Raw genomic sequence first — 57,671 nt, forward strand, 5'->3', positions numbered from 1 at the left:
CTCTGCCGGAGTGCTAATGGTTTGCAACAGCCTGTTTTGAAGGAGTACGAATTCATCTTCAACCATCACCCGAAAAATCCGATTGAATTTCAGGCTTTTTTCGTAAAATTGAATCAGGTCCGGCTTGGCAATCTGCAAAACCACCGATGGTTCAATGGCCTCGATATAGAGCTGACTGGGGCTCCCGGCATGAAAGCTCCCGATATCGGTGATCCACTGGTTTTCGACGGCAAAGTGAAGGTTGTGTTCTCTGGCGGCCTCGTCCACCTTGTACATTTTGAAACAGCCTTCCACAATGAAATGGTAATGCTTACACACATCTCCCGGGGAAAGGATGAATTGACGCCGCTTAATCGTCCTCCGATTGACCACCTGCCCTAACTCAGCCACCTCTTCTTCTGTGAGAGGGAGAAAGGAATTGAAGTAAGCGATCAGCGAAGCGATTTGCATGAGGTAATGTGAGGTCCGTGGGGTGGGCATGGACCGATCATAGGCTCATCTATTTCAATTTTGACCGAATATATTGAATTAATTTGAATCCACCCATGGCCTTCGTTTGCAGCGGATGCAGTTATCCGGGAAATTCCCACGCCGCTAGCTTTCGCTTCCCTATAGCACACTCAGAAAAAAACTTCCCTCCCACTTGTCCCCTTTCCCAAACCCGGCCTCGTCATAGGGCAAATCATGTTTCACCAAAACAACTAACAAGATGAAAAATGCAATCAACTGGTTTGAAGTGCCAGCCAAAGACTTCGACAGGGCCAAGTCGTTCTACGAAAAAGTGCTGGATGCGAAAATGGAAACCATGTCGATGGAAGCCATGGGCATGACCATGGCGTTCTTCCCTGCCGACTGGGAAAACGGCGTTGGTGGTGGCATTGCCTTCGGTCCGGGCTGCGAACCTTCCGACAAAGGAGCCCTGGTGTACCTCAACGGTGGCGACGACCTGACAACCCCGCTCTCAAGGGTGGAAAAAGCCGGCGGCAAAATCATCGTCCCCAAGACCTCCCTGGGCCCCAACGGGTTTATGGCGCAGTTCATCGACACGGAAGGAAACAGGGTGGCCTTTCATTCGAGGAACTGATTGAACAGGCCAGCCGTCCGGGATGTGAGGATTTAAAGACCTGATGATTTCAGGTTGAAGAAAAATGCATAAGTTTATTAACCATAATAAGAGTAAACAATGAAAGAATTCATGATGATATTTATAGGGGCCAGCTACGACGAGTTGGGCCTTTCACCAGAGGAAATACAAACCCAAATGGGCAGGTGGTTTGCCTGGGGCGATAAAATGAAGGAGCAGGGCATTCTGAGAGGTGGTGCAGCACTTTATGCTAAGGGAAAACGCATATCCGGGCCTGACAGGATAGAGTCCGACGGGCCATTCGTAGAAAGCAAAGAGCTCATAGGCGGCTACTATACCGCTGCTGCCGACAGTTTTGAAGAGGCTGCCAAAATAGCCCAGGATTATCCTGACTATCACCTTGGCGGAACAGTAGAAATTCGTGAGGTGGTGAAGTTTGACAGGTAAGCAGCCCCATAGCATGGTCGACCATCTTTTCCGGCATCAGTACGGAAAGCTGGTCGCCATTTTGTCAAAAATCTTCGGCCTTGCTCACCTGGAGTTGATTGAAGACGCCATTCAGGATACCTTTTTGCAAGCCTCGCTCAAGTGGCGGCAGGCTCAGCCCGACAACCCCCAAGCCTGGCTTACTCAGGCGGCGAAGAACAGGGCCATTGACCTGATGCGGCAAATCAATGCCCAAAAACAGCGACACGAGAAAACTGTGCATGGTGCGGCCACCCTCGAAATCAACGAATACTTTCTCGACCACGAAGTGCAGGACAGTCAGCTGAGGATGCTCTTTGTGGCTTGCCACCCCGCCTTCTCCAGAGAAGAGCAAATCGCCTTTGCCCTCAAAGCCATTTCAGGGTTTTCTATGAAGGAAATAGCCGTGGCGCTACTGCAGAAAGAAGAGACCATCAAGAAAAGGCTCGTCCGGGCCCGAAAGAAGATCCAGGAGCTAGCCATTACCCTCGACTACCCCGCAGCCAACGAGATTAACGACCGGCTATCGGCGGTACAGCAGATCATCTACCTCATTTTCAACGAAGGCTTCCATTCCACCAAGCTCAACCAGCTCATCGACAAAGACCTTTGCGGCGAGGCCCTGCGCCTGTGCCAACTGCTCCTCGTGAAGGAGCAATTCCGTTCAGGCCATCTGTATGCCCTCTTTGGGCTGCTGTGCTTTCACGCTTCCCGGCTCGACTCCAAGATTGTTGATGGTAAAATCGTAGACCTCAAACACCAGGATCGTTCAACCTGGCATTTCCCCCTCATTGTGTTGGGGAATGATGCTCTCAACAAAGCCATGCGATACCCGGACCAGTCCATTTATCACCTGGAAGCGGGCATTGCCGCCGAACATATCCGGGCCATCAAGTTTGAGAACACCAACTGGCAGCAGATCATCGACTACTACAACGAGATGTTTGAGTTGATGCCTTCCGACAGCATCCGGCTTTCCCGGGCCATTAGTTACCTCCAAATGGAGCGGTTGGCCGACGCCAAAAAGGAACTGGACACCATTGATGCTGCTGCCATGAGCCAGCGCACCTACCTCCTTCATGGCACCTACGCCGAGTACTACGCCAAAAACGGCGAACCCACCCAGGCCCTCGCCGCCATCGACAAGGCCATTAGCACTTGCACCAATAGCTTAGAGAGGGAGTATTTGGAGGAGAAGAAGGCGGGGATGACATCTCCTGACTATAGTTGTAAGTCTTTTGAATCCAGTGCCAGGTCTGTGGATTTCTCTACGCCGGTTGGCGGATCGAAGTGACGTAGTTGAGGGTGCTTTTGTTATACAACATCCACATCCGCCGTTTCCATAGCAACGTCATGTCTATAGCGAGGAACGAGGGAGCCGACGTGGAACGGTATCCCCATGATAATGGCACTGAGTTGGATAAAAACACCGCTAGGTCACGGGATTTCGTTCCTGAGTCGGCTCCGCTTCACTGCGAGTGACAAGCGCTGTTGTACCTTCGTCACCCATCCGCTTTCCTAAACACCCCAATTGGCCCGGTTTTAGTGGTAATGACGAGTAAAGAGGGCTAGATTTCCTTTCCGGCATCTGACGGCTCCTCCCCAGTAGGCTAAGCTCGCCGTACCGACACCTGCCCACCATCCACTACCTTTGCTGCGCACCACTCACCACCTATGCTGCCTACCACTGACCATCTATGGTGCGCACCGCAGCCTCCTGTTAAGCCCTTTACTCACCTCCGATAAGGCGTTATCTCACCTCTTTTAACGCCTTTACTATACCCCTCATAAGCCCTTTACAGGTAGGGAGACATGCGCTTAACCACTACCGGCACAAAGGCTTGTGTGCCTTTAAGAATTACCAGTATCGGTTGTCCTGGCTGCTCCCGTTGCAAGTTTTTCTGACACGCTCGCATACAAATCATCGGGGTTATATGGTTTTGACACCATACCATCCAGTCCTAAAACTTTCAGTTTCGTTGCATCGTGTTCCATTGGAGACGCTGTCAGCGCTATGATAGGCCTGGTAAACCCTTTCTTTCTTAAAAGTTTGGTGGCCTCATAGCCGTCCATCTCCGGCATTTGCAGATCCATAAGAATGAGATCGAAGTTTTCCTCCTTTTCTTTCTCCAACGCCTCTTTCCCGTTGATAGCCACCACCACTTTCAGCTTCCATTTCTTCAGCAGCCGCTCAGCAATCATGATGTTCATTGGGTTATCTTCTACCAAAAGCACCTTGTATCCTTCCAGGTCAAACGACTGCAGCGACTTCCTCTCCAGATTATTCAGCTCTCCTTCTTCCAATTGCAGGGTAAAAGAAAAGGTGGAACCAACGCATGGCTTGCTCTCCAGAATAATCTCTGATCCCATCATCTCCACGAGGCCTTTGGTAATTGTCAGCCCCAATCCGGTTCCTCCATACCTTCTGGAAATAGAATTATTAGCCTGCTGAAAAGACTGGAAGATGAACGACTTCGTGTTCTCGTCTATCCCTATGCCGGTGTCTTCTACCTGAAATCTGACAGCTACTGATTTACCCTTTTGATACTCCCGGGCGACTTTGAGTTTTACATAGCCAGTGTCGGTAAACTTGATAGCATTGCCCAGCAGATTGGTCAGGATCTGGTTCACTCTGGTCTTGTCCAGCTTAAGTACTTCGGGCAGGTTGTCGTCGTAGTCCAAATGGAGACCTATTCCTTTCTGGTCGGAAATAGGTTTCAGCATGGCCACTGCCCCACTGCAAAACGGTTTAAACAACGTGTCTACTTCTTCAAATTTTATCTTCCCTGCGTCTATTTTGCTGAAATCAAGAATATTATTGATGAGCGTAAGCAGGTTTTCCGAAGAGTTCTTCAGGTTGCTCAGGTCTTTCAATTGATCTTCCCTCGGATTCTCACTGATCATATGATAAGTTGAACCAATCACGGCATTGAGCGGGGTCCTGATTTCATGACTCATCACCGACAGGAAGTCTGATTTAGCCTGTGCAGCTCTTTCAGCGGCAGCATTGGCTTGTCTCCATGAGTCAGAAAAATGACTGGACAAAATAAGTGACTGTAACAGAAAAAAGAGAAGCTGCCCCAGCATCGTCAGGATGACAATTTCTTCCACCACCTGGAAGTAGCTAAGTGTTTTTATCGTATAAACGAGCATTACACCTATGGTACTAAAAATAGAGTAATGAGCGCCCAGCCTGCCATTGACCAGCGCTTTCACAAAAACAAAGCAGGTGACTCCTATCAAAAACAACATGGCGAAAAGGTAGGCCACGTTGATGCTGCTCAGGATGGAAACCGGTAAAAAAGCCAGAGCTACCCAGCCCAGAGAAAAGTAGGAGAAATAACGGAGGAATACTTCCGGAGAATCGTCAGGAAATAGGTTCTTGACGTATAAAGCAAAGACATAGCCGCAAATATACAGCGAAGAAAACTCGAGTATAATGCCCAGGCGGTAGGGCATATCGATCAGGTCGTGCAGCAAATAATTATCGGTGCCAATAACCCTGTAGGAGTATGCCAAACAGAAAATAGCAAAGTAGAGCGCCACCTTTTCCTGCCTGCCGAAGAAGAACAAACCGAGAAAAAAGAAGCAGCCCATCACCAAACAACCGGTAAGGAAAATATCGTAGGCTCCAAGCAGAAACTTTTCCTGAGCAAGCACATCGTAGGAACCAATAATCAGCGGCTTTCCGATACCACCTTTCGTATGTGTGAAGTTGGAAATGTGGATAATCAGCCTCAGCGTGTCCACTTTAATCTCACCCAGAGGCACCAATTTCACTTGCCTGCCCGGCTGGGATGAAGCTGCATCTTTCCCCGGCGTCCCCACTTTGGCCAGCAGTTCACCATTTACATAAAGGTGGTAGGCGCTAAAAACATCCGGTATTCTGATGGCAAGAGGTACGTCCGTTTTTTTGATAATGGTTAGCTCATACGACCCAAATCCCTGTGCAGGGTACTGATCACTTTGGTCCCACCTAACAGGAACTTCAATAATACCCGGGGACGGCTTTTGCTGGCCTGAGCTGGTGGGAATAAGCTGAGAAGGATAGAAATGCCACGTTCCGTTTAATGCTTTGGTGGGTTCATTTTCCAAATCCCAGTTAGTCAGGTTGGCCACTCCGTCGTGCGCAACCTGCCCCGGCAATGGTGTGGAAATGGCAAAAAGCAGAAACCAGATAAAAATCCGCAACATATATGATACTAAAGTGGCACTTCAAGTTATGAAATTGTATGAACAACATGTTTCGCTTCCGACGAATGTCTGCGTTTTAGATGTTGAAAAGGTCAGGAGGTGGGACAACCACGGTAGCCGGAGTCAGAATGCGGGAATTGTCTGGCGAGCACCGTTACTATTTCAAACGCTCCGGGTCTGGGAATCTCCGAAACAAGAATTAATTTTATCAAATGACTACCATTAACGTTTCACAGGTGCAAATACCCGGGCTGGGAAGCCTATCGGAAGAGGAAAGCAGGGCCATTGAACAGGCATTTCCTGTAAAAACGTTTAACAAAGGTACTCACCTGTTGAAGGCAGGGCAAGTAGCCAGGGAGGGTTATTCTGTTCGTCAGGGATGCATCAGAAGGTATGCTATTGTTGATGGTGAAGAAATTACAACCGATTTTTATACCGAAGGGCATACAGCGGCAGACTTCAACAGTATTGCGAATCAAGCCCCTTCCAGGCATTTCTTCGTTTGCGTGGAAAAGACTACCGTAACAGTGAACAACGCAGAAAAAGAGGCTGCTTTCTACAAAAAATTTCCTCGTTTTGAAACTATGTGCCGTATGGAGTTTGAAAGGATGATGGGCGAAAAAGCCGACAAGGTAGAAGCCTTCGCCCAAAAAAGTCCTGAGGAGAGATACATGTATTTGTTAGAAGAGAGACCCGACTTGTTGAGCCGGGTTCCCCAGTATCAAATAGCCAGCTACCTTGGCGTCAAACCTGAAACACTTTCAAGAATCAGAAAACGTATCACGATTAAATAGCGTCCGTCAGCTAGAAGTTGATGCCAAAGTGCATTCCCGGTTCAAAAAGGAAGAAGTTGCGCCACTTGTCTTCTTGAACCTGAAAGGAGGCAGGTAAATTAGTATTCACAGGCCACCACGTAGCCGCTACGGACGGCTCAATAAACACCCGGTTCTTAAACAACCTTAGCTGATAGCCAAACCTTAACGTGTTGAAAAGCTGAAACCCGCTTTGGATTTTCTCATCGTTTTCATCCAAATAGTTTTGACGGAATGCAGTGGAATGCACCTGCCCGTACAGGCGTTTCCAAAGAAACCGCTTGTACGCCAACCCAACACCAAAAGCCCTTACGCTTCCAGGAAAACCGGACGCCTCTTTTTCGTAGTCGGGGCCATAGGGCCTGCCAAGAGGGCCACCGTACAACCAGGTAATAGCCTCCACCGACAGCACGTCTTTTCGAGTGATCCGGTAGCCATAGTTCAACTGAAAGTATTCCGGCGATGGAGTTAAAATAGGGGTGGCTAGTACGAAAAGTGTACTTCCAATAAAGTGTCGCCGGTAAGTGCTGTCTTTGTCTCCCGACTGAGCATCAGCATTGACCGAGAAAGTAGCCCACAATAGCACTGAAAAAATAATTCTGTTCTTCATAGTTCCTTTTTTTGATTCAAAGGTCTGGCAACGGCAGGTGCGGTTCATTGACTTGAGTCAAGAAAGGAGGAGGGTGGTGAGAAAAGTCTTAGTCAAAAAAGTCTGGCAGGTCTGATTCTCACCTGCTACTGATTATTGGCGTTTTTCCGTCACAGAAATTTTGGTAGATTGGTACAGTTATGATCAGAAAGTGAGTCAGTCCATGTACAAATACCAATTCATATTTGAGTTACTAACATGGGGCTATTGATAATGAAACGATTATCATACTATATATTTTTCACGTTTATCATAACGGCTACCTGTTGTCGGGTGAATGATGGCGATATACTTCAAAATACAATTTCGAAGCTCAATTCCTTAGAGACCATCGAATACGAATATGTCTTTGAAAGGGTCGACCATGATAGAGGAATTGATGATAGAGAAACCGCAACCTCCTTTTATGATTTTTCGAGTCAGGATACGCTCATAGCAGCAAAATATCTTTTCCAATCAAAATATGGGAAGGAAGTTTTTGACGGGAAAACGGCGTTCATGTGCAGCACAGAAGATAAACGAATTTTGTACATGAACAACCCAACCAGGAACCATGTGGGTGGTTCCTTTTGGATGCAAAATTCACTACTTACGTTACGGACATTGTTGCCGAAAATGCTGGAAGACTCTTCCGTTACCATTGTTCAGCAGAAGGATGAGATCATTGATAATCAGTCGTATTACAAATTCAACATCCAGTTAAAAAACAGAAATATTGTGGCTGGAGTGGACATCATAAACCAAGAAGGGACGGTGTTTGAGCAAGAATTACTCATCAACAAAGACACCTATTTGCCATTTAGCTACAGAACGATTTCCCCTGATAATAAAGGCTTTAAACTAGTCACTTTCAAGAACATTAGTACAAAAGCCACCAGACCAGACAGTGTTTGGAATTATGAGCGATATCCACAGGAATTTGTCAGACAAACTTATGACGAATTTTATGCCAGCGAGGCGGCTGAAATGTCTGGAAAAATTGGCGTTGAAGCGCCTGACTGGAAGCTGCCTATGGTTGACGGCGATTCGGTTAGCCTGGCAAGTCAAATCGGACACCTCGTGCTTCTTGAGTTTTGGTTCCCCTATTGCAAAGGGTGTGTAGAATCGGTGCCCGATATAAATGATATTCAGGAAAAGTATCGGAGTAAAGGCTTGAGGGTATACGGAGTAGAGACGCTGGACTCAGATCTGGATAAATTATCCAGCTATATCAAAAAATACAGCATTAAGTACCCAACCTTGTACAACGGCAAATTAGTTGCCAAAGCATATGAAACACTTGGGGCACCAACATTCATATTGCTGGACAAAGCTGGAAGATTCATTTATATGCGAGAGGGCTTTAACAAGGAGGAGTTGATAGCGTCTATTGAAGAGAATTTATGAAAACGCCATTCTGGAGGTGATAGTTGCCCTCATAATTTATCAGATTTTTTTAATAACGTAGTGCAGCCGATGGCTTCTGTAGAAACATAAATCCCCGAAGAAATGAAAAACTTTAAGCTCTTTCAACTCTGGTTTCTCATCCCGGGAGTGGCTTTGGTAGCAACCAGCGTTCTTGTTCCTTTGAACTACCTCTATGCACAACTTTACTGGACGCCCACCGAGGCCATCATTACGGGGACGGTGCTAAATACCGACGGGCCGGAGGCGGAACTATTAACGCTGATGGACTTTACCGACGGTGAAGGTGTGGTCCATCACATCAGCGAAGACGAGGAAAGAGAAACACTCACCAGGGGCACCGACGACCAGCATGTGCGTATCTACTACGACCCCCTGGATTCCGGCAATTACGTGCTGGCTAACTATGGAAGGTACTTGATCGTACTTTTCCTTCCCCTGGGCTTATTGGCCTGCTACCTGGGATGGCCTCGTGAAGATGCTTAATGGTAGTTTTGGCGTTTGTCTCACACGCAAGCAACTTCATCCATTGCTGCCATAAGGTTTGCTGCGAGCGTCGAAATTGCCCCAGCTCGAAAGACTAAAACGCTACCGGGGTGCCCTTATTGGACTGCACCGCCCTTTTATACATGGCCTGCGCTACGAACAAATCGTAAACCGCCATGCCAGCCGATTTGTAAGCAGTCGTCTGCTGAACATCAACGCTTGCTTCTTTGGTAATTAATTTTCCAAGCGTAAGCAGATCAGTTTCCTTTAGAATTCCCTTCTTGACCGGGTTAATACAATCCCCCGGTTCCACCCGGGCATCTTCAGAATCCATAAACAACCTGCCAGCGAGTTTAAACACTTCATCGGGCAACTCCTGCATGGAGGGTTTAAAAGAGCCTATGCTGATAAAACACTTTCCTTTCAAGAGACGGCTGTCGTCAGGCAATACTGGTACCGGGGAGGGCGTTGCCGCAATCACGGCATTTGTTTTACCAAGTAACTCTTCTGCGGAATAACTCGCCTCTATTGCCACTTCGGGAAAATAGGATTGCATAAAGGCGGTCAAACGGTCGGCACCACTCTTCGACCGATGCAGGTAATGGACGGTTGATATCTTCCGAACCGTGCAAGTCATCGCTGCCAGATGAAGGCCCATCACGCCGCATCCTATCAATCCAAAACTTGAGGTGTCTGAAGGCGTTAGGTACTTGATGCCAATGGCACCCAGGGCCCCTGTACGGAGAGCGGTTATCTTCGAGGCATTCATCAGCGCCAGCGCCTCCCCGGTTTCAGCATTGTTCAACACAAGTGCACCGATATTGACGGGCAGGTTTTTATCCCGATTCGCCGGGAATACGTTCACCAGCTTGTTGGCAAAATAATGATCGCCCCAGGCCGGCATGCAAATCATTGTATTCTTCCCTTTTTCGATATGCATGCGCAAAGGAACAATCACCTCCTGCTTTTCATAGGCGATCATGGCGTTCTCAACTTCCTCTATTACTTCCGAGAAGGAAAGTAAATCGCCCATTAACTCATTTTGCAATACAAGCATGCGACAACTGTTTAGTTTTCCTGGTTTCGAAGGCCTGCCCGAAGCATGACCGCAGCAGTATAAAGAATCACGCCGAGCACCACCCAGCGCAGGGTATCCAACTCCAATGATTTCACTACAAATGCTGCTATGAATACCCCTATAAGGCCTGCCATGGCAATCGCAAAGGCAGCTTTTCTGTTATAGGCCCCTTCTTTAATAAAACGATATGAGGCCATGGGCATCAGGAAGGCGCAAGAGCCCATCATGATGGGAAATGCCACGGCGGGAGACATGCCTAACGCAAATACCAGGGCCATGCACGGCGCATACAGTCCGATACCCGCTGTCATAATCGCCCCCAGCACAAAATTGGCAGCCACCGCCAACATTAGCTTGCCCCCGGCAAGACCAATCGCCTCTCCTCCTCCTTCTATCCAGTTCATTTTAGTAGCCACCATAAAACACGCTGTGATGAGAAGGGCGATACCCATGGTGAGCCTGATGACATTCTCAGGTAACTTCGCCACTATTCCAGCCTCCAGCAAGGCACCTGCACCCGAAGCCACCACCATCAGTACCAGCGTCCATGGTTCCACCTCCACAATTCGTATGAAGATAATTGCCTGCGCCATGGTCGGAATGGCGTTTCCCACATTAAGGGTTCCAGGCAACAATCGATCCTCTGTTTGCTTCGTGAATTTCAGCAGTGCAGTTTCAATGGCAAAGGAGCCGATGCCCAGCGTGTCAAAGAAATTACCAACCAACCCTATCAATCCTGTTTTTGTCCAACTGTTACCCTCCAGTTGTGTGCGGTGTTTTAGATAGTCGAGAAAGAGAACAACTGCGATCCAAATAGCCAGCAGCACTAAAACAGTCCAGATAATTGTAATCATAGATAACCTGTTGATGGGAGCTGCAAATAATGAAACAAATTTCTTAAATTGATGAGCCATCTCTTAAAATTTACAGTCCATGGAAAGTTATCCCAGCATATTCAATGATGTAATCGGCCCGGTCATGCGGGGCCCTTCCAGCTCTCACTGCGCTGCATCACTTCGCATCGGCAGGTTGTGCAGAGATTTGATGGATGAAAACATCACGGAGGTAAATATTGAGTTTGACCCGAACGGTTCGCTGGCCACCACCCACAAGGGACAAGGCTCTGACATGGGTTTGTTTGGTGGTTTCCTGGGATGGGAAGCCTACGACGAACGACTGCCCAACTACTTGCGGGCGATAGATGAAGCAGGTATTAAAATCACTATCGACATTCACCCAATTGGCGCCACCCACCCCAACACCTATAAGCTCACCTTAAAAAATCCGAAAGAAACACATACACTCACCGCACTATCAACTGGCGGGGGAATGATTCAGGTAATTGAAGTTGATGGTGCACCGGTGTTAATGGCTGGTGATTTCTTTGAAACCCTGATCTATACAAAGTCGCCTGATAAGGTGGCTGATTTCCTGAAGGGTTCAATCGACTGTGATGAGATCAATATTCACCGTGGTGACCAGCCTTTTGTAGAGGTGAAGTCAAATAAGTTCATTTCATCGGACATCATCGGCGAAATGCATCAACTTGAAAGCACGCTCGTTATAAAACAGCTGTCGCCGGTACTGCCAGTGTTGGCCAGAAAGAACCTACAGGTTCCCTTTATCACAGCTGAAGCAATGCTGGAGTACAACAAAGACAAAAACCTATCGCTCTGGGAGCTGGCAGTTCACTACGAAAGCGCCAGAGGGGCTATTTCGCATGACGAAGTGTTTGAAAAAATGCGGGCCATTGTTGCCATCATGCAAAATGCCATTGAAATCGGCGTAAAGGGCACCTCTTATGAAGACCGAATCCTGGGACCGCAGTCGGTCAACTTCAAAAAGCAGATGGAAAAGAAGACTTTGGTAGAAGGCGATGTGCTCAATACCGTTACGCTTTACACGTCTGCGATGATGGAAGTAAAAAGCTCAATGGGTGTCATCGTAGCAGCGCCCACTGCCGGTTCGTGCGGTGCGCTGCCTGGCGCCATTATCGGTACTGCCACCGTTTTGGAATTACCTCAGGATGAAATGGTGAAAGCGATGCTGGCCGCCGGCATCATTGGTGTGTTCATCTCGGCTCATGCTACGTTTGCCGCCGAGGTAGGTGGTTGTATGGCGGAATGCGGCTCTGGTTCCGGCATGGCTGCCGCAGGACTGGTGGTGTTGAAAAACGGCACCCTTGCTCAATCGCTTACGGCTGCCTCCATCACGTTGCAGTCGTCGCTGGGAATGATTTGCGATATGGTGGCCGACCGGGTGGAGGCTCCCTGCCTGAACCGAAACGTGATGGCTGCCTCTACCGCTATCTCCTGTGCCAACATGGCGCTGGCCGATTATGATCAGGTCATTCCATTGGATGAAGTGATTGAGACCATGAAGAAAGTGGGCGATGTCATTCCCAACACCCTGCGATGCACCGGCCTCGGCGGATTGGCCATTACCAAAACGGCCAAGAAGATTGAAGCGATGCTGGCGGAAAAAGAAGAGGCTCAAAGCAAAACCTTCTTTAAGGTTTGTTGATTTGCACGTCATGGTCTTCTATCGACTATTCATGAGCCGATTGGATTTAAAAATTTCGAACACCTATGATAGGGTTTGTAATCTGTAATCATTCGGATAGCCAAAATCACTTCATTCAAAAAAAGTAAGCTCAAACGATAAAACACACCTTCCCAAGCCGGTAGCTATGAACTTATGGAAAAAGAGCTAAGGACAGATGAGTTTAAAAATGGAAACGAAGAGTTTAGAGAAAAATGGTATTTTCATATCGTGAAATACATAACATTTTCTTTGATAGTATTTGGCTACATTTTATCATTTGCGATGTTCCTATGTCCTTTTATTGGTTGGTATCTTGAAAACATTCGTTTCATACTCGCCGGTGTGTTTATTTTACTTTTTTCACCCCACACCTTCAAGTATACTCGTGAAATGCATCAAAATTCTGTCAAGTATTTTAGAAATTGAATCTGATGCACTGGCCTGTGTCTCACTCGCCAGCTCACCTCACCACCTTTGCCGGATCCACCACCAGGTACTTGATCGATTTCTCCGTTTCGCTGGTGCGGGACGAATAGGTGATGTGCAACAGTCCTTTGTCGTCTTGCAGCAGGCAGGGATAAGAATAGCTGCTACCGTCGCCCTTATCGTGGTCTTCGAGGCGTACTTTCCACTTCCAGCTCTCCCCTTCATCGTCCGAAAAGTAGAGGCTCACCCGGTAGCGGCCATCGTCAATATCATTGCCCAAAAAGGCCCATTTGCCATCCTTCAGCTTCAGCAGCTCAACGCTGGCGGTGTTCGGAATGTCGGTCTTCACCGTCGCACTCCACGACTCCCCGCCATCGGTCGACACGCTCTTGTGCACCCTTGGAGGTGAATCGCCGCTGTCCCTCATCAGGGCAACGATGTCGCCGTTTTCTTTCTGCGCCAGGGCAGGCTGTATCGGCCCACGACCAACAATCGGCAGGCTGGCCCGCCAGGTAGTGCCGTCATCGTCCGAAATAGCCACCAGCGACATGTTGAATCCGTCGGAGTAGAGCGGCAGCAGGATGCGGCCATTGGGCAATACCAGGGGCTTGATGCGGGTCATCCAACCCATGCTGGTTTTGCCGGCATCTTTGCTGGCCTCCATGATCATTTTGTCGTACGACGGTGCATACTCCGCCCAGCCAGCCGGGTTGCCCGGCAAGTCTTTGAACTTAGCGGCCACCTCAGTAGCAAAGGCTTCTCCCGGAGCGAGCAGGATATTGTCCTGCCAGTCCCAATCCGGGGCGCCATCGGTATTGTAGTGGGTAGAGGTACGCATCCGCAAAATGGAGTTCTCCCAGCGATGGGCCTGCACGGCTATCCATACGAGAAAAAGCTTACCGCTTCCGTTCACGAACAGTACGGGGTTGCAATCGGGCAAGCCGGGGGTGTCAGCCATAAGGAAGGGCGTCGTCCAGGTTTTTGCGCCCTTTTTCAGCCGGGCTCCCATCAGCCGCACATCGTCGGCTGTACGTTCTCCACTCCCCTGAAACCACACGGCCAGTTTGTCGCCATTAGGCAAAATAACCAGGCTGCTGGCGTGGGTGTGCTCGGGCTGAGGGGGGAAGATGAGTTGCTGGCTGATGATGAAGTCGGAGGGCTTTTGGGCTGGAGACAGGTGAGCCCATAAAAAGCAGGCCAGGAGGTATAGGGTCTTGTGTTTCATGATTTAGGGTGATTGGTGGAGGTAAGATAAAAAATGTTTACAAAGGGAGCGTAAATCGTTTTTGACTTAATGTTGCCCGAAAGAGAATCTGACTAAGAACAGAGTACCGTCTTGTCGTCGGGATGCTCTTAAAGAGCATCGGAGAGCCGCTCCCCAACTATTTACCCTAATGTAGCGTCTGAATTAACAATGAAATCACATATTCTCCCCCTCCTGCTTATTATTGCTTTAACCTTTTCGTGTAAGGATGATATTCCCTGCGACGATTTGGCCTGGTTAGATGCAGAAATAGAAACTATAAAGGAATACGGGCTTGTTCAGTTTTTTTACGTGTATCAGGCTGAATACAAGGGAATGACGGTTTTTTATGTTGACAACTGCTGTCCCAATTGCTCCACTGTCGCACCCGAAGTCCGCAACTGTTTAGGCAAGGCAATTGGAACCCTTGGGGATGATATTGAGCCTGATAAACTCAAAAATGGCAAAGTCTACTGGCAACCAGATGATTTTGCCTGCACGATAAAGTAATGCATTTACCGGGGGCAGTATTATCTGTGCACAAGTAGACGGCCACCTGTCGCTCCGTAGCTGCACCAGGCACATCATTTACTTAACATGCGTTTTTTTCAGTACCTTCATCTTATGAAAAATCCTGCCGTTAATTCCCTGACACTCTTACTTTTCGTCATTGCTTCAGCATCCTGCACGCAAAAGACGACCACAGGTGAAGACACTCATCTGGGCAATCTGCAACACAGCTTCTCTATCTCAGAGCAAGCGACAGAGCACTTTGACCAGGGACTTTTGCTTCTGCATAGCTTCGAATATGACGATGCGAACGAGGCCTTCCAGAAAGCCATTGAGGCCGATCCTGACGAGCTCATGGCTCACTGGGGCCTGGCCATGACTCACTACCGAGCACTGTGGGGGCTGCAAGATGTCGAGGCAGGGCGCAAAGTCATTCAGGCTGTTGGCGAAACCAGGGAAGCCAGGATGAGCAAAGCTGAGAATCAGCTGGAGGCAGCCTTCTGGGAAGGTGTAGAAATCCTTTACGGAGAGGGCGAGCTCGACGAACGCAATCAGCGCTATGCCGATCACATGGCTGAGGTGTATGCTGCCAATCCTGACAACCAGGAAGTAGCTGCTTTCTACGCCCTGGGCCTGATGTGGGCCGGCTACACCAATCAGGACAATCTCAACAAGTCCGCCGAGGTGGCCGCAGGAATTATCGCAGAAAATCCCACCCACCCGGGTGCTTTGCACTACATGATTCACGCCAACGACGATCCTGAATACGCACAGATTGCCCTCACAGCAGCCGACAAATATGCAACCGTGGCACCGGACGCCTCCCACGCTTTGCACATGCCATCGCATATCTACGTGGCCCTTGGCATGTGGGACAAGGTAGTGAGCTCCAACATTGCTTCCTACCAGGCGAGCTTACACCGGATGGAAGCAAAAGGACTTGGCGGTAAGGAAAGAGGCTATCATGCCATGGCCTGGCTGCACTATGGCTACCTGCAGACTGGCGAGTATCAAAAAGCTGCCGATCTATTGGCTGAGATCATTGCTTACCATCAAGATTCCACTGCCTCGAAGAGCTATTTGATTACCATGCAAAACGAACAACGCATTGAGGCCGGATACTGGCCGGAGGAGCTAACACCCCAGCAGGTAGACTACTCACAGCTTGGGCTTCCCGAGAAATCGGCGATGCATTTCTTTAATGGCATGCTGGCCTTCGACGAAAAAGACGCCACAGGCTTGCAACTGGAAATTGACGGACTTAACCGCCAGCTCGGCAAAGCCAGCCTGTTGGTAAATGACGAGGGCATAGCCATGTGCAGTGCCGGGCCCACCAGGTATGCACCTACCAAAGAAGGGCTGAAAAAAACACAGGTAGTGATTCACCAAATGGAAGCGCTGCTGGCACAGCTAAAAGGTGACAATGTATTAACAGAAGACCACCTCACCCAAGCAACCCAGCTGGAAAGCGAGTGCTCCTACGATTCGGGGCCTCCCTTCATCGCCTACCCGTCTTTTGAACAATACGGCGATTGGCTGCTGGCCCAAAACAGACCTGAAGAGGCATTGACGCAGTTCAACCAGTCGTTGAGCAACCGGAAAAATCGTAACAAAGCCCTGCGTGGGAAGGTAGCTGCCCTGGAGGCATTAGGCAGAACAGAGGAAGCCAAAGAGGTGAAAGCTATTATTTCCCAGTTTGCTCCGGCTCAAAAGGTGGCAGTTAGATAATTCGTATCGGCAGGAAGAAAAGATTACAAAAGTTTCACCGGATCGCCGGGATCCAGCCGTTCCCCGCATTTCAGTTCGCTAGCCAGCGGAAGCTGTTTGACCAAACTTTTGTAGTCTGAGAGCTGACAACATGTCTTCACCCGCTTTGCGAAACATAGACAAACCTTGCTCAGAGTCCTCTACGAGAAACTCTGGGGGAATAAATCCCGGCGTGTGAAGACACCCGCCGGAACAAAAATCAGTCTTAGCTATTCCCGACCATCTTATTAAATATCTGCAACTGCTCCTTCATGGCAGCTACCCTGTCGGCAGGTTCTGTGCGGGCTTCAAGCAGCAGCCAGCCATCGTACTTTATGGCATTGAACATAGTCATGAGCTGCTGATAGGGGTATTCACCCACATTCAGCTCTCTGATGTGCACGGTATCGCCAAACCACTTCTTCACAGAATTGAAGTTGGCTTCCAACCCTGGTTCCCACAGATCCTGGTCGTTGCAGTTCCAGCACATCTTCACGCTTTTTTCGGTTACCTGCTCAAAGATGGCTTTCATGTTGGGCAACTCCTGGGTTCCCTCGCCGTGAACTTCCACCCGCACCACCAGCCCGAGGTCGGAAGCGTATTTGCCACACTCATTAAACGAAGCCGCTATCTGGGCAATGGTCTTTTCTTTAGACACACTGTTAGGGAAACCATTGGGCTTCACCTTGATGCCAGTGGATCCGATGTCCTTGCATAGCTGAAGGTATTGCTTGGTGCCTTCAATGTTCTTGCGAACTCTTGCCTGATCGGCATGGTGATAGTCGAAATTAGAACCATAACCGAGGCACTCCACCGGACTGTCGGCAAAGCGTTTTTTCACCTCTGCCCTCTGACTGGCAGAAAGGCTGGTTTCTACTCCATGAGCATGTTCGGTGCGCAACTCTACCCCCAATAGGCCAGTCTTCTCGCAGTTGGCAATGAGAGTGGGCAAATCCCAGTCTTTCCCCCATTGGTAGGTCACCAGACCAAGCTTCATTTTCGACTTTTTGGCGAACGCACTTACCATAAGTGGGTCTATCAACGACAGACCCACCCCGGCAATAACACTTTTTTGAATAAAATCACGACGTGACTTATTCATGTTGTTACGATGTTCCATTTGTACTCTTCAGTTACACGATCTCAGGAACTTCAAATCCCTTTCTGTAATTGCGCTTAAGCATTTTATCAGCTTCAGGGTCGTTAACGAAAGTTTCAGAGCTTGGATTGAACGTTAGCACACGGTCCAGCCTGTAGGCAATATTACCAAGGTGCGCCAGTCCTGAAGCAAGGTGGGCTGTTTCTACAGGACCGTTTTGCACAGACCTGTCACGCTTGCGTACCGCCTCAATGAAGTTCTTGAAGTGTCCGTCGGTGCCGCCGTCGCCACGATCCATGCCAGTGCCTGATGCCATGCCATCATCGCCTGACTCGCCCAGTGTTCTGTCCTGGCCCATGTAGGTCTTGAACTTATCATAGCCATCCACCACAAGGATGCCCTTTTCACCGTAGAAGATGTTGCCCACTGTAGCACCATCTTCAGTATTGGTACACCATGGGCGCACTTCAAACTGGATGATCTTTCCTTCTTCAGGGTAATTATAGATCGATGTAAGTACTTCAGGCACCTCTTTGGCATCATCCCAAAGGAATTTGCCGCCCATAGAGGTGATTTTGGTGGGTAGTCCCACGTCCAGTCCCCACATGCAAAGGTCGGTTTCGTGAATACCCTGGTTGCCAACGTCTCCATTGCCGTAGTCCCATGCCCAGTGCCAGTTGTAGTGTACAAGATTTTTGGTGAAGGCACGCTTGCCCGCCGGGCCAGTCCACAGGTCGTAGTCAAGGCCTTCGGGTACCGGAGAGAATCCCTGATCGCCGATGCTTGGCCTCCAGCGGAAAACAAGCCCACGTGACATATATACCTTGCCGAGATAGCCGTTGCGCATCAGATCAATGGCTTTGTTGATGGCTGGTGAGCTTCTCAGCTGCACACCATGCTGCACAATTCTGTCGTACTTATGTGCTGCTTCTACCATTTTGCGACCTTCCCAAATATTGTGAGAACCTGGCTTCTCCACATACACATCCTTGCCAGCCTGGCATGCCCAGATTGTGGCCAGCGCATGCCAGTGGTTGGGCATGGCGATACTGATCACATCAATGTCCTTGTTGTCGATGATCTTGCGAACGTCCTGCTCAAGGAGTACGTCTTTCTTATAAGTTTCTTTGAACTCAGCCTGGCGCTTTTTCAGAAGAGGCATGTCAGGATCGCACAGATGGGTAATCTGCACATTGTCCTGCACCATAAAGCTTTTGATATGGCTCTTGCCTCGGCCATTTACACCTAAAACAGCGGCGTTGATACGGTCGTTAGCACCAAAAACACTTGATGGCATGATAGTGGGCAGCGCAAAGGCCACCGACCCGGCCACGGCGGTTTTCTTTATAAACTCTCTTCTTGTCGGTTCTTTTTCCATTGATTTATTATTTAAGTAGGACTATTAGTTTTCATTGTTTCAACCAGGCTTGCAACCTGCATTGAGCATGCGGTTCGCCTGCTACAGTAAGACGACGTAACCATAGTAATCACTTACATAAGGTACGAAAAAAGCGGATTAAATTGACGAGCGGTCGGGTTGGGAATTCAGAGGAGCGATTGGTGGGGAGTTTAAGCGATTGTTATGAGGCTTGGGTGGTACGTCAACTGTCGTTCTGGTGGGCGTCTTCACACACCAGCGCCAAAAGTCTCGTATTTGTGAAAGTACATTCGGGAATTACCATGGTACTAAAGCCGAGATGGAGAACCCTTGTACTCTTGCCTCTAGCAAACTATTCTCCTTCTTTCGAAACTCTGTATCCCTCTGGAAATAGACGTGTTATTTATTAGATTATTTTAGGTATTTTTCGAACGAAAACAAGGCAGGAAGCTAAAAATGAGCAAGGGTTCCCGTTCAAACAAACTAAAAGATGCAAGAGCCAGAGAAAAAAAAGAAAAACATTCCAGCGTTAATTGGAATTGTGGCAGGTGGACTAACGATGATTTTAGTGCAGCAATTTTTCTTTAAAGCACCTTCCTACGATCAACAAATGATGTCTGCAGCAAGCGAGATAAATAAATCGTGCCCAATGATGGTCGACCAGGAAACCAGATTGGACAATGCCGTCGCTTTGCCTGAAAATGTTTTCCAGTACAATTACACCCTGGTGAATATGGAGAAAGCCTCAACGGACGCCAGTCAGCTGGAAAACTACTTGAAGCCAATATTGATTAACAATGTCAAATCAAACCCTGATATGAAAATTAACAGGGACAACAAGACGACAATGGGGTACTACTACAAGGACAAAAACGGAGAATTTCTATTTAAGGTTCTTGTGACTCCCGACCTCTACGATAACTAGGGCTGGAACTATTCATGAAACCATACTTCTGAATGCTGGTGAGCTTTCTCTGGGAAGGGATACCTGCCATGTCAGAGGTACTACTGCCAGCTGCATCGGAGCCACTTCGAGTGAGGGATGGTATCCCTCCTGCCAATCGTAGCGATTCCCCTCCAAGTTGGCTACACTACGAAACGCATTAAAGAGGTTACTATCTGCGCTTCCGCAGATAGTAACCTCTTTAATTGCCTCATCAGTACCCGTTCAAAACCCTGTCAGGGTTACTGACCACCTCCAGGATGGAGCTTCACCACCCTCCTGATTTATGCCGCCCTTTCAGGGCTTTGAAACTCTTGAAACCTTAAAGAATAAAGCACCCATGCATTGCACGAGAAACAGCGTTCTTTCTAACACTACCCTCCACCTTCTACTCTATTCCCTCTCATAAACTTTTAACTTTCGCACTTCTCCCTCTCCCAATTCTCAAACATTCCGGCGTCTGACGGCCCCACCGCAAATGCCACTCGCCGTACCGACGCCTGCCGTGCGACTCAGACTATCTGATTGTCCGAACATCCGACTGTCCTACTCAAATTTTCTCCCCGGCGTCCAGGGCGCCCCTGCCGCCTCAAGCGCCGCTTCGTATTGCGATAGCTTACTGAGGTAAGCAGCCATATCTCCTTTGAACTGGCTAAAGTCGGTGGTGGCAATGTCGATGTTTCGCTGCTGCGTTACCGTGGGCGTTTGCCGGGTATCCCAATGCCCGTAAGCCACCTGCCCTACTCTGCTCATGATCGACGGTACCGTCGATTCGTTCATGCCGCCCCGGATGCGGTCACCTGTTAGAAGGGTGTGCAGGGCAGCCAGCTCTTTCTCCAGGTCATTTTGCATGGCAAACAGCTCCTGTTTTGCCTGGGGCGTTTCCATCAGTGCTGCCCTCATGTAGCGCAGCTTCTCCCCTGCTTCACCCAGCTGACTGGCAGCCCCTGATATTTGCCGGGAAAGCTCGCTGGTCTTTTGCTGAAAGGCTGCCACCATCTTAAAGTCAGTGCCTTTCGGTGCCGTAGGCACGGGCTTCACAGTGAAAGACTGTGGCGCCCCTTTGGCCTCCATCACGCCGTTGTGGAACACGTACAGCGCCACACGGTACTTCCCGGGTGCCGCAAACGGCCCCTGTGCATCGCCCGCCCAGGGTGGCACAAAATCGGGCTGCCGCAGGTCGATGGGGTCAGGAGCGGGAAACCGCAGGTCCCAGCTTACCCGGTGCAAGCCTTTGGCCGTGGCTCCTTTGATCCAGCGGACGGGCTGCCCGCTTTCATCGCTCACAAGCAGCATGGCCTGAGGCGCTTTTTCATTCGACTCCTCCAGCAGCCGCTCCCAGCCAGGGAAGGGCACACTGGCATTCTTTTCGTTCAGGGTCTTCTCCGCAGCCTGGCGTTGCGCTTTCAGGGTCTGTGGCACGTCGTTCAGGTAGTAAGTAAATACAGCGCCAAACGGAGGGTTGGCCGCTCTGAAGCTGGTAGTGCCCAGTGTTGGCATGCCTTTGGCCTGCATGGGCACGCTTGGCACATACCACCAGGCATCTCTCACGGCAAACAAGGTAGCGTCGTTCAGGCTCACTGCCTGGTTCAGGTTTCTCAGCGGCGTGTAGTCGTCGAGGACATAGAAACCCCGCCCGAAAGTAGCGGCCACCAGATCGTTGTCACGCTTGTGCAGCTCAATGTCCCGCACCGGAATGGTGGGCATGCCGTTCTTCAGCCTGATCCAGTTCGTTCCCTTGTTCACAGAAAAATAGATGCCGTACTCCGTGCCAATGAACAGCAGATTGGGATCGACAGGGTCTTGTTTGATCACCCACACAATGGTGCCCATGGGCAGGTCGCTGGCAATAGATCGCCAGCTGCGCCCCCGGTCGGTGCTGATGAACAGGTAAGGGCTGAAGTCTCCAAACTTATGAGCGTCGGCCACGGCAAACAGGGTATTGGCCTCGTGGCTGCTCGCTTCTATGTCGTTGATAAAGGACAGCAAAGGCACCTTGGGCAGGGCGGCACTCTTGCGCCAGTTTTGTCCGTCGTCTTCGCTCACCTGTATCAGGCCATCGTCGGAGCCGGTGTAGAGCAGTCCCTCTTTCAGGGGCGACTCGGCAATTGACGTCAGCGTAGCGTATTTCGACATGGCCCCGTTGTCGTAAAGGGCATCGGCGCTCCACACCCTGCCCATCAGCTGCAGCTCGTAGCGGTTGCGGTTGGTGGTCAGGTCGGGGCTGATGGGCGTCCACGAGTCGCCACGGTCGTCGCTGCGCCATACCCGCTGCGAGCCGTAGTAGAGGCGGGAGCCCTTGTGCGGACTGATGAGAATAGGCGCATCCCAGTTCCAACGCTCAGGCGCATCGCCGGGAGCAGGCTGGGGCTGAATATCGATAGTTTCTTCGCTGCGGCGATCCAGGCGCTTCAGGCTGCCCTCCTGAATTTCCACATACACAATATTCGAATCATCGGGATCCACGGCATTGTCATAGCCATCGGCGCCGAGCGGCACATACCAGTCCTGGTTGCGCACACCCTCCACATTGGTGGTGCGAGACGGCCCAATGAGCGAGCCCAGGTCCTGCGCTCCCCCCACGATATTGTAGAACGGCTCTGCATTGTCGAGCGAGAGCTTGTAGAACTGTGACACGGGCATGTTAGGGAAATGCCTCCAGGTGGTGCCTTCGTCGTAAGTCTCATACAATCCCGCATCGCAGCCAGCCAGCAGGTGTTCACCATCGGCAGGGTCGATCCACAGTGCATGGTTGTCGCTGTGCTTTTCACGGCCGGTGCCCAGGTAGTCAAATGTTTTGCCTCCATCCCTCGTCACGTGCAGGAACACATCCATTTGGTAGACCAGGTCGGCATTCACAGGCGAGGCCTCAATCTCCTGGTAATAGTGCGGGCCTGTGCCGCCCGATATGTAGCTGTTGCGCTTTTCCCAGCTTTCGCCTTTGTCGGCAGAGCGGTAAAAGCCCTTTTCGTTGTCGGCAGCTTCAATGGTGGCGTATACCAGCTGCGGGTTGGCAGGTGTTACTGCCAGGCCTATTTTGCCCATGTCTCCTTTGGGGAGCCCGGTGGCCATGCGGCGCCAGGAAGCACCACCATCGCTGGATTTGTAAATGCCAGACTTAGGCCCGCCTGCCAGCAACGACCACACATGGCGACGACGCTGATAGGCAGCGGCGTACAGCACGTCGGGATTGGACGGATCAAATTCCACATCCGTCACGCCCGTGTTTTCATCAATGGGCAGCACCAGGTTCCAGGTTTTGCCATCGTCAGTGGTTTTGTAGAGGCCACGGTCGCCGCCAGCCGACCACAGAGGGCCCTCCGCCGCTACGTAAGCCACATGGCTATTGCGGGGGTCGATCAGTATTTTGCCTATATGCTCTGATGCTGGCAGCCCCATGGCTTGCCAGGTTTTGCCGCCATCGCCGCTGCGGTACACACCACTGCCCCAGCCCATGTGGCGGCCACTCACATTTTCTCCGGTGCCTACCCACACCACATCGGGGTTGTTGGGGTCGATGGTGACTGAGCCGATGGAATAAGAGGGCTGCTCGTCGAACACGGGCTGCCAGGAAGTGCCCCGGTTGGTGGTTTTCCAAAGGCCGCCGGAGCCCACGGCCACATACCAGATGCTGGGGTCGGCAGTACTCACGGCAATATCAGCAATACGGCCGGCCATCAGCGCCGGGCCAATGCCACGGAGCTTCAGGCCCGCCGCGGCCTCGGCCAGGGCGGCATTGTTGGTGGTTTGGGCAATGGCTTGGGGAGCGCAGCACCAGCTGGCGACAACTAGCGCAAGTGCGATGACAAAGGCTTTTTTCAACATGGTAACAATGGTTAATGACAGTTTTTCAATTTATCGTCAATGCCGACCCTGTGAGGTTGACGAGGGGCGCTGCGGCACAGGCGATATGACGCATCTTAGCAAGAATTATTGACGAATCAAGGGGGAAAGTGGATTGGTGGTAGGGGGGTGGTGAAGGAGATTACAAAAGTGCGCTACAACAGCTGCACTGCTACACTTTCAAAGCCAACGTCATGCCGATTCCGAGGTACGAGGGAGGCATCCCCATGATGATGGCACTAAAACGGATAAGGCACTGTATCGGTTCTCAGCTGTAGTTCATGGGGATTTCTCCGCTGCGCTGCGAAATGACGGCTGTTATGGGTGCTTTGTGCGGGCAGAGGCGGTTCTACCCAAAGCACGATCACGGCTACCCCTGCGACTAAGGAGCGAAGTGACGGCTGCTATGGGGAATTTAGCTGTTAGCCATCCTTTTTACTCCAGTGTATCAAACAAGTCCCTCCACTCCGGGTTCATCGATTCAATAAGAGCCACCTTCTTTTCCCTCCGAAGTTTTTTCACTTCCTTTTCTCTGGCAATAGCCTCCTCAATAGAATGAAATAGCTCGAAGTAGACCAACTTTACAATGTTATATCTTGATGTAAAGCTTTTTGGATAAAACTTCGTCTTGTGCTTGTGGACTCTGTCAATCAAGTCCGAGGTGACACCAGTGTAAAATACTGTGTGGTGCACGTTGGTCATGATGTAAACGGCACCTCCTTTTTCCATTAGATCAAGATAGGAAAAGATAGGAAAAGAATTAAAATACAGTGCCAGGTCAGGGGGATTCCGTTCCACGTCGGCTCCGCTGCGCTGCGAAATGACGGCTGCTATGGTGGCTTTGTGTGGGTAGCGGCAGTACTACACAAAACACGAGCACCACCACCCTTACCACACCAACGTCATCCCGATTGTGAGGAACGAGCGAGGGATTCCCCTGGAAATGGCAGTGAATCGGATTGAGGAAGGGCAATAACCCCGAGCTTCCCCAACTTTCACCCTATTCTGTTAAAGTATTTGCTAAATTGTAAGCCATGTAAAATGGGTTTGGCTATTGGCCATGCCGAATTGGTTAAAGGCAACTTAAGACAACTAAATTGAACTTTTCCACACGCTTCAGAATATACCTTAAGTCGGTCTTCATATATATCGTATCCCTTATAATATGTATAATAATTGCATCCATCTCAAAAACATACGATAACAAAGTCATAGGTTTCATATCTATTGGACTGTTTATTATTGTACTTCTGAAATTTCCATTGGATATCGGCATTAGAATTTTTAAACCACATAGCCTTATTGGATATCTAAAGATCAGTCTAATACCAACTGCGTGGTGTTTCTTAATGGTCTTAAAGGTGGATGTTAACGAATCAATTAATCATCATATGGGTGGAATAAGCGAAGGAAGGCGACTAATAGAATATTTTCTTTTTAGTATTTGGTCATTAATGTTATTATGGGAATCCTTCTATATGATCAGCAGTTGGTACTCAAATAAACGACAAAAAAAACCTAGGCCTAGCAGTCCCTAGCCAGAACGCAGGCTGGTGCGAGTTTGCAACTCGTACCTCTGAGTCTGAGCACCCAATGCCAATAAGCCCTTCCAAAAACGCTGCCAGGCCCGGAGCATTAAAGAGGTTACTATCTGCCCTTCCTCAGAGAGTAACCTCCTTTCATCGTGTTGGCCAAGCGTTGCAAGTGAGGGTGGCTATGGAAGCTGGTTATCCGGCAGTTACCTAAGAGGGATCGGAACACCGGGGTTTTGCCTTTCCCCTATCTAAAAATTTCTTACTGCACTCCCGCAACGGCTTGTCCTTTACCGAGCATCAGCCCGGGAACACAGCGGACGTTTTCCCTATTTGGATTTGGCTGCCGCATTGGTGACGGAAACTCCCTCATAAATAGCAAATTCGAACTACAGCCCTCTACCAATCACTTTACCACCTGGAACGCCATAGCCTTCAATTCCTGGCTCGATTTTGAGATGCCATATTTTGTTGCCACCTCCCTCCATTTGCCTACCGCACTTTTCACCTGCTCAATGATTTCCAATGCCCTTGCCTCATCCAGGCGAAAGTAGGTATGAACCTCCATGGCAAGACCGAGCTCCAGTGCATTGTCGTATTCGGAGATATTTAATTTCAACCCAGTTCCACTTTCGTTCGGGTTGATGTCATAGGCGGGAGATAAATGCCAACCATCATTCGACAGCAGGAAACCATGGTTTCTCAGGTGATCGTCGGTATTAGAAACACAAATACTGAAGACGATCCTTCGCCATAGCTGAGGCAGGTCTTCCTCTACATTGGCCCCATTGCTCATAAGAAAGTCTACTAACTCAAGATAACTAACGCCACTGGCTGCATCGGTGCCATCGGTGTAGCCAAGCTGTGTCATCGCCGATGTGAAATGTAATCGCCTGCCATCGTTGGTTCGATCAAATCTTTTTGTGATGAATGTGTGGTAATCGCTGGTAAATTTTCTAGCCTGGCACTCAGCCATGTGGACACCGGCTGCAACAGCAAGTTCGTAGGTGACCATTTCCCAGGCCCCCATATCGCCTTCATCGTTCTTGCTGGGGAATTTAGCAATCCACAGGTTGCTGTCAGCGTCCAAAACACTTGCTTTGGGGCGTGCCCCGCCTAACGACGACCCAGGGTTTACCAGCATGTTTAACCACTGCCGGTAGTCGGGGTGGTCGATGGCTCCCTCCTCTTCAAGTCTTAAGCTAATTTGTTCAAGCTCCCGAATGGACGTCCAGGGCGGGCTTGCCTGACGTTCATCACTATTTAAAAACGGCCCGTCTGGTTCGAGTTTGAACCTCAGTGCCCCCATTCTATGACCATCATAAACACCCAGCAGATAATCTGTTTCAAAAAGTTTGATGGGTTTTCGTTCTTGCCATCTCGCCTCCGCTGCCTCCCTTCGCTGCATGAGCACTCGCCCCCAGCGGTCCGGTGAGGAGTCCAGAAACAACCCAAAATTGAATTTACTATCATCATTCAGGTACTGAGGACCCGGATAAAGTTGCAGATCGGGGTCAAGTGTTTGTGCGAAGCCTGATGACAACCAGGTCTTATCATACTCAAAGGAGAAAATTTCTTTTCCTCTTAGCATTTCTGACGTCAACATGCCCATTAGAATTGGGCCATTCACCTCTTGCAAGTCTGCAAAAACATATATTTCTCTTTTTGCCATGGCTATTTCTTCTTCGGTGCCCGTTCTTTTGTGGTTAATTGAGCATCCTGCAATTTTCTTCCCAAAAGGTCATCTTTTGCAAGGGTTAAAAAATCGGCTTCCAGTCCCAGTACCTTCAACACATTCAGGTAGTGTCCGATACTCACGGAAGGCCTTCCTTGTTCTATAGAAATCAGTGTATTTCTTCCGATTCCTGCACGCTCTGCCACCATTTCTCCACTGAGCTTGCGTCTCAGTCTGGCCAGCTTTATTTGTTCACCAACGGTTTCAAGAATTCGACGTGTTTTAGGAAGTAAAATAGCGCTCTTCTTATCCATAATGTTTAATATAATGAACAAATATATCTATTTTAGTTTAATAAATTAAACATTAAGATTTGACAATTGAATACATGGATTGGCCGGTACAACCACCAGGGCACCGGCCCGAAAGGTAATGCTCAGCCAGGGAGCCAGCCTGTAGTTATGACGCAGTCGAACGGCAAGGTGCCGCAGGAACAAGAAAGTGAATAATACTTGTATACGGAAAAGAGGCACTGGCAACGGTGCCTCTTTTTTGGTGGGGGTGGTTCCGGCGTGTGAGACACACTCCGGAAACGGGGGTGTGAGACACACTCCAGAACGACCTGGGAGAAGCACTCCGGAACGGGACGTGAGGGTGGCGGCAGAGAAGACTACAAAAGCTTGCTCCAACAGCCGCAGCTAGTGATCCCACCATAGTAACGGCAGCGCACCGGGGCCATCCGGCAAAACTTTTGTAGTCTGAGTATATCATCCATTCTACCCGCTGCGATGCCCTCACGGGGAACAGTGAATACATTTCTTGATTGCAATCAAGCGTGACTAACAAAAATAAAGGACATCTTTGCTCAGGATGTTTTCGTAAATCACTGCAAAATTGAGTTATGAGTTTTACCAGGTTAGTTCCCAATGTCTACTATCAAGACATCAAAGACGGATTAAAAATGTTTGTTGATTGTCTTGAATTCAGTATCGGCCACGAAGAATTCAAATCAAAAGATCCGTTTTGTGTGATCAAACAGGGAGAGTTGCAAATGCTCCTTTTTGAACATAAAGAGCTGGCAAAGGAACATAACCCTGAGTTCAGGCTCGTGACGGAAAATATTGATGAAGTATACAAAAAGGTAAGCGCCTCACATCCCGAGTTTCTGCATCCAAACCTCAGCAAAGTAACGCTTCGTCCCTGGGGAGCAAAAGAATTTGCACTGAGGGATCACCAGGTATGTATCATTATTCAGCAATGGTGAAGGCATAAAAGGAATACCGGATGCAATGGGGAGCTGCTAATAGAGAGCAGACGACCGATGAGGGATTAGATCCACCAGTGTGCTTCTGCGCTGCCTATCCCATCCTGCGCTCAGGATTTGCACATGCACTATTAAAAGTATATTTTCTTGTGGGAAGAGCCCAAAGGCGGTTTTTCATCAGGTTTTTTTTCAGGTAGTCGCTACTATCTATTGCACTGGCACTGGTGCAATGCAGTCAAGTTAAGAAGTTTTTACAGTTTATCGGCTTGAATGATGCCTGTTCCACCAAGACGCTTGACCTAAGGACGTGACTATGTTCAGAAACGCTGAATAAAACCACTACTATCTGCATAAACGTTGATCATAATGATTGATACTGTGTAATAAAAATGGTAAGTTAACGAGCATTTGACCACCCTACGTCAATTTTTTGGCTAAAAATATCGGTAACAACTGTAGACCAAAGCCTAATGAAACGCATCAAAAATAACCTATTGTTAGCTACCGCATTTTTACTGTGCTGCATTCAATCCGTGTATGCGCAGGAAGACCAAACACAAGATGTAGGCTTGAATAAAAATGGGTTTTATGGAGCTGCTGGCATCGTCCCCTTCTACCTTACTGCCACAGCCTATTATGAAAGAATACTGGGGCAAAAAAAAGTTGTTACATCTTTTGTCAAAGTCGGATACGGAGTCTACTCGAGTTGGGGAGGTGGTGGACGATACGTGCTTGCCCAATACGGCATCTTAACGGGTAAGAAAAACAATCATTTCGAGCTAGGTGCAGGGCCAAATTGGTTTTTAAAAGGAGATTTTGAAGGTAGACTACCTGTGACTGCCACCATGGGTTACCGCTTCCAAAAACCGGCAGGCGATTTTATATTCAGAACGGGAGTTTCAATACCTGAATCAGTCTATATTGGTGTAGGTATCTCCCTTTAGTGCAAAAAAAGACTCACCCTCGCCAGAGTCAACGACACCACTCTCTGCCCTGAATTAAAGAGGTTACTCTCTGCGCTGCTGCAGAGAGTAACCTCTTTAATTCACCGATCACCTAAATCTTCTTTCCACATTCCAGCCAATTGAGTAGAATTAGGTTTACAACCTAAGCCAAACAGATGAACTCAATTGTTTCCAAATGCCTGACCGGCGTAGCCGCATGTCTGCTCCTCCCCCTCCTATCATTTAGCCAGGTCGACTCAAAGGTCTTTGACGACCTGTCGTACCGCTTCATTGGCCCCGAGGGCAACAGGGCCATTGCCATTGTGGGTGAGCCAGGCAACCCCATGGTTAACTACATTGGCGCTGCTTCAGGGGGTGTCTGGAAAACGGAAGACGGCGGCGTGTCCTGGGATCCCATCTTCGACGATCAGAACGTCTCGTCGATTGGTTCCCTGGCCCTGGCTCCGTCGGAACCCTCTACGGTCTGGGCAGGCACTGGCGAAACCTTCCTCATCCGTCCGGCCCACTCCATTGGCAACGGCATCTACAAATCGACCGACGCAGGCAAGTCGTGGACCAACATGGGACTAGCAAAAACCGCCCGCATTGGCCGGGTAATCGTGCATCCCACTAATCCCGACATAGTGTTTGCAGCAGCGCTGGGTCATACCTACGGCCCACAGCAAGAGCGGGGCATTTATCGCACCAAAGACGGTGGTAAGTCGTGGGTAAAAGTGCTGTTTGTGGATGAAAACACCGGCGCTGCAGACCTGAGCATGGATCCTACCAACCCCAACGTGCTCTATGCAGCCATGTGGTCGATCCATATCAATACCTGGGGCCTTCGCAGCGGCGGTGCTGGCGGTGGCATTTACAAGTCCACCGACGGTGGTGAAACCTGGAAGCCCATGAGGGAGAAAGGCTTGCCGGGAGGCAAAGACCATCCAGTCGGCAAAACGGCGGTTGCCGTAGCACCCGGCAATCCCAACAAAGTCTACGCCCTGTTCGAGGACAAAAGCCCTGCGCTGTACAGCACTGAAAACGCCGGTGAAAGCTGGACACTCGTCAGCAACCACCACGACATGGCGGAGCGGGCACCGTACTACACCCGCATAGCGGTTTCTCCTGCCAATGAAAATGAAATTTATTTCCTCAGCGTTCGCTTTGCGCAGTCGCTCGATGGTGGCAAAACGCTGGAGAAGCGCCCTCCCCGTGGTGGTGGCGACAACCACGACATGTGGATTGACCCCACCAACGCCGACCGCATGCTGGTGGCCCACGATGGCTGCGCCAGCATCAGTCTAAACCACGGCAAAACCTTCCAGCGGGTGGTGCTGCCCATTGCGCAGATGTACCACGTGGCTGTCGACAACAACGCTCCCTATTTCGTGTACGGCAACAGGCAGGATGGCTACTCTTACCGAGGGCCGAGCAACAGCTTGCAGGGCTATATCCCGCTCGGCTTGTGGCAGGGCGTGGGTGGCTGCGAAAGTGGATTTGCCAAGCCTGATCCGTTCGACAATAATATCATCTGGTCGGGCTGCTACGATGGTGGCCTGCAGCGATTTGATATGCGCACCGGGCACGCCCGTGAGGTGAGGGTGTGGCCAGAAGCCGGCTATGGCTGGAAACCCGCCGACCTGAAGTACCGCTGGCACTGGAACTTCCCGCTGAGCTTCTCTCCCCACACGCCCCACCGGGTGTACGTGGGCAGCCAGTATGTGCACCAGTCCGACGACGGTGGCCAGAGCTGGCAGCTGATCAGCCCCGACCTGACGCTGAACGACAAAACCCACCAGCAGAACTCCGGCGGCATTGCCATCGACAACCTGATGACCTTTGATGGGGCTACGCTGTTTGCCGTGGAAGAGTCGCCCATACAAAAAGACCTGATCTGGACGGGCAGCAACGACGGACAAGTGCAGCTGACACAAGACGGCGGCAAAACATGGACGAACGTGAGCAAAAACGTTCCCGTGGCTCCCTGGGGTACCATTTCCAATATCGAGCCGTCCCGCTACCATGCGGGCACCGCCTACATCACCATCGATCTGCATCAAATGGCGGATTTTGATCCGTATATCTTCAAAACGGCTGACTATGGCAAAACGTGGAAGAAGATCAGCGACGGCATTCCGAAATCCATCCTGAGCTTTGCGCACGTGGTAAAAGAAGACCCGAAGAAGCAGGGCCTGCTGTTTGCCGGCACCGACAATGGGGTGTATTACTCGCCTAACGATGGTGCAACCTGGCTGCCGCTTCAAAACAACCTGCCTCCGGCGCCCGTGTATTGGCTGGCCATTCAGGAAAACTTCGACGACCTTGTGGTGGCCACCTACGGCCGTGGGTACTATATCATGGACGACATCTCCCCCATCCGGCAGCTTTCCGAAGAGGTGCAGGCGACGGCAGTGCATGCATTTGACTTGCGCAAAGCCTACCGCTTTCAGGAGAAAGAAGCGATCAAGACCGATGGGCCTAGCCTGAACTCGGGGCAAAACCCGGCCTATGGTGTGGCTGTGAACTATTACCTGAAGGACTCTGTGGAACAGCCGGTAGTGATCACCATCCTCAACGAGCAGCAGGAAGTGATCCGCACCTTGAAAGGCAAGCAGTCGGCAGGCATCAATCGCACCATGTGGGACTTGCGCTACGAGCCCACCTTCAAGCCCAAGCTACGAACAAAGCCGGAAGGCCGACCCTGGGTAGAAATGAATGGTGAAGGCTGGCGGCCGCTGGTTACCTGGGATTTGGACTTGTGGGGTGGTCAACTTGGGCCACGGGTGGCACCAGGGCAATACTTTGTGAAGATAAAGGTAGGCGATACGGAAATCATCAAAACAGTCGACGTATTGAAAGACCCCTCCACAGAAGGCACTCAGGAGGAAATTGAGGAGCAGGTGGCGTTCTCACTACAGCTACGTGACGCCCTGAACACCGTGGTGGAAATGATCGACAGGATAGAATGGATCAGGAAGGAGCTGGAGGAGATGATCCCCACAATCAAAAACGCTAAGCTCCAGAAAGAGCTGATGGCAGTGCAGGGTCAGGCTACGGCTATTGCCGGTCAGCTCTACGACATCCATATGACTGGTGCCCGTGAGGACGCCTTCCGCACCCCAATGCAGCTCTACGGCAGGCTCTCAGCCCTGGCCAGCGACATCACAGCCAAAGGAGTGGACTTTAAGCCCACCAACCAACAGGCCGAGGTAAAAGGCGTGCTGAACGATCGCATGGTGCGGGTACAAACAGAATTCCAAACCCTGCTAGACAAGCAAGTGACCCAACTCAACGACAAGCTGATTAATGAGAATGCGAAGATTGATATAGAGGGGAAGAAGTGAAGGGGCTGGATGTGTTGTGGTGGCAATCCGCCGGTGCGGTGCAGCCAAAGCCATCGCTGGATCACAGCTACAGCCACAATAACAACGTCATGCCGATGCTGAGCATCCGCAATTTGGCGAAATGAAATGGAGCCAAGTGAAGGTGCGAAGGAGGCATCCCCAAGACCTGGCACCGAACCTCTAAAGAACACTGCCATCATCTGGGAGATCTCTCCCTCGTACCTCGGTTCGAGATGACGATGTCTTTGGTGGCTTTAGCTGTTAAGCAGCCTTTTAGAGCAGAAGTGCATGCACATCTGCCCTCTCCACACCAACGTCAAACCGATGGCGACGAAGGAGCGAATGACGGCATGTTATGCAGGCCTTATCTGTGCAGCAAATACCGGTCAGCCATTAAATTTTGATCGGATACCTTTCCAGACCTTCTCAATTTTATAGTTCCTGTAGTAACCAAAGTATCCAAAATAGAAAACATTGATCATCCACTGCGGCATGCCTGGCAGAGTGTAGTACCCGGCGGGGTAAGATTTTAATCCCAGCTTTGAGAGGTATTCTTCAATTTTCATTTTTCCGTGGTGCTTGATACGCCCGCTGGTGATGTGGCCAATCAGTCCTGTGTCATTCTCTGGATCGAGAATGACCTCATATTTATTGTTTGGTATTGGAAACACTGACATGTACCCCGGACTCCCCTGCTCCTCTCTCACCTGCTCATACGCCCGAAGGTATTTTTCCTTATCCGAAAAATTTCTCACCCAATGCTCCTTAATGGCCATCATTTGGCTCCAATGCTGAAGTGCTTTTCTGGAAAGAGTCCGATGAACAATCATAAACCCCGTGTGAATGTTGAGTTTCCTTTCAGGGTGCTGCTCGTCGGGGAATCGGTTGACCCTGAACTTAACTCCCTCGGCGTCCCAGCCTGAAGCAGCAAAATGCAGCAAGTCAGCCAGCCCCTCCTCTCTCAGAAAAATAGCGTCTGCATCAATGTAGATAAGAATGTCTATTTCCGGATCATCAATCAAATTGAATACTTCGGCCTTCAGCGACTTAGCTTTTGGTCGCTTCATGGGCGAAATAAACCTTGGCACCCAAACAGGCACTCCTACTACACTTTGTTTTAAGAAGCCGACTGGAGAATCTATTTTCCTGGAGAAGCTCTCTACGGCTATCAACTCGATATTGTCCGAGCCTGCATTTTTCCTAATGCCATTGATATCGTGGCAGCCAGGCGAATCTGTAATCAAAAACGACGGCCCGGTGTATTTTGCTATTCTGTACAGCGACTCAAGACACGCTTCTGCCTTGCAGGTTCGGGAAAATGGGCCAGTGGCAATGGTTACAAAAGCTATATTATTCATTTGGGGGCCTACGGTGCAAAAGATTATGACTTCAAATATGTCAAAGATCGGTCACTTTACTTGGGTTAACTGAGATAATGTGCTTTAAAATGATCTGTATGGCGAATAGGCTTTCTTATACCAAATTCACGAAGTGAGCGAGGGGTTGGAGGCGACTTTGTCTTTTGGAGGGCGGTTCCGGCATGTGAGACACACTCCGGAACGGGATATGACGGTGGCTGCGAAGGAAACTACAAAAGTTTGCCCCAACAGCCGAAGCTTATAGCCAAACAGTAGCAAGCAACCGCAGCGTACCTGGACTGTCCAGCAAAACTTTTGTAGTCTGTGTAGATCAGACCACGTCGGCTTTGCTTCGAAACGCATTAAAGAGGTTACTATTTGTGGAGGCGCAGATAGTAACCTCTTTAATTGCTTCTGTAGATAGTGTTTCTTTAAGCACGTCGGCTCCTAAAGGAAGCGTCGGCGTGGTATGGAGGCTTTGGCTGTAAGGAAGCTTATTACTTTTCGTCCAGCTTTCTCAGCGCTGTAGTATTACTCGCCTCATGGAGCTTCAAAACCTCCTCATCAGTCAGCGCCCTATCAAACACCGCCAGGCCTCCGAAATAGCCAATGGTCGCTTCTCCCAGCATGGAGCCTACAGCGTACCGTGCCCCCACTGTGAAGTCGGAGCCACCGCCAGGTTTGGTTTCGCCATGGATTTCAGGGTCGTAGCAAAAAATGCCTCGCCCGTGGTAATAGGGGTTCATCCCTCTGTTGCCGCCACCAAGGCCTTCCTGCATGAAATAGGGATCGTCTCGTTTATCATTAACAGGGTCGGGCGCTCTCTCATCAAGTATCCCATCGATATAAGCTTTGATAAACTCACCGTCATAGGTAAAGGCCAGCGTACACCAGCGCTCCTCGGGCACTTCCTGTTTGGTAGCTGCATAGTCGGCGCACCAGGGGAACTTTGTGCTGTCGGCCCGCATGGTTACGCCGCCCTCGGCAGAGATGTGTGGCACGAGTTGTTTCGGGCCTCCATAAGTAGGCATATTCATGAGCATGGCATACTGGCGGGTGCCGGTGTCGTCGTCCTTTCCTTTGCCCTCACTCCACATGCCGGCAATGCTGCGACTTTGCCTGAGGTCGTAGATTTTCACCACGGCAAACATCGACACCTGCGCATCGGGGCCACAGATATTCAAGTCACCCGTTTGATTGTAAGGAATGCTCATGTACTGTTTCCCATCGAGGTAAGCAGAGTGGCCTGAAAAAGGCCCCACATCAGCCCGGGCAATGGGCCCGCCCACTTCCGATAGCGAGTGTGTTTGGCTTCCTCCCACCGACACCCGTTGCTGCCCGGCTTCTTCGCCGAAAGTCCAGAAGGCAACGAGGTTGGGAGTGTTGAGAAATGCAGAGGTGTCGCCAACGGGGCCGTTTGTGCAGCCAAAGAGTACCAAACTGAGGACAAAAGCGGCAGGTATTTTTGTGAGCATATTGTGATAGAGTTTTTTTAAAGGTTGTTTTTTCTGTAAAATAGCACGCACCGGATACAAATCCCAGAAAACCACCAAACATGGGCTCCTGAATCAATCCTATACCGCAAAGCGATATCACATTTTAAAGTTTGCAAGTCTTTTTATAGATTACCTTCCACTGCATTGGCCATCCCGGTAAACTATCATCCGGATGATCGATTCGGTGGCAAACTGCTTACCACACCCATACCTGCTCCACGGAATGAGCCCACTCGTAATAGTACTTATTGGCATCGCTGTCGTCCTCTTCTGCATCATTGTCTTGCGTTTGCATGCCCTGCTCTCTCTACTTCTGGCTGCACTTGTCACCGGCATCCTCACGTCTCAGGCCCAAATTTACGACTACGCCGTCCACAGCAATATGAGTGATGCCAGTGCCCTGGCGCTATCTGTGCAAACCATTGGCAGCCGCCTCTCCAATGCCTTTGGCAATACGGTAGGCAAAATCGGCATCCTTATTCTGCTGGCCTCCATTATCGGTGCCGCTCTCATGAAAAGCGGCGGCGCTGAGCGCATCATCCGCAGTCTTATGAATGTCATTGGACAGAAAAATGCTTCGATGGCTTTTCTTTCAGGAAGCTTTGTCCTGGGGATTCCTGTTTTTTTCGACACCGTCTTTTACCTGATGATTCCGCTTGTGAAGTCGATGGGCATTCGAAATCCGAAGCAGTTCAGCCTTTACCTGATGTGTGCCATTGCTGGTGGTGTAATGGCCCACTCGCTGGTGCCTCCCACCCCGGGGCCGCTGTATGTGGCAAAAGAACTGGGTGTGGACATTGGCGTGATGATGATCGCCGGTCTGACTATCGGCGCTATTACTGTCATCTGCGGCTACTTGTATGCCTTGTGGGCCAACAAAAAATGGGACTTGCCTATGAGGAGCACGGCAGATATGCCTGTGGAGGATTTGAAGGCGACGTCAGAAATTGAGGACAAGAATCTACCAGGGTTGGCCATATCGTTGCTGCCTATCCTGCTACCTATTTTACTCATCACAGGCAATACCTTCCTCGGAATGACGATTGATCTGGACGCTGAAGGCACCAGCGAATTTCAGCTTTTCCTGCTACACACATTCAAAATCATCGGCGACAGCAACATCGCCCTGTTCATTTCTGCTACCATAGCGCTGTCTTTGATGTGGGTGAGGCTAAAAGATGCCAAGCTGTTTCAAAAAAATGTCTCAGAGTCTCTGATGAGTGCTGGCATGATCATTTTGATTACCAGCGCTGGCGGCACCTTTGGCCAGATGCTACAGCAAACAGGCATTGGCGTACAAATCGGTGAGCTGGCAGGAGGCTCTCAAGCTGCTATTTTGCCTCTGGCTTTTCTCATCGCCGTGGTGGTAAGAACTGCGCAAGGCTCGGCCACCGTTGCCATGGTAACAGCCGTGGGCGTGATGAATGGGTTTGGCAGTGCGCATGGGTTTGGCTTTCATCCGGTGTACCTTGCGATAGTGATTGGCTGTGGCTCCAAAATATTCCCGTGGATGAACGATAGTGCTTTCTGGATCATTACTAAAATGGCAGGCATGGAAGAGAAAGAAACGATCCGGTTTTTCTCCTATTTGCTGACCGTTATGGGCTTGGCCGGTTTTGTAGCCGTTATGATCTTGTCTTACCTTTTTCCATTCACATGACCATGAGTGCTCCAGATAATATAGTCATCAAAACGAGCCCGACCGACAACGTAGGCATTGTCTCAAGCCCCTCTGGCCTGGAGAAAGGCGCCCCTCTTCCAGAAGGAATCGTGACTACCCAAAGCATTCCCATGGGGCATAAAGTAGCGCTTGCAAACATCAACGCTGGCGATCCAGTGATCCGTTACGGACAGGAGATCGGCTATGCAAAGTCGCTTCTACTGGCTGGAAGCTGGGTGAATGAGACGAATATTGAGATGCCAAAGCCACCAGACCTGGACGATATTCATTTCTCACCGCACCCGGTGCCAAAAGTGGAGCCATTGACAGGTTATACTTTTCAGGGATTCAAAAACGCAGACGGCACTGTGGGTACCAAAAATGTGCTGGGCATCACCATCAGTGTGCAGTGTGTGGCCGGTATGACCAACTACATCACCAGCAAAATCAAAAAAGAGTTGCTTCCTCTCTACCCCAACGTTGACGACGTAGTCACCTTCAATCACAACTACGGGTGCGGCATCGCCATTGACGCTCCTGCAGCCATGATTCCGATAAGAACGATCAGACACATTGCACAAAATCCGAACTTCGGCGATGAAGTGATGATTGTAGGGCTTGGTTGTGAAAAGCTGAGGCCGGAAAGACTGTTGTCCGACAACGGTGACCAAAGCTCTATTCTCTATCTACAGGACGAGGCTTTCACCGGCTTTCAAGAAATGGTAGATGGTATTATGGACATGGCAGAAAAGCAATTGAAGAAACTGAACCAACGTAAGCGGGAAACATGCCCTGCTTCTGACCTCGTAGTGGGCATGCAGTGTGGCGGCAGCGACGCTTTCTCGGGCCTGACGGGCAACCCTGCGGCGGGCTTTGCTTCCGACCTCATTGTAAGAGCCGGAGGAACGGTGATGTTCTCCGAAGTCACGGAAGTACGTGACGCCATTCACCTGCTGATGCCCAGGGCGGTGAACGAAGAGGTAGCCGCAGCGCTGAAGAAGGAAATGAAGTGGTACGACGACTATCTGCGGGCCGGTCAGGCGGATCGAAGTGCCAATACGTCGCCGGGCAACAAGCGGGGTGGGCTGAGCAATATCGTAGAAAAAGCGCTGGGCTCCATTGCCAAATCTGGCACCAGCCCCATAGTGGACGTGGTGGCACCGGGAGAAAAGATCAGAACCAAAGGGCTGAACTTTGTAGCAACTCCTGCCAGCGACTTCGTGTGCGGCACGCTCCAGCTGGCAGCGGGCATGAATATGCACGTTTTTATTACCGGCCGTGGCACGCCTTACGGTTTGTCAATGGTGCCGGTGATCAAGGTCAGCTCCAACTCCAGGCTCAATGACCGCTGGTTCGACCTGATCGACTTTAACGCTGGCCCGATTGCCTTTGGCGAAAAAACCATTGAGGAAATGGGCTGGGAGCTGTTTCACTTGATATTGGAAGTCGCCAGCGGCACCAAAAAAGTAGCCACTGACAAGCTTGGGCTTTATAATGACTTGGTGCTGTTCAATCCAGGGCCTTTGACGTAAATCGCTGCAGTCTTTTGCCCTAAGTTCTAAGCAAATCCAATCTAAAACAATCAGAACCAAAATCTTGGAGGTAAAGAAAGGCACTGTTTTGGGTACCGCCCACCCAGGAGGGCCGGGCGAAAAATGGTGGCCGGTTGAGCGTTTTCGGGCCGTGCGTTAATTTTTCTATGATTTTTGCCTACTTTTCATCCCGGCGGGGACCGAAAGGAAAAGTAACAGCCCGTCCGGCTCAAGGACAAAAATCTTGCTTTGACTAAAAAATACTGAACCACAAACGTGCTCGGAAAGACTCAAAAAACCGAAATTCTACTGACCATTAAACCACACCTATGTCACTTACCCTCACCCAAATAAAAGCCTCCCTTGAAGACGGCCTCCTCTCCTTCCCTATCACCGATATGGACGAAAAAGGCCAGTTCAATCCCACTACCTACGCCTCTCGTCTTGAGTGGTTCGTTACCCACAAAGTCTCGTCGATCTTTGTCGCCGGCGGAACAGGTGAGTTCTTCTCGCTTTCGGAGCAGGAGTACAAAAAAATCGTGGAAGTAACGGCTGAAACTGTTCAGGCAAGGGTGCCGATGATCTCCAGCGTTGGTCGCAGCATTCCGGAAGCCATTGCCTTTGCCAAAATCGCCGAAAAAGCTGGCATGAGCGCCTTGCTGCTGATGCCTCCCTACCTCACCGAGTGCCCGAAAGACGGTACCTATGAGTACGCCAAGGCTATTATGGACAACACCAGCTTGCCAGTGATTTACTACAACCGGGCCAACGGGGTGCTTTCGGCAGATTATATTCAGAAGCTGGCCGACAACTGCGATAACTTTATCGGGCTCAAGGATGGCACCGGCAACATGCAGGAACTGAACGACACCATCAAATCGGTGGGTAGCCGCTTGTCGTACATCGGTGGCGTGCCCACAGCCGAGATCATTGCTGAGGCATATTTGTCGATTGGCGTGAATACCTACTCGTCGGCAGTATTCAATTTCGTGCCGGAACTGGCCAATCTCTTTTACAAAAGTCTGCGAGCGGGTGACAAAGAAACAGTTGCCAAAATCACGAGGGAATTCTACATTCCATTCGTAAGGCTCCGGTCGAAAAAGAACGGCTATGCAGTGAGTTTGATCAAGGCCGGTGCCAAGCTCATCGGCCGAAGTGCTGGTGATGTAAGAGCGCCACTAATGATGCCCACTGCCGATGAAGTAAAGACACTTGAGAGCATCATTAAGCACTCGGCGCATTTATCCTGAAAAGACACAAAAGAATGAACAAAAACTTCGTCTTCACTCTCACCTTCATATTCAGCTTCATCTGGTCGGTTAGTCAGGCGCAAACGGAAGTATTGTACAAGCAAGTCGATACCACCAGGCTATACCTGGTGGTACTCACTCCGCCTGGCTTCACCACCTCAAAAACTTACCCAGCCATGGTTTTCTTCTTTGGCGGCGGTTGGAGAAGTGGCAACAGATACCATCTCGAAAATCAGGCGAAATATTTGGCGAAAAGGGGCATGGTCTGTTTTTTGGCCGACTATAGAACAGAAAACAAAAATGGCACTACGCCATTTGAAGCACTAAAAGATGCCAAATCGGCCATGAGGTTTGTGAGAAAAAACGCCAGTCGATTTAGCATAGACCCGAACAAAATAGTAGCTGGCGGCGGCTCAGCCGGGGGGCATCTGGCAGCAGCAACTGCTTTGACTGATAAACACAAATACAATGAAGATTCCGATGATTTGTCTGTCAGCTGTGTGCCGAATGCGCTGGTGCTCTACAATCCTGTGATTGACAGTGGGCCCGGTGCCTATGGCTATGTGAGAGTGAAGGATCAATACAAAGATTTCTCCCCCTTGCACAACATCAAGGAAGGAGCGCCTCCTACTATTTTTCTATTGGGCACCAACGACAACCTTGTGCCAGTTGTAACTGCTGAGTACTTCAAAATGGCCATGGAAAAAATGGGGAACACCTGTGAGTTGATTTTGTACGAAGGTCAGGGACACGGCTTTTTCAACTACACGAATTTTGAATATTATAAAAAGACCCTGGAAGCAAGCGACGTTTTTTTGCAGTCGCTGGGATATCTAGATTCGGAACCAACAGTAGTCATCGAGTAGGCATCAACCGCAAATCGGCCATCCTTTGCAATAGGCGACGTCCATTGGAGATTGCCATTGACCGCCACCGTAAAAGCACATGGATTTAGACGTTTAAAGAGCTACTTTCAACAAGCTTTCAACTACCTCTATGAAAAATATAAACGCAGCTATCGTAAAAGGATTCCTTACCCTCGTTGTCTTTTTGCTCATACAACTTACTTTCCCCACCCAGGCGAATGCCCAATATGCCGGTATTGAGAATGACATCGTCAAAAATCGTAAGGGCCAGCTGGTAATAAAGGCCAAGCCAGGCGACAAAGTAACGGTGGAGCAGCTAAGCCACGACTTCTGGTTTGGCGCTTCCATTGGCAACGGCATTGCAGGCGGGTGGTCGGAAGCTGACAAAAAAATCTACAAAGAGAAGTTTCTGGAAAACTTCAACTCGGCAGTCACCGAAAATGCTGTGAAGTGGCTCAGCATGGAGCGGGAGAAGGGCCAAGTTAACTATGCGACTATCGACTCGATTCTAAGCTTCACCGAAGCAAACAACATCCCTTTGAGGGCACACAATCTTTTCTGGGGCATTGAGAAATTTGTGCAGCCCTGGGTAAAAGAAATGGATGATGCCACGCTGAGGCAAACACTTCAGACAAGAGCAGAAACCGTGACAGCTAAGTACAAAGGGCGGTTCGTGGAGTACGACCTCAACAATGAAATGATCCACGGCAACTACTACGAAGATCGGCTGGGGCCCGAGATTACCAAACAGATGGCACAATGGGCCCGCAACGGCGACCCTGACATTAAGCTTTTTTTGAACGACTACGACATCCTCACTGGCAAGCGGCTGGATGATTACATGGCCCAGATTCGCTTTCTGTTGAATCAGGGAGTCCTCCTTGCTGGCATTGGAGTGCAGGGGCATCTGCATACCGACACTTTTGACCGGGCGGAGCTGAAGCGGTGCCTGGATTCGCTGGCCATTTTCAATTTACCCATCCGTATTACGGAATTTAATATGCCGGGGCAGCGATCGCAGTACTTAAGCGACAACCCTCCGACAATGACGCCAGCCCAGGAGCTGCAAAGAGCCAAAGAGATGGCCGACTACTACCGGATCTGTTTTGCTCACCCAGCAGTTGAGGGCATACTGATGTGGGGATTCTGGGAAGGTAATAACTGGATCAAAGCCTCCTCGCTTTACAAACGTGACTGGTCGCCTACCCCAGCACTTGAGACCTACCAAAATCTGATTTTCAAAGAATGGTGGACAAAAGTATCAGGGGTTGCCAATAAAAAGGGAGAATATGCCGTTTCTGCTTTTTACGGTAAATACAAAGTAACCATCAACGGCGTACCGAAAGAGGTAAACTTCACCGGACAATAGAACCAATCGCTCCATTTACAAGAATGCCCTGGCAATAGATCGATTGAAACTCGCTTACTTTGAAGCATTATAAGCGAACGACTGAATGATCTACTTCTTGCATATTGGCTTTGACGGCAGCAACTACCACGGCTGGCAGTGGCAACCCAAAGCCACCAGCGTACAGGAAACAATAGAGAAAGCCCTGCATAGGATTTTCAAAGCCCCGGTGACTGTGTATGGTTGCGGGCGCACCGACAGTGGTGTGCATGCCAGTCAATACATGATGCACATCGACATTGAGCACGACGTTGACTTTGACCTGAAGTTTCGGCTCAACAAAAACCTGCCGGAAGACATTACAGTGTATGAGGTACTGGAAATGGAAGAAGGTCGGCACTGTAGGTATGATGCAAACTCCAGAACCTACGATTACTTTATCCATTTGTACGAAGATCCGGTGCTGCACAAGTACAGCTCCTGCTACAATAGACTAACTGATCTCGACTATGAATCGATGCAAAAGGCAGCGGCCATACTGCCCCTGTATAGCGATTTTAAGCCAGTTTGCAAACGGCCCGACGACTACAAGCACACCCATTGCAAGGTAACCGACGCCAAACTGTATGTCAGTCACGATGGACAACGCATGCGATTCACCATCACTGCGGATCGATTTCTGAGGAGCATGGTACGGCTTTTGGTTGCCTATCTGCTAAAAATAGGCACCAGGAAGTTGAGCTTCGAAGAGTTTGAAAATATCCTAAAAAACACAATTGTTGTACCTAACATGATTCTCGCAATGCCCAACGGACTTTATCTGTCCAGGGTGGAGTATCCCTATTTGAAAACCGAGCCAAAAGAAGACTTTAGTAGTTTTTTGAAGGTGGGATTGAGTGATTAGATTGGGTGGCAAAGGCCAATTTCATTGTCGTGGCGTTTTAGTTCGTATCGGTCTGGTTCCTAGCGAGAAGCTAAATGGCGACAAATGGACTTCCCGACCCAAAGTAAATGGCCTGCCTTGAATCAAGTTCTAAATAGAGAACGTCTAAGTATTTTTTCGTATTTTTGAGCAATAAGTCAGATTATGAAGTTAAGGCTAAGAGGTAGCAGCATAAGGCTCCGTCTGGAGCAACATGAAATCGACGAATTGATTGACAAAGGTGAGGTATCCGAAAAGCTTCCCTTCTCCGATCACCAATCGTTTGGCTACACCCTGGCCACCAACAAAAACGGTGAATTCAAGGCGGTTTTTTCAGGCGCTATCATTAAGATTGAGGTGCCTCTTGGCCTGGCCAAAAGCTGGTCTGAGTCTGACGAAGAGGGCATTTATCAAACACTCAATGCCAATACCGCCTTTGAAATAAAGCTCGCTGTAGAAAAGGACTTTCAGTGCCTGCACAAGAGGCCCGAAGAAGATGAGACCGACCTTTTCCCTAATCCCAGGGCTAATGATTAGGCCTGTAAAGCCTTCTTGACCAACGCAGAGACACCGTCCGGCAATTCCATCGAAAGCGCCCACTGGTGGCATCTTTCAGACATTTTACCCCACGTTTTTTGTAGAATATCAATTACTTTGGCTTCCTCATGCTGGGCAGCAAAGTCTTCAGCATAGTACTTAAGAAACACCAGGCACACCACATCCTCCAGCGTGGCCACTTCACCCTCCTGCTTCACTCCTTTCTTAATAATCAGGTTCCTGACAATATCAATGTCGGTTTGAGGGAACCCTCTTTTTTCCATTATGCCCGACAATTGATCGGCGTGGTACAGCTTAAGCTTGCTTCTCCACTTCAGGTAACCTGGTCTGTCCATTGGGAAGCTGTTTCTCGGACTGTTCCACCGGCCAATGTGCTGGCCTCTTGCTGCAATTTGTAACTGCACGCTAGCGTGGGGGGCAAACAAGTGCAGCATTTCAGTCATTCGTACACTGTAGAGCAACTCCTTAGGATACGGCTTCCCATCGACCTCCACAAGCCTTGGGTCTTCCTTGTTAACGCTGTCGATGTCGGCCAGCGCAAGGTTCAGTCTTTCTTCTTCTGAAATCATGTTCTTTGTATCTCGGCAGCGGCCAGCTGAGATTTTATCAATTGTAAAGCACTCGCCACCACTTTACCTACAACAATGATAGCAGGAGTTTCAATTCCCTGCACCATCGACTCCTGATAAATAGTACTGGCGGATGCAAAAAGCTTCCGTTCATCCGGTTGACTCCCCTTGCTGATCGCAGCCATCATTTCGGAGTCACCCCTGTGCATCGCAACCATCTGCGCTATTTCGGCCAACTTACTAACTCCCATTAGAACGATGACTGTTCCCTTCCCAGCTACAGCCCATTGCAACTCTTCAGTCAGGCTTCCGTCGCTTGCCGTGGCAGTCACAATCGTGATGCCGGCATTCACACCTCTAATAGACAACGGAATGCCTGCCAAAGGAGCAACGGCGAAAGCACTGCTAATGCCTGGCACGTAGGAGGAATCCACACCATGTTTCATAGCATACTCCATCTCTTCAAAGCCTCTGCCAAACACAAACGGGTCACCTCCTTTGAGCCGCACCACCGTTCCGTGCTTTCTGGCGTATCGCACAATCATCTTATTAATATAGTACTGCTGCACATGGTGGAGCCCCTTTCGCTTGCCCACAAAAACATGCTGCGCTTTTGGTGCATACTCAGTAAGCAGTTCCTCATTGGCCAGGGCATCATATAATACAACATCAGCCGACTGGAGTGCCTTGATTGCCTTTATGGTAATTAGTTCAATATCGCCTGGGCCAGCGCCTACCAGAATGAGCTTGGGAGTCTTTTTGTTGCCTGAAACCATGTTTTTCAAAGTTTTGATATTTTTTACGTAGTAAATCTAGCATTACTTAATTTAATTTAAGTATTTTTACGTAATTAATTTACGTAGTTATGATAAACGTACTTGTAATTGGAAATGGCATGGTGGGCTACAAGTTTTGCGAAAAGCTTGTCAGCAAAGCCCCGAAAGCATTCAAAATCACCGTATTTGGCGAGGAGCCCAGCCCCGCCTACGACAGGGTTCACTTAAGTGAATACTTCGCCCACAAGTCAGTAGAGCCACTATTAATGGCACCACGACAGTGGTATGAGGAGAATTCGATAGGCCTCGTAACTAGTGAAATGGTGGTCAGCATCAACCGGGAGGCCAAAAGTATAACAACACACAAAGGGAGGACTTTCAACTACGACAAGCTCGTACTAGCCACCGGCTCCACACCTTTCGTGCCACCTATCGAAGGTTCCAACAAATCAGGTGTTTTTGTCTACCGGACAGTAGAAGACCTGGATGCCATGGAAACCTATAGCAAAAATGCCAAAACCTCTGCTGTATTAGGCGGTGGGTTGCTTGGGCTTGAAGCCGCCAAAGCTGCCATGGACATGGGACTGGAGGCACATGTAATAGAGTTTGCTCCCAGATTAATGCCGAGACAATTGGATGAAGCCGGATCCAATATGCTTCAAGCCACACTGGAGTCAATGGGACTTCATATCCATCTAAGCAAATCTACCGCAAGCATCGATGGTGATGAAGCGATGACATCCATGACCTTCACTGACGGAGCTACGCTTGAAGTTGAAATGCTCATCATTTCCTGCGGTATACGGCCGAGAGACGAGCTGGCCAATGATGCTGGTCTTGAAAAAGGAGAAAGAGGTGGCATCAAAATAAATGAATCAGCGCTGACCAATGATGCCGACATATATGCCGTTGGCGAGGTGGCTTCCTACAAAGGCATGACCTACGGGCTGGTGGCTCCTGGCTACGATATGGCAACGGTAGCTGTCGAGCACCTGACAGGCGTTAATACAAAAGGCTTTACTGGTGCGGATATGTCAACCAAGTTAAAGTTGATCGGTGTGGACGTGGCAAGCTTTGGCGATGCCCTTGACGAGGGAAAGCAATACAAGTCCATCGTGTTTGAAGACAAGAACGCAGGCATCTACAAGCGTGTGAATATTTCCAAAGATGGGAAGAAACTTATGGGAGGCATTCTGGTGGGCGACGCCAGCAACTACAACATGCTGTTTCAGATGATGTTGAACGGTATGACCCTGCCGCCACATCCCGAAGACCTGGTGATGGATACCAGCCGTCAGGGTGCTCCTGCTGGAAACACAGTGGATATGCTACCCGACAGTGCTCAGATCTGTTCTTGCGAAAATGTAACCAAGGGGGCGCTGGTTCAGGCAATTGAAGGCGACGGTGTAGAGCAATTTGCCGCATTGAAAACCTGCACGAAGGCAGGTACTGGCTGTGGCGCTTGCAGCCCTATGGTCAACGACATATTGACCGCCACCCTTAAAAAGATGGGCAAGAAGGTGAGAAAGGTGTTGTGCGAGCATTTCGATTATACTCGTCAGGAGCTCTTCGACCTGGTCAAGCTCAACAATATCCACTCCTTCAACGAGTTGATCAGTGATTATGGCAAAGGGTATGGCTGCGAAACCTGTAAGCCGGCAGTTGCTTCCATACTTGCCAGCGCCTGGAACGGCCTCATTCTTAAGCAAGACACCATTCAGGACACCAACGACCGTTTTCTCGCCAATATCCAAAAGGGAGGTACTTACTCGGTCATCCCAAGGATAGCGGGTGGAGAAATCACCCCTGAAAAGCTTATTGTGATCGGCGAGGTAGCTAAAAAATATGACCTCTATGCTAAAATAACAGGCGGTCAACGGATCGACTTACTTGGTGCAAGAATTGACCAGCTACCTGACATCTGGGAAGAGCTGATCAACGCTGGCTTCGAAAGTGGCCACGCTTACGGTAAAGCCCTTCGTACTGTAAAAAGCTGCGTAGGAAGCGCATGGTGCCGCTATGGCCTGCACGATTCAGTAAGCTTTGCCATCCGGATTGAAGAAAGGTACAAAGGACTTAGAGCGCCTCACAAAATCAAGAGTGCGGTGTCGGGCTGCCGAAGAGAATGCGCAGAAGCGCTGAGCAAAGATTTCGGCATCATCGCCACTGAAAAGGGTTGGAACCTGTACGTGGGTGGCAATGGTGGGGCGAACCCACAACATGCGGTGCTGCTTGCTGGTGATATCGACGAAGAAACGTGCATTGCTTATATCGACAGGTTCCTCATGTTTTACATCAAAACTGCCGAGCCTCTCAACCGCACGGCCACCTGGATGAACAAGTTAGAAGGTGGACTGGACTATTTAAAGCAAGTGGTGGTGGAAGACTCTCTGGGCATGGGCAAACAGCTGGAAGCCGAAATGCAATTGCTGGTGGAAGCATATGCCTGTGAGTGGAAGGAAGTGGTAAACAACCCAGCCCTGAGGGCTAGATTCAAACACTTTGTAAATAGCCCCGAGACAGACCCGTCACTTAAGTTTGACAAGCAGAGAACACAGAAAGTACCCGCTGGGTGGTAGTGCCTTGTCCTGCTAGCTAACATTATAAAAAGAAAAAAATGACTCCAAACGAACAAACTTCCGAAACACTGACCGACGCAATTAACTGGCACCTGGCGGCAAAAGTCGAAGACTTTCCTGAAAATGGAGGAGCCTGTGTATACGTCGAAGGCAAACAGATTGCAGTTTTCAATTTTTCTGCCAGAAATGAGTGGTACGCCTGTCAAAACATGTGCCCGCATAAGCAGCAGATGATACTGAGCCGTGGAATGATCGGTTCTCAGGCAGAAGAGCCCAAAGTGGCCTGCCCCTTCCACAAAAAAACATTCTCGCTGTCGACCGGCAAAAGCCTCAACGGAGACACATGCGACATCGACACTTATCCAATCCGGGTGGATGAAGGCGTTGTTTACATAGGTTTATCCTAAATTAGGGCAGCAGTTGTTGATTCCATGAACCAAAAGCACGTAAGGTCTAAATTTGAGAGGTTAGGGAGGTTCTACATATTGGCGCTTTCAGGCATAGCTGCAATCATCATTATCAGTCAGGTTCTCATCCAGAACTTCATTGCCAGTCAGCAAGACGATTCTCATGTAATCAACGTAGCAGGGCGTCAACGCATGCTGAGCCAGCGAATAGCGAAATCAGCACTACTGATTTCACAATCGGAGAGTCTGTCGGAAATGCAGCTCTATGCCGATGAGCTAAAAAACGTGGTTGACCTTTGGGAAGCCTCGCACAATGGGTTACTGAATAGTGACTCCGCCGCAGGCCTAAAAGGTGAAAATAGCCGCCAAATTTTGGTGATGTTCGAGACGATCACCCCCTACTATGTCGTCATGGTTGAAAACTCCAGGGCGCTGATAGCCAGAGTTGCTTCCCGCACCACATTTGACGAACCGCTGAAGGTTGCCGTAAAAGAACTTACCGCTACCATTCTCAACAATGAAGGATCCTTCCTGACCACCATGGACAAGATCGTATCTCAATACGACAAAGAAGCCAGGGCCAGGGTTGATAAATTGAGTGCCACCGAGCTCATTTTGGTGGCCATCTCCCTTTCTATCATCATCCTTGAGTTCATTTTCATCTTTCAGCCAACCGCCAGAAACGTTAATCAAACCATCAAAAATCTCGCAGAGTCGGAGCTGTCCTCCAATCAGATGGCGCATGAAATCAACAGACTTTATGTGGAGCTGGGTAAATCTTATCAGGATCTTGAGGCCGTAAAGGTGGAGCCCAAAAGCTATACCGTGCTTTGCAAAACAAAGGAGAACGGGGCTATATATTGGATGTCGGAGTTTATGAGGGAAAAGTTTGTTGACGAAACCACCAAATTACCCGAATCTCTTTTTGACTTTTTCAAACAGGATGGACACCAGAGAGATGCCATAGAAGGTGTAAAAAAACTTCTGAGTGAGGGAAAGACGTGGACGGGAGAAATGAAATTCACCGAAGTGTCGGGAGACTTCCTCTGGCTTGATTTAACCATTACTCCAACCACCAACCGCACTGGCAGCAATGAATTGATGGTGGTGGGCAGAGACATCACCGACGTGAAGGAAGCGCAAATGATGGCACGGGAACTCAACCGTGAAAAAATTGAAAAAAGCGTGAACGAACTTCGCTACAGATCCGTGCTGATACTTGAAGGCCAGGAGGAAGAACGCAGTCGCCTGGCCAAAGAGCTGCACGACGGCATCGGGCAAATGCTGACCGCCATGAAGATGAACCTGGATTCGGTGTCACTCACGGGTGCCAGCCACAACAGGCAGCGGCTCGACGACATTAAGCATTTCCTCAACAGCGTGATGAAAGAGGTTCGCCGTGTGTCCTTCAATCTGGCACCCAGCAGCCTGAGCGACTTTGGCTTGGTGCCAGCTGTGCGAAAGTTTTGTGCTGAGGTCAACAAGGTGTCCGAAATTGAGGTTGAGTTCGTAGACAAAACGCAGTTCATCAACAGGCTGGAGAACAATATCGAGATGAACATCTACCGGATTGTGCAAGAGGGTGTGAATAATGCCATTAAATATTCGGGAGCTAAAAAAATAACGATAACTTTCTCCCACAATCCGAGCCAGCTCACTATAAGTATAGTAGACGACGGCAAAGGTTTCGATTACAAACAATTGGCGGAAACCGGCCACTTTACGGAATCGGGGCATGGTATTTTCAACATGAAAGAAAGAGCCGCTTTTGTAGATGCTGATTTCCAGATTGAATCCGAAAAGGGAACGGGAACACATATCGCTATAACAGTACCTATATAAACTATGCCTGCTATCAGAGTAGTCCTTGCCGATGACCATGAAATTGTAAGGAACGGCATCAAAATATTATTGGAAAGTGAAGGAGATTTGGAGGTAGTAGGTGAAGCCTCCGACGGCCAGGAAGCACTGGATGAATGCAAAACCAAACAGCCTGACATTTTGATTGTAGACATCAATATGCCGAAAATGAATGGAATCGAAACCATTCGCCAGCTCAAAGCCTACTCACCGTCCACCAAAGCCCTGGTGCTCTCCATGCATGAAGATGAGGAGTACATCCTTCAATCTGTAGAAATGGGTGCCACGGGGTATTTACTGAAAGGCTCCAACAAGCAAGAGTTTCTCAAAGCGATTCATACGGTACAAAAAGGAGAAAAATACTTCACCGGTGATATTTCTAATATTTTGGTACAGCATTACCTCAACCTGAGAAACAAGACCGCAACCACACCCACTCCACAAGAAACCGGAGACAATGCCCTGACAAAGCGGGAAAAGGAAATTTTAAGCCTGATCTACAAAGGCGAAAGCAACAAAGACATAGCCGAAAAACTGGACAAAAGCGTTCGGACTATCGAAACACACCGTTTCAACATTATGAAAAAGCTGGATGCCAATAACCTGGCGGAACTTCTACGTAAAATTGACGGGGACACCTCTCTGAAACAAGCTTTGGAGTTGAATCAATAATCTGTTGGGCTGGTTATTTTCTGGAACCATGCAAGCTCAAACTTTTCTTGAATAGCTGACCTATACTGGTTTAGCTTTGAGGAAAGGTCAAAATTATTCGTATTTTTAATAAACTTCTGCAAGAATATGAGCACCAAGACAATATCTGTAGATTTCCCCTCTGATATCTTACTTGCACTCAACGAGAGTGAAACCGATTTAAAAAAAGACATAAAAATCTCACTGGCCATCAGATTGTATTCATTACAAAAGTTAACCATTGGAAAAGCATCGCAGTTAGCTGGCGTATCAAGGCTGGCATTTGAAACCATCCTTTCTGAAAACAAAATCCCAATTTCAAACCTTACGATTGAAGATGTAATGGGTGACAGTCAAAAACTTCAATAGCGGAATTGACGGGATTTAAGGCGACTATTGTTAGCCTTAGCCACCCTCTCACGATAAACACAGCTCTGTTCTGTGTAACTGCACAAGAGTATAACTGGTTAGTCACTTGCATGGCTTCAATTTCTAAGCCTTTTTAGATTCTGAAATTGCCAAATATTCATTTGTCAAGCTCCAAACTATGGATATTCTATTTTTACGTATAATTACGTAATTAATTTTCATATTTCTACGTAATTTAAGTGTTAGTACGTACTTTTACATGAAAGACGTACAGCATGAGAAAAATCTACCTATTCCTATTCATTTCCTGCCTGGCTGCTATTGAGGTTAGTGCCCAATTCAGTATTGGCGGAGAGGTACGACCACGTACAGAGTATCGCCATGGTTTTAAGACCCTGGCCAGCGAGGATGCCAAAGCGGCATTCTTTACCGAGCAGCGCTCCAGACTCTATTTTGACTACAAGTCTGACAAGGTAGCCGCCAAAATCACCCTCCAGGATGTCCGCCTTTGGGGTGGTGCCACGCAGGTGTACAAGTCCGATGCAGCATTAACCAACGTGTATGAAGCCTGGGGGCAGTACAATTTCACGGAAGCTCTTTCCATCAGGGTCGGTCGGCAGGCACTGGATTACGACAACGCCCGCATTCTGGGCAACCTGGGCTGGGCTGCCCAGGGCAGGTCACACGATCTGGCACTCTTTCAATGGCAAAAAAATCAGTCGAAGTGGCATGTTGGTGCAGCCTTCAATCAAGAAGACGTGTTGTCTCCCTCCGAACCTGGCAGACTGAAAAACACCTACTACTTCCTGGGCGGAAACTACAAAACCATGCAGTTCTCATGGTTCAATCAATCATTCGAATCAGGCAATGTATCCTTTCTTGTATTAAACAATGGCGTTCAGTCTGCGCTGGATTCTACAGTCTATTTCAGCCAAACAGCCGGGGCATATGCCGTTAAAAAGCTTGGCAAGGCCAGTTTTAATGGCGAAGCCTATTACCAGTTTGGTAAGAACCCAACAGGCAAGTCGATAGGTGCATTCCTTCTGGCAGCCAACATTACGTATCCTCTGGGCAAAACACCCATCACTCTGGGTGTCGACTACCTGAGCGGTGCATCTTCCACCAGCGATAAGGATAACGCTTTCAATCCTCTCTATGGCACCCACCACAAGTTCTATGGGTATATGGACTACTTCTATGTGGGCAACGGACACAGCAACGTGGGCATCAAAGACCTCTACCTGAAAGCGAAATTCAAACTCTCCGAAAAAGGAGCACTTGAAACCGGCGTTCACCAGTTCATTAGCGGTTCCGAGATTCCATCCGCAGATAACAGTTCCTACAAAACCAACCTTGGTACTGAGCTTGATCTGGTTTTCAGCCAGGCTTTCAACAAAGATGTGCTTCTGCATGTCGGTTATTCCCAAATGATGGCTTCCTCTAGTATGGAAATCATTAAGCCTGGGGGTAGCAGCAGTGCTTTTAACAACTGGGCGTGGATCATGCTGACCATCAAGCCTACTTTCTTCGAATCTGCCCCCTGACCCTATTCATACAATCTATTCATCCATTCAAAAAGAAATGACCATGAGTATCATGACAAAATCAAATAAGGCAACCCGGATTGATATGTTCAACTTCAGTTCGGTACAAATGCGCACATTTCACCTTACCTGGCTGGCCTTTTTCCTTTGCTTTTTCGGCTGGTTTGGTTTAGCGCCCATGCTGCAAATAATCAGAGACGACCTTGGCATCACTACCGACCAGATTGTGACCACCAACATGGTGGCCGTAGCCTCCACCGTCTTCATGAGGCTGTTTGTTGGCTGGCTTTGCGATAAAATCGGGCCACGTATCACCTACACCTGGCTTCTGGTACTGGGTTCTATCCCTGTGATGCTGGTAGGCCTTTCTCAAAGTTACGAGCAGTTTCTTATTGCCCGTATGTTCATCGGAGCTATTGGTGCCTCATTTGTCATTACCCAATTTCACACCTCGGTAATGTTCGCTCCCAATGTGGTGGGCACAGCCAATGCCACAACTGCTGGCTGGGGCAACCTGGGCGGCGGCGTGACACAACAGGTAATGCCGTTCGTCTTCGCCGGAGCGCTGGCTTACTTTGGTTCTGAGCACCTCGCCTGGCGCTACGCCATGATAGCTCCCGGCTTTCTATTGTTGGTAATGGGCTTTGTTTACTACAGATACACAAAAGACACGCCTGAGGGCAACTACTCGGAAATAGAAGAGAAAGTAGCTCACTCAAAATCAGGTAATAGCGGCAAGGTTTTCAAAGAAGCTTTGAAGGACTACAGAGTTTGGGCATTGTTTCTCATTTATGGTGCTTGTTTCGGTGTAGAGCTAATCGTGAATTCAAAAGCCGCACTTTACTTTGCTGACTATTTCACCATGGATCTGAAGACTGCCGGCCTCATCGCCGGACTATTTGGGCTAATGAACCTTTTCGCTCGCTCCCTTGGGGGGATGCTGGGTGACAAGTTTGGTAAAAGCAACGGTCTCAAAGGCCGTGTAAAGTGGTTGTTTGTATCCCTTTTCTGCCAGGGAATAGCCCTCGTGATATTCTCCAGAATGGGCACCATACCAACTATTATTGGCTCCCTGATTGTTTTTAGCGTTTTTGTTCAAATGAGCGAGGGGGCCACCTTCAGTGTGGTGCCATTCGTTAACAAAAAAGCCCTGGGAGCGGTATCTGGTATTGTGGGTGCCGGTGGCAACGCTGGTGCAGTAGCAGGCATGTTCCTTTTCAAGAAAGAGCTCACGGGTCTGGAGTGGCCCGAGTCATTTATGATCCTCGGCCTTATTGTGGTGGCTGTGTCGTTTACTGTGTTTGCCGTCAAATTCTCGCCCGTCATGGAAAAGGAAGCCGAAAAAGAAATGGAGGAATTGCTGACTTCTGTGAAGGAGGCTCAGCTGAGCCCGGAACGTGTACCCGCATAACTTTTCATACTACTGAATTGGTTAAAAGGAACCCTGGGGCGGCGCAATTTGGAAATGGAAACCTGCCGCCCCACTGTTCCCTTTTTCATTAACCCTTTATACTGATACTTATGTTAGAGCCCGCAGATAAAGTCTTTAAATCAACCTGCTCCTATTGTGGCACCGGCTGTGGAGTAGAAGTATCTGTTGACAAAAAGGGCAGACTAGATTTAACAGGAGATGCCAGTCACCCGGTGAACAAGGGCATGCTCTGCTCTAAAGGGAGGAACCTCCACTATACCGTTTCCGATCACTCTGATCGCCTCCTTTATCCACAAATGCGGTGGAGTAAGTCACACCCTATGCAGAGAACGGACTGGGACACCGCCATTGGCAGAGCGGCTGCGGTGTTCAAGTCTTTGATTACTAAATACGGCCCTGATTCCGTGGGCTTTTATGTGTCGGGGCAATGCCTGACCGAAGAATATTACCTTGTCAATAAGCTAACCAAAGGCTTTATTGGCACCAATAATATCGATACGAACAGCCGTTTGTGCATGAGCTCAGCCGTGGCAGCCTACACCCAAAGCCTTGGCGAAGACTCTGTACCTATCTCCTATGAGGACATTGAACTGGCCGACTGCTTCCTCATTGCAGGAGCCAATCCGGCCTGGTGCCACCCCATCCTTTTTCGCAGACTTGAGCAACACAAAGAACAACACCCTGACATTAAAGTTATTGTTATCGACCCCAGGGTCACCGATTCGTGTAGCCTGGCCGACCTGCATTTGCAGCTCAGGCCCGGCACCGACACGATCCTGCTTCACGCCATAGGAAGATGCCTTATTGAAAATGGCGATATCGATCTCGAATTTGTTCAGAACCATACCGACGGCTACGAAGACTACAAACTAAAAGTGCTCAGCACCTCTCTGGAGGATGCTGCCAGTATCTGCGACGTTCCTCTCGAGCAAATCAAGCTGGCAGCCAGCTATATTGGCGACGCCACCGGCTTTATCACCATGTGGGCCATGGGGCTCAACCAAAGCACCGAAGGGCTTAGTAAAAACCTGGCTTTGATTAACCTGAACCTGATCACAGGGCATTTGGGCAAACCTGGTTCCGGCCCATTCTCGCTGACTGGACAACCCAATGCTATGGGCGGACGGGAGGTGGGCGGCATGGCAACCCTTTTGGCATCTCACCGAAACCTGCTCGACCCTGAACACCGAAAAGAAGTAGCCGCCTACTGGGGCGTCGACCACATTTCAGAGAAGCCGGGCAAAACCGCCACACAAATGTTCGAAGCGTTGCGCAGTGGCGAGATGAAGGCCATCTGGATCATTTGCACCAACCCTGTGGTGAGCATGCCCGATGCCCGCCTGGTAGATGAAGCACTGAAGAATGCAAGGTTTGTCATTGTTCAGGACATCTCGGGGAAGTCAGATACTATTCCCTATGCTGACCTGGTTTTGCCAGCGGCGGGGTGGCTGGAAAAGGAAGGCACCATGACCAACTCCGACCGGCGCATCAGTCACCTGAACAAAGTGGTGCCTCCACCGGGTGAGGCTTTGGCTGACAGCGAAATCCTGATCCGCTTTGCCAAACAGATGGGCTACCATGGTTTTGACTACCAGAACCAGGGCGAAATTTATGCGGAACACTGTAGCTTGACCCGTGGCACCAAAATTGACATTTCGGGACTCAGCTATGAAAGGCTGAAGAAAGAGGGCTCCTTTCAGTGGCCCGTCCCAGACTCAGTTCACCCCGGCACGCCAAGGCTTTTTACCGGCAGGCAGTTTTACACCCCATCGGGCAAGGCACAAATCAAATCGGACACGCCTACCAATGCAACTGAGCCCTTGACCCCAGATTATCCCCTCATCCTCACCACGGGCCGCATCCGTGACCAATGGCACACCATGACCCGCACTGGGAAAGTCAACAAACTCAGGCAACATATTGACAAGCCTTTTCTCGAAGTTCACCCCCAAGATGCGGCCGAAAGAGGCATTAAGGAAGGAATGGCCGTAGAAATTAAAAACAGCAGGGGCAGCGTGCAAGTGGTGGCCAAACTGACAGATACCATCAAAAAAGGGGTTGTCTTCCTGCCTATGCACTGGGGTAAAACATTACAAAATGACCTCACAAGAGCCAACAACCTCACGTCATCGGCTTTTGACCCTACCTCCAAGCAACCCGGGTTCAAATTTTCAGCGGTAGAGGTAAAACCGCACAAAAAACCAGCACAGAAAATTGTCATTGTCGGTGCCGGGGCTGCCGCCTACCGCTTCATCAACACACACCGGGAGCTCAACCTGGATGACGAAATCCATGTGTTTTCAAAGGAAGAGTTTCCTTTTTATAACCGGGTATTGCTGCCAGAGTACATCAATGACCAAAAGCAATGGGAAGACCTGCTCAAATTCAAAATCGGAGAATTCGAGCAACTCAACGTGCATTTGCATCAGTCAAACAGCATTGAAAGCATTGATCCAGCGCTCAAGATGGTCACTGACCAGTTTGGAGTGAGCCATAGCTACGACACCCTGGTGATGGCTACAGGTAGCAGAGCGTTTGTGCCATCGGATGTGCCGATACATTTGCCGGGCATTTTCACCATGCGTGACCGGAGTAATGCTGACGAGCTGAAAGCCACTGTGGGCGAAGGCAATCATGTAGTGGTCGTTGGCGGTGGACTGCTTGGTCTGGAGTTGGCAGCAGCCCTTGCTGAAGTAAAAATCAAGGTGAGCATCATCCAGCTTTCTTCAAGGTTGATGGAACGCCAGCTCGACAGCCTTGCCAGCAATTTATTGCGGCAGGAAATTGAAAATATGGGTATCCAGGTCTACACCAACGATCAGGTGCAGTCGGTAGAAAGAATCAACGAGCAATGCCTGGAGGCAAAACTAAAAAGTGGCAAGAGCCTCATCAGCCATGCTATTGTATACGCCATTGGAACCAGGCCCAATCTGGAGCTGGGCAAAGAAGCTGGCCTTGACTGCGGCAGGGGTATCAAGGTGAACGATTACATGCAAACCAGCGACCCGAGCATCTACGCCCTGGGAGAAATAGCCGAACACGACGGCCAACTCAATGGCATTACCGCTGCGGCTGAAAAACATGCAGACGTGCTGGCTCATTATCTTAATGGAGACCTCAGCAGCCGGTTCACAGGCTGCACGCCGATGAACATCCTGAAAATGGCCGATGTTTCACTTTGTTCCATAGGCATGGCAGAGGCACCGGAAAATGATCCTGCCTACGACGAGATCTTGCTGGTAGACAAAGGCCTCTCCTACTACAAAAAGTGCATCATCCATCACGACAAGCTGGTGGGCGTGATTCTCATGGGCGACAAAGCAGAATTTGCAGAATTCAGGGAATTGATCGAAAACGGCACCGAGCTTTCTGACAAACGAAAGAGTTTGTTGCGGTCAGGGTCGCAAAAAGAAGCTGTACTGGGTAAGCTGGTGTGCAGTTGCAACAATGTAGGAGAAGGTAATATTAAAAAAGCCATTGCTGGTGGCTGTAGCGATTTACCGTCGCTATGCAAAGCCACTGGTGCCGGGCTAGGCTGTGGTAGCTGCAAACCTGAAGTAAAAAACATTCTTAATCTTGAGGCTATTGCTGCCGAAGTCCTAAATTGACCGTGAGTGCAAGAAACAATGGACAAACTCAATCTGGTAAGGGTATTTGTAAAAGGCGGCATCATATCGCCCGGCGACTTTTTGAAGATCATTCAAACCGCCAGCCATTTGGGCTCTTCGTATATACACTTTGGGTCGAGGCAGGACATCCTCTTTCCGGCAGACACCTTCGATCAGGAGTATC

The 57,671-nt window shown here is 49.5% G+C and carries 45 protein-coding genes (2 of these 45 only partly in view); 29 read left to right on the forward strand and 16 right to left on the reverse strand.

Annotation, left to right across the window (positions count from 1 at the left end; translation table 11 throughout):
* A protein-coding gene (locus RIG68_RS07430; RefSeq protein ID WP_350120552.1) for a Crp/Fnr family transcriptional regulator crosses the window boundary here: on the reverse strand, nucleotides 1-480 show its 5' portion. Its footprint begins 132 nt before the window's first position; only the first 480 of its 612 coding nucleotides appear in the window; it begins with the start codon at nucleotides 478-480; its stop codon lies beyond the left edge, outside the window.
* 229 nt (nucleotides 481-709) lie between these two features.
* Between RIG68_RS07430 and RIG68_RS07435 the strand changes: the two genes are divergently transcribed.
* The 3 genes from RIG68_RS07435 to RIG68_RS07445 all read left to right on the forward strand — a co-directional run bounded on the left by RIG68_RS07435 (nucleotide 710) and on the right by RIG68_RS07445 (nucleotide 2,843).
* Complete coding sequence (locus RIG68_RS07435) at nucleotides 710-1,084, forward strand: VOC family protein (RefSeq protein ID WP_350120555.1); 375 nt, start codon at nucleotides 710-712, stop codon at nucleotides 1,082-1,084.
* A 111-nt stretch (nucleotides 1,085-1,195) separates the two neighbouring features.
* The gene (locus RIG68_RS07440; RefSeq protein ID WP_350120558.1) at nucleotides 1,196-1,531 is read left to right on the forward strand and encodes a YciI family protein; all 336 of its coding nucleotides are present in this window, start codon (nucleotides 1,196-1,198) and stop codon (nucleotides 1,529-1,531) included.
* 13 nt (nucleotides 1,532-1,544) lie between these two features.
* Nucleotides 1,545-2,843, forward strand: a complete 1,299-nt coding sequence (locus RIG68_RS07445) for an RNA polymerase sigma factor (protein WP_350120561.1) — start codon at nucleotides 1,545-1,547, stop codon at nucleotides 2,841-2,843.
* A gap of 557 nt (nucleotides 2,844-3,400) precedes the next feature.
* Here RIG68_RS07445 and RIG68_RS07450 read toward each other — a convergent pair.
* Nucleotides 3,401-5,743 (reverse strand): response regulator, encoded by a 2,343-nt coding sequence (locus RIG68_RS07450; RefSeq protein WP_350120564.1) that lies wholly within the window; start codon nucleotides 5,741-5,743, stop codon nucleotides 3,401-3,403.
* Between the two features lie 212 nt (nucleotides 5,744-5,955).
* Here RIG68_RS07450 and RIG68_RS07455 point away from each other — a divergent pair, with 212 nt between their 5' ends.
* Nucleotides 5,956-6,537 carry a Crp/Fnr family transcriptional regulator gene (locus tag RIG68_RS07455; RefSeq protein ID WP_350120567.1) on the forward strand — a complete coding sequence of 194 codons (582 nt, stop codon included), beginning with the start codon at nucleotides 5,956-5,958 and terminating at the stop codon, nucleotides 6,535-6,537.
* Nucleotides 6,538-6,547: 10 nt separating this feature from the next.
* Here RIG68_RS07455 and RIG68_RS07460 read toward each other — a convergent pair whose 3' ends face one another.
* Nucleotides 6,548-7,165: a hypothetical protein gene (locus RIG68_RS07460; RefSeq protein ID WP_350120570.1), complete on the reverse strand. Its 618-nt coding sequence runs from the start codon at nucleotides 7,163-7,165 to the stop codon at nucleotides 6,548-6,550.
* Nucleotides 7,166-7,417: 252 nt separating this feature from the next.
* Here RIG68_RS07460 and RIG68_RS07465 point away from each other — a divergent pair, with 252 nt between their 5' ends.
* Together RIG68_RS07465 and RIG68_RS07470 are read left to right on the forward strand one after the other, a co-directional pair.
* Entirely contained in the window at nucleotides 7,418-8,590 is a 1,173-nt protein-coding gene (locus tag RIG68_RS07465; protein ID WP_350120573.1) for a TlpA family protein disulfide reductase, read from the forward strand.
* A gap of 102 nt (nucleotides 8,591-8,692) precedes the next feature.
* Entirely contained in the window at nucleotides 8,693-9,094 is a 402-nt protein-coding gene (locus tag RIG68_RS07470; protein WP_350120576.1) for a hypothetical protein, read from the forward strand.
* 94 nt (nucleotides 9,095-9,188) lie between these two features.
* Here RIG68_RS07470 and RIG68_RS07475 read toward each other — a convergent pair whose 3' ends face one another.
* Both RIG68_RS07475 and RIG68_RS07480 read right to left on the reverse strand, forming a co-directional pair.
* Entirely contained in the window at nucleotides 9,189-10,151 is a 963-nt protein-coding gene (locus RIG68_RS07475; protein WP_350120579.1) for an ornithine cyclodeaminase family protein, read from the reverse strand.
* Between the two features lie 11 nt (nucleotides 10,152-10,162).
* Nucleotides 10,163-11,026, reverse strand: a complete 864-nt coding sequence (locus RIG68_RS07480; RefSeq protein WP_350120582.1) for a TSUP family transporter — start codon at nucleotides 11,024-11,026, stop codon at nucleotides 10,163-10,165.
* A 79-nt stretch (nucleotides 11,027-11,105) separates the two neighbouring features.
* On the opposite strand from RIG68_RS07480, the gene RIG68_RS07485 reads away from it, so the two are divergent.
* Complete coding sequence (locus tag RIG68_RS07485; RefSeq protein WP_350120584.1) at nucleotides 11,106-12,695, forward strand: L-serine ammonia-lyase, iron-sulfur-dependent, subunit alpha; 1,590 nt, start codon at nucleotides 11,106-11,108, stop codon at nucleotides 12,693-12,695.
* Between the two features lie 481 nt (nucleotides 12,696-13,176).
* Here RIG68_RS07485 and RIG68_RS07490 read toward each other — a convergent pair whose 3' ends face one another.
* Entirely contained in the window at nucleotides 13,177-14,367 is a 1,191-nt protein-coding gene (locus RIG68_RS07490) for a sialidase family protein (RefSeq protein WP_350120586.1), read from the reverse strand.
* A 189-nt stretch (nucleotides 14,368-14,556) separates the two neighbouring features.
* On the opposite strand from RIG68_RS07490, the gene RIG68_RS07495 reads away from it, so the two are divergent.
* Both RIG68_RS07495 and RIG68_RS07500 read left to right on the forward strand, forming a co-directional pair.
* The gene (locus RIG68_RS07495) at nucleotides 14,557-14,895 is read left to right on the forward strand and encodes a hypothetical protein (protein ID WP_350120588.1); all 339 of its coding nucleotides are present in this window, start codon (nucleotides 14,557-14,559) and stop codon (nucleotides 14,893-14,895) included.
* 114 nt (nucleotides 14,896-15,009) lie between these two features.
* Complete coding sequence (locus RIG68_RS07500) at nucleotides 15,010-16,623, forward strand: tetratricopeptide repeat protein (RefSeq protein ID WP_350120591.1); 1,614 nt, start codon at nucleotides 15,010-15,012, stop codon at nucleotides 16,621-16,623.
* Between the two features lie 244 nt (nucleotides 16,624-16,867).
* Here RIG68_RS07500 and RIG68_RS07505 read toward each other — a convergent pair whose 3' ends face one another.
* Together RIG68_RS07505 and RIG68_RS07510 are read right to left on the reverse strand one after the other, a co-directional pair.
* On the reverse strand, nucleotides 16,868-17,743 hold the full coding sequence (locus RIG68_RS07505) for a sugar phosphate isomerase/epimerase family protein (protein ID WP_350120594.1): 876 nt from the start codon (nucleotides 17,741-17,743) through the stop codon (nucleotides 16,868-16,870).
* Between the two features lie 31 nt (nucleotides 17,744-17,774).
* Nucleotides 17,775-19,118, reverse strand: coding sequence for a Gfo/Idh/MocA family protein (locus tag RIG68_RS07510; protein ID WP_350120597.1), 1,344 nt, complete (start codon nucleotides 19,116-19,118; stop codon nucleotides 17,775-17,777).
* A gap of 490 nt (nucleotides 19,119-19,608) precedes the next feature.
* Between RIG68_RS07510 and RIG68_RS07515 the strand changes: the two genes are divergently transcribed.
* On the forward strand, nucleotides 19,609-20,043 hold the full coding sequence (locus RIG68_RS07515; protein WP_350120600.1) for a DUF8479 domain-containing protein: 435 nt from the start codon (nucleotides 19,609-19,611) through the stop codon (nucleotides 20,041-20,043).
* A gap of 564 nt (nucleotides 20,044-20,607) precedes the next feature.
* On the opposite strand, the gene RIG68_RS07520 is transcribed toward RIG68_RS07515, so the two are convergent.
* The 4 genes from RIG68_RS07520 to RIG68_RS07535 form a co-directional block, all read right to left on the reverse strand.
* Nucleotides 20,608-23,886 (reverse strand): WD40/YVTN/BNR-like repeat-containing protein, encoded by a 3,279-nt coding sequence (locus RIG68_RS07520; RefSeq protein WP_350120603.1) that lies wholly within the window; start codon nucleotides 23,884-23,886, stop codon nucleotides 20,608-20,610.
* A 453-nt stretch (nucleotides 23,887-24,339) separates the two neighbouring features.
* A complete protein-coding gene (locus RIG68_RS07525; protein WP_350120605.1) occupies nucleotides 24,340-24,633 on the reverse strand; it encodes a GIY-YIG nuclease family protein in 294 nt (97 codons plus the stop codon).
* 1,209 nt (nucleotides 24,634-25,842) lie between these two features.
* The gene (locus RIG68_RS07530; protein ID WP_350120608.1) at nucleotides 25,843-27,108 is read right to left on the reverse strand and encodes a type II toxin-antitoxin system HipA family toxin; all 1,266 of its coding nucleotides are present in this window, start codon (nucleotides 27,106-27,108) and stop codon (nucleotides 25,843-25,845) included.
* A 2-nt stretch (nucleotides 27,109-27,110) separates the two neighbouring features.
* On the reverse strand, nucleotides 27,111-27,425 hold the full coding sequence (locus tag RIG68_RS07535) for a helix-turn-helix domain-containing protein (RefSeq protein WP_151999294.1): 315 nt from the start codon (nucleotides 27,423-27,425) through the stop codon (nucleotides 27,111-27,113).
* A 587-nt stretch (nucleotides 27,426-28,012) separates the two neighbouring features.
* Here RIG68_RS07535 and RIG68_RS07540 point away from each other — a divergent pair.
* From RIG68_RS07540 to RIG68_RS07550, 3 genes are all read left to right on the forward strand, one after another.
* Nucleotides 28,013-28,375, forward strand: a complete 363-nt coding sequence (locus RIG68_RS07540) for a VOC family protein (RefSeq protein WP_350120610.1) — start codon at nucleotides 28,013-28,015, stop codon at nucleotides 28,373-28,375.
* 470 nt (nucleotides 28,376-28,845) lie between these two features.
* Nucleotides 28,846-29,319, forward strand: a complete 474-nt coding sequence (locus RIG68_RS07545) for a hypothetical protein (protein ID WP_350120613.1) — start codon at nucleotides 28,846-28,848, stop codon at nucleotides 29,317-29,319.
* A gap of 176 nt (nucleotides 29,320-29,495) precedes the next feature.
* A complete protein-coding gene (locus tag RIG68_RS07550) occupies nucleotides 29,496-32,663 on the forward strand; it encodes a WD40/YVTN/BNR-like repeat-containing protein (protein ID WP_350120616.1) in 3,168 nt (1,055 codons plus the stop codon).
* Between the two features lie 386 nt (nucleotides 32,664-33,049).
* Here the strand turns inward: RIG68_RS07550 and RIG68_RS07555 are convergent, their stop codons facing one another.
* Together RIG68_RS07555 and RIG68_RS07560 are read right to left on the reverse strand one after the other, a co-directional pair.
* The gene (locus RIG68_RS07555; protein WP_350120618.1) at nucleotides 33,050-34,021 is read right to left on the reverse strand and encodes a hypothetical protein; all 972 of its coding nucleotides are present in this window, start codon (nucleotides 34,019-34,021) and stop codon (nucleotides 33,050-33,052) included.
* Nucleotides 34,022-34,518: 497 nt separating this feature from the next.
* Nucleotides 34,519-35,496: a LamG-like jellyroll fold domain-containing protein gene (locus tag RIG68_RS07560; protein WP_350120621.1), complete on the reverse strand. Its 978-nt coding sequence runs from the start codon at nucleotides 35,494-35,496 to the stop codon at nucleotides 34,519-34,521.
* A gap of 244 nt (nucleotides 35,497-35,740) precedes the next feature.
* Between RIG68_RS07560 and RIG68_RS07565 the strand changes: the two genes are divergently transcribed.
* The 7 genes from RIG68_RS07565 (at nucleotide 35,741) to RIG68_RS07595 (ending at nucleotide 43,632) form a co-directional block, all read left to right on the forward strand.
* Nucleotides 35,741-37,177: a GntP family permease gene (locus tag RIG68_RS07565; RefSeq protein WP_350120624.1), complete on the forward strand. Its 1,437-nt coding sequence runs from the start codon at nucleotides 35,741-35,743 to the stop codon at nucleotides 37,175-37,177.
* Nucleotides 37,178-37,179: 2 nt separating this feature from the next.
* Complete coding sequence (garD, locus tag RIG68_RS07570) at nucleotides 37,180-38,709, forward strand: galactarate dehydratase (RefSeq protein ID WP_350120627.1); 1,530 nt, start codon at nucleotides 37,180-37,182, stop codon at nucleotides 38,707-38,709.
* Between the two features lie 329 nt (nucleotides 38,710-39,038).
* Nucleotides 39,039-39,959 (forward strand): 5-dehydro-4-deoxyglucarate dehydratase, encoded by a 921-nt coding sequence (locus tag RIG68_RS07575; protein WP_350120629.1) that lies wholly within the window; start codon nucleotides 39,039-39,041, stop codon nucleotides 39,957-39,959.
* A 14-nt stretch (nucleotides 39,960-39,973) separates the two neighbouring features.
* The gene (locus tag RIG68_RS07580; protein WP_350120632.1) at nucleotides 39,974-40,825 is read left to right on the forward strand and encodes an alpha/beta hydrolase; all 852 of its coding nucleotides are present in this window, start codon (nucleotides 39,974-39,976) and stop codon (nucleotides 40,823-40,825) included.
* A 130-nt stretch (nucleotides 40,826-40,955) separates the two neighbouring features.
* Complete coding sequence (locus RIG68_RS07585) at nucleotides 40,956-42,194, forward strand: endo-1,4-beta-xylanase (protein ID WP_350120635.1); 1,239 nt, start codon at nucleotides 40,956-40,958, stop codon at nucleotides 42,192-42,194.
* A gap of 85 nt (nucleotides 42,195-42,279) precedes the next feature.
* The gene (truA, locus tag RIG68_RS07590; RefSeq protein ID WP_350120638.1) at nucleotides 42,280-43,077 is read left to right on the forward strand and encodes a tRNA pseudouridine(38-40) synthase TruA; all 798 of its coding nucleotides are present in this window, start codon (nucleotides 42,280-42,282) and stop codon (nucleotides 43,075-43,077) included.
* A gap of 183 nt (nucleotides 43,078-43,260) precedes the next feature.
* Nucleotides 43,261-43,632, forward strand: a complete 372-nt coding sequence (locus tag RIG68_RS07595) for a DUF7009 family protein (RefSeq protein ID WP_350120641.1) — start codon at nucleotides 43,261-43,263, stop codon at nucleotides 43,630-43,632.
* Here the strand turns inward: RIG68_RS07595 and RIG68_RS07600 are convergent.
* Entirely contained in the window at nucleotides 43,629-44,222 is a 594-nt protein-coding gene (locus RIG68_RS07600) for a DUF4202 domain-containing protein (protein ID WP_350120644.1), read from the reverse strand. The two genes, RIG68_RS07595 and RIG68_RS07600, sit on opposite strands and share 4 nt — an antisense overlap.
* The gene (gene cobA, locus RIG68_RS07605) at nucleotides 44,219-44,998 is read right to left on the reverse strand and encodes a uroporphyrinogen-III C-methyltransferase (RefSeq protein ID WP_350120725.1); all 780 of its coding nucleotides are present in this window, start codon (nucleotides 44,996-44,998) and stop codon (nucleotides 44,219-44,221) included. Before cobA ends, RIG68_RS07600 begins: the two co-directional genes overlap by 4 nt.
* Nucleotides 44,999-45,087: 89 nt before the next feature.
* Here cobA and nirB point away from each other — a divergent pair, with 89 nt between their 5' ends.
* From nirB to RIG68_RS07650, 9 genes are all read left to right on the forward strand, one after another.
* Nucleotides 45,088-47,577 carry a nitrite reductase large subunit NirB gene (nirB, locus tag RIG68_RS07610; protein WP_350120647.1) on the forward strand — a complete coding sequence of 830 codons (2,490 nt, stop codon included), beginning with the start codon at nucleotides 45,088-45,090 and terminating at the stop codon, nucleotides 47,575-47,577.
* 38 nt (nucleotides 47,578-47,615) lie between these two features.
* Nucleotides 47,616-47,984 (forward strand): nitrite reductase small subunit NirD, encoded by a 369-nt coding sequence (nirD, locus tag RIG68_RS07615; RefSeq protein ID WP_350120650.1) that lies wholly within the window; start codon nucleotides 47,616-47,618, stop codon nucleotides 47,982-47,984.
* 24 nt (nucleotides 47,985-48,008) lie between these two features.
* Nucleotides 48,009-49,826 (forward strand): sensor histidine kinase, encoded by a 1,818-nt coding sequence (locus RIG68_RS07620; protein WP_350120653.1) that lies wholly within the window; start codon nucleotides 48,009-48,011, stop codon nucleotides 49,824-49,826.
* A gap of 3 nt (nucleotides 49,827-49,829) precedes the next feature.
* A complete protein-coding gene (locus RIG68_RS07625; protein WP_350120655.1) occupies nucleotides 49,830-50,516 on the forward strand; it encodes a response regulator in 687 nt (228 codons plus the stop codon).
* 126 nt (nucleotides 50,517-50,642) lie between these two features.
* On the forward strand, nucleotides 50,643-50,903 hold the full coding sequence (locus tag RIG68_RS07630; RefSeq protein WP_350120658.1) for a UPF0175 family protein: 261 nt from the start codon (nucleotides 50,643-50,645) through the stop codon (nucleotides 50,901-50,903).
* Between the two features lie 275 nt (nucleotides 50,904-51,178).
* Complete coding sequence (locus tag RIG68_RS07635; protein ID WP_350120661.1) at nucleotides 51,179-52,447, forward strand: alginate export family protein; 1,269 nt, start codon at nucleotides 51,179-51,181, stop codon at nucleotides 52,445-52,447.
* 43 nt (nucleotides 52,448-52,490) lie between these two features.
* Entirely contained in the window at nucleotides 52,491-53,858 is a 1,368-nt protein-coding gene (locus RIG68_RS07640) for a NarK family nitrate/nitrite MFS transporter (protein WP_350120664.1), read from the forward strand.
* A gap of 110 nt (nucleotides 53,859-53,968) precedes the next feature.
* Nucleotides 53,969-57,487, forward strand: coding sequence for a molybdopterin-dependent oxidoreductase (locus RIG68_RS07645; RefSeq protein WP_350120666.1), 3,519 nt, complete (start codon nucleotides 53,969-53,971; stop codon nucleotides 57,485-57,487).
* An 18-nt stretch (nucleotides 57,488-57,505) separates the two neighbouring features.
* Nucleotides 57,506-57,671, forward strand: partial view of a rubredoxin gene (locus tag RIG68_RS07650; RefSeq protein WP_350120669.1) — the start only. Its footprint extends 1,259 nt past the window's final position; only the first 166 of its 1,425 coding nucleotides appear in the window; it begins with the start codon at nucleotides 57,506-57,508; the stop codon falls past the right edge of the window.

Origin of the sequence: Imperialibacter sp. (assembly GCF_040222385.1) — a bacterium.
Classification (GTDB): domain Bacteria; phylum Bacteroidota; class Bacteroidia; order Cytophagales; family Cyclobacteriaceae; genus Imperialibacter.

What these genes read in the sequence shown, in the direction of transcription:
- RIG68_RS07435 (WP_350120555.1), top strand. Translation starts at nt 710, where the DNA reads ATGAAAAATGCAATCAACTGGTTTGAAGTGCCAGCCAAAGACTTCGAC.
- RIG68_RS07440 (WP_350120558.1), top strand. Translation starts at nt 1,196, where the DNA reads ATGATGATATTTATAGGGGCCAGCTACGACGAGTTGGGCCTTTCACCA.
- RIG68_RS07445 (WP_350120561.1), top strand. Translation starts at nt 1,545, where the DNA reads ATGGTCGACCATCTTTTCCGGCATCAGTACGGAAAGCTGGTCGCCATT.
- RIG68_RS07450 (WP_350120564.1), bottom strand. Translation starts at nt 5,743, where the DNA reads ATGTTGCGGATTTTTATCTGGTTTCTGCTTTTTGCCATTTCCACACCA.
- RIG68_RS07455 (WP_350120567.1), top strand. Translation starts at nt 5,956, where the DNA reads ATGACTACCATTAACGTTTCACAGGTGCAAATACCCGGGCTGGGAAGC.
- RIG68_RS07460 (WP_350120570.1), bottom strand. Translation starts at nt 7,165, where the DNA reads ATGAAGAACAGAATTATTTTTTCAGTGCTATTGTGGGCTACTTTCTCG.
- RIG68_RS07465 (WP_350120573.1), top strand. Translation starts at nt 7,418, where the DNA reads ATGAAACGATTATCATACTATATATTTTTCACGTTTATCATAACGGCT.
- RIG68_RS07470 (WP_350120576.1), top strand. Translation starts at nt 8,693, where the DNA reads ATGAAAAACTTTAAGCTCTTTCAACTCTGGTTTCTCATCCCGGGAGTG.
- RIG68_RS07475 (WP_350120579.1), bottom strand. Translation starts at nt 10,151, where the DNA reads ATGCTTGTATTGCAAAATGAGTTAATGGGCGATTTACTTTCCTTCTCG.
- RIG68_RS07480 (WP_350120582.1), bottom strand. Translation starts at nt 11,026, where the DNA reads ATGATTACAATTATCTGGACTGTTTTAGTGCTGCTGGCTATTTGGATC.
- RIG68_RS07485 (WP_350120584.1), top strand. Translation starts at nt 11,106, where the DNA reads ATGGAAAGTTATCCCAGCATATTCAATGATGTAATCGGCCCGGTCATG.
- RIG68_RS07490 (WP_350120586.1), bottom strand. Translation starts at nt 14,367, where the DNA reads ATGAAACACAAGACCCTATACCTCCTGGCCTGCTTTTTATGGGCTCAC.
- RIG68_RS07495 (WP_350120588.1), top strand. Translation starts at nt 14,557, where the DNA reads ATGAAATCACATATTCTCCCCCTCCTGCTTATTATTGCTTTAACCTTT.
- RIG68_RS07500 (WP_350120591.1), top strand. Translation starts at nt 15,010, where the DNA reads ATGAAAAATCCTGCCGTTAATTCCCTGACACTCTTACTTTTCGTCATT.
- RIG68_RS07505 (WP_350120594.1), bottom strand. Translation starts at nt 17,743, where the DNA reads ATGAATAAGTCACGTCGTGATTTTATTCAAAAAAGTGTTATTGCCGGG.
- RIG68_RS07510 (WP_350120597.1), bottom strand. Translation starts at nt 19,118, where the DNA reads ATGGAAAAAGAACCGACAAGAAGAGAGTTTATAAAGAAAACCGCCGTG.
- RIG68_RS07515 (WP_350120600.1), top strand. Translation starts at nt 19,609, where the DNA reads ATGCAAGAGCCAGAGAAAAAAAAGAAAAACATTCCAGCGTTAATTGGA.
- RIG68_RS07520 (WP_350120603.1), bottom strand. Translation starts at nt 23,886, where the DNA reads ATGTTGAAAAAAGCCTTTGTCATCGCACTTGCGCTAGTTGTCGCCAGC.
- RIG68_RS07525 (WP_350120605.1), bottom strand. Translation starts at nt 24,633, where the DNA reads ATGGAAAAAGGAGGTGCCGTTTACATCATGACCAACGTGCACCACACA.
- RIG68_RS07530 (WP_350120608.1), bottom strand. Translation starts at nt 27,108, where the DNA reads ATGGCAAAAAGAGAAATATATGTTTTTGCAGACTTGCAAGAGGTGAAT.
- RIG68_RS07535 (WP_151999294.1), bottom strand. Translation starts at nt 27,425, where the DNA reads ATGGATAAGAAGAGCGCTATTTTACTTCCTAAAACACGTCGAATTCTT.
- RIG68_RS07540 (WP_350120610.1), top strand. Translation starts at nt 28,013, where the DNA reads ATGAGTTTTACCAGGTTAGTTCCCAATGTCTACTATCAAGACATCAAA.
- RIG68_RS07545 (WP_350120613.1), top strand. Translation starts at nt 28,846, where the DNA reads ATGAAACGCATCAAAAATAACCTATTGTTAGCTACCGCATTTTTACTG.
- RIG68_RS07550 (WP_350120616.1), top strand. Translation starts at nt 29,496, where the DNA reads ATGAACTCAATTGTTTCCAAATGCCTGACCGGCGTAGCCGCATGTCTG.
- RIG68_RS07555 (WP_350120618.1), bottom strand. Translation starts at nt 34,021, where the DNA reads ATGAATAATATAGCTTTTGTAACCATTGCCACTGGCCCATTTTCCCGA.
- RIG68_RS07560 (WP_350120621.1), bottom strand. Translation starts at nt 35,496, where the DNA reads ATGCTCACAAAAATACCTGCCGCTTTTGTCCTCAGTTTGGTACTCTTT.
- RIG68_RS07565 (WP_350120624.1), top strand. Translation starts at nt 35,741, where the DNA reads ATGAGCCCACTCGTAATAGTACTTATTGGCATCGCTGTCGTCCTCTTC.
- garD (WP_350120627.1), top strand. Translation starts at nt 37,180, where the DNA reads ATGAGTGCTCCAGATAATATAGTCATCAAAACGAGCCCGACCGACAAC.
- RIG68_RS07575 (WP_350120629.1), top strand. Translation starts at nt 39,039, where the DNA reads ATGTCACTTACCCTCACCCAAATAAAAGCCTCCCTTGAAGACGGCCTC.
- RIG68_RS07580 (WP_350120632.1), top strand. Translation starts at nt 39,974, where the DNA reads ATGAACAAAAACTTCGTCTTCACTCTCACCTTCATATTCAGCTTCATC.
- RIG68_RS07585 (WP_350120635.1), top strand. Translation starts at nt 40,956, where the DNA reads ATGAAAAATATAAACGCAGCTATCGTAAAAGGATTCCTTACCCTCGTT.
- truA (WP_350120638.1), top strand. Translation starts at nt 42,280, where the DNA reads ATGATCTACTTCTTGCATATTGGCTTTGACGGCAGCAACTACCACGGC.
- RIG68_RS07595 (WP_350120641.1), top strand. Translation starts at nt 43,261, where the DNA reads ATGAAGTTAAGGCTAAGAGGTAGCAGCATAAGGCTCCGTCTGGAGCAA.
- RIG68_RS07600 (WP_350120644.1), bottom strand. Translation starts at nt 44,222, where the DNA reads ATGATTTCAGAAGAAGAAAGACTGAACCTTGCGCTGGCCGACATCGAC.
- cobA (WP_350120725.1), bottom strand. Translation starts at nt 44,998, where the DNA reads ATGGTTTCAGGCAACAAAAAGACTCCCAAGCTCATTCTGGTAGGCGCT.
- nirB (WP_350120647.1), top strand. Translation starts at nt 45,088, where the DNA reads ATGATAAACGTACTTGTAATTGGAAATGGCATGGTGGGCTACAAGTTT.
- nirD (WP_350120650.1), top strand. Translation starts at nt 47,616, where the DNA reads ATGACTCCAAACGAACAAACTTCCGAAACACTGACCGACGCAATTAAC.
- RIG68_RS07620 (WP_350120653.1), top strand. Translation starts at nt 48,009, where the DNA reads ATGAACCAAAAGCACGTAAGGTCTAAATTTGAGAGGTTAGGGAGGTTC.
- RIG68_RS07625 (WP_350120655.1), top strand. Translation starts at nt 49,830, where the DNA reads ATGCCTGCTATCAGAGTAGTCCTTGCCGATGACCATGAAATTGTAAGG.
- RIG68_RS07630 (WP_350120658.1), top strand. Translation starts at nt 50,643, where the DNA reads ATGAGCACCAAGACAATATCTGTAGATTTCCCCTCTGATATCTTACTT.
- RIG68_RS07635 (WP_350120661.1), top strand. Translation starts at nt 51,179, where the DNA reads ATGAGAAAAATCTACCTATTCCTATTCATTTCCTGCCTGGCTGCTATT.
- RIG68_RS07640 (WP_350120664.1), top strand. Translation starts at nt 52,491, where the DNA reads ATGAGTATCATGACAAAATCAAATAAGGCAACCCGGATTGATATGTTC.
- RIG68_RS07645 (WP_350120666.1), top strand. Translation starts at nt 53,969, where the DNA reads ATGTTAGAGCCCGCAGATAAAGTCTTTAAATCAACCTGCTCCTATTGT.